This window comes from Halomonas sp. CSM-2 (genome assembly GCF_002119345.1).
Classification (GTDB): domain Bacteria; phylum Pseudomonadota; class Gammaproteobacteria; order Pseudomonadales; family Halomonadaceae; genus Vreelandella; species Vreelandella janggokensis.
The window spans coordinates 1-57671 of sequence record NZ_NBYR01000011.1; the positions used below are offsets into that span (position 1 = coordinate 1).

A 57671-nucleotide genomic window follows, 5' to 3' on the forward strand; every position below is an offset into this window, starting at 1 on the left:
CAATGGGGGGAAGGGGGAAGTGTGTCTGAACGACGGAAAGTGGTTAAAAAGTAGCCGATGTAAGTCGAGCCAGTAGGTGTTTAGTGATGTTACAGCCTGAGTGCGGTACTGGCTGAGGTACTATGAGAAATCCGGGCTAGGGGAGATGAGGGACGGGTTAATGTTATCAACTAATGTACGCGTATTGCCTTTCAAATCGAAAAGCCCTACTTTGGGAACGTTACCATTTATATCAATCCATTTTTATGCCTTCATCCCGAGCTACCCTCATCGAAGTTGCCAAATTGGCAGGCACCTCTAAAACCAGCGTTTCGCGCTATTTTGGCGAAGAGCATGACCGGCTATCGCCTTCCCTCAAAAGGCGCATCGCCCAGGCGGCAGGGACCCTTGGCTACCAGCCGAATCAAATGGCACGCGGCTTAAAAGGGGGGCACTCGAAATTGATCGGAATGTTGGTCGCCGATATCCGCAATCCGTTTTCAGTAGCCATCACCCACGGTGTCGAGCAAGCTTGCCGCCAATACGGCTACTCGCTAGTCGTGTGTAATACCGACAATGACCCGGAGCAGGAGCGCCAGCATCTAGACCTGCTTGGCGCCTATCAAGTGGAAGGCTTGGTGGTGAATGCATCCGGCAGCCCCGAACACCAGCTGCATACCATTATGAGTCAGGGAACCCCTATTGTGCTGCTAGACCGCGACGTCGACCATGTGGAGGCGGAAGTGGTCGGGCTCGATAATCACCTGGCGGTTGATATGGCGCTCGAACACTTGTGCGCCCAGGGCTACCAAGCCGTACTGTATGTCAGCGAAGCGCCCGAACAATCAAGCACGCGTCAACGACGTTTGTCGCGTTTTCACCAAGCTGCCGAACTACGCGGGCTGCATCACGCGACATTACTGCTTACCACCGAAGATGGCACTGCATCGCAGCAAATGCTAAGCGACTTTTTAGCCGACCACCAACAGCACGCTTGTGCCGTTTTGTGTGGTAACGGTAATGCCACCCTAGCAGTGACTGCCCTTTTTCAGCAGTTGGGCTTAACACTTGGCAAGACAGGCTTGATGGGGATTGATGAACTCGATTGGTGCGCCTTAGTGCCTCCCGGCATCACCACCCTTGGCCAGCCCACCGATGCGATCGGCAAAGCGGCAATTGAATGTTTGATGCATCGCATTGCACCCCATATATCGGCAATGCCGACCACGGTGAGTTTTGCCCCTGGCCTGATTGAGCGGGGCTCCACCCAGCGCTAATTTCCAAGGCATCGCTAGAAAAGAGTCGCAAAAATGGTATCGTTCCCATTGAATGCTAAAAAACAGTCGAAAGAGAATATTGACCATGCCACACGCTATCGATAGCCCACCCGAAATTCTCACCTTTGGCGAGGCCATGGCCATGTTTGTAGCGGATACGCCGGGCGATTTATCCGCTATCGAGGGTTTCCACCGCCGTTTGGCCGGTGCCGACAACAATGTCGCCATCGGCCTCTCAAGACTGGGTTTTCAAGTGGGTTGGTTAAGCCGAGTGGGCACCGATAGCTTTGGGAAGTTTATTCAGGCGGCGTTAACCGCGGAAGGAATCGATGGCCGCTATATTCACGCCGATGCACAGCACCCCACCGGACTCCTCTTTAAAGAGCGCGCCCAGGACGGCGCCGACCCGCGAGTCGAATATTTCAGACGTGGCAGTGCTGCCAGTCACCTGACGGTTGACGACGCCCAGCATGTCGACTTCCAAGCACTTAACCACCTTCACGCAACGGGCATTACACCGGCGTTATCTGAAAGCGCCTGCCAGCTTAGCCATCATTTGATGGAACAGGCCCGCGCCCATGGTGCCAGTGTTTCCTTTGACCCTAATTTGCGACCGTCACTTTGGCCCAACGAAAACGTTATGCGATCGACCCTCAACGAACTCGCCGGCCGTGCCGACTGGGTACTACCAGGGCTTTCCGAGGGCCAGCTACTCACAGGGCAAAAGACGCCTTACGACATAGCAGGCTACTATCTGGATCAAGGTGCTTCGGCGGTGGTTATCAAACTGGGCGCGGAAGGCAGCTATTACCGAGGCAGCTTAGATGGGAAAGAGGAGAGCTTTACGGTAAGCGGTTGCCCTGTCGCTGAAGTAGTGGATACCGTAGGTGCAGGCGATGGCTTTGCCGTTGGCGTAATCAGCGCCCTGCTTGATGGCTGCTCAGCACGCCAAGCCGCCCAGCGGGGAAATTTAATTGGCGCTCAGGCCGTTCAAGTCATTGGTGATATGGAAGGCCTGCCTGGTCGCGAGCGTTTACAGGTGCTTGAAGCAGAGCAACCCACCGCCTGACCCGCCTCGCTTTTTTGTAGCCGCTTTTTTACCCTGGAGATAACAATGCAAAAACGGTTAATGGTTCAAGGACGACTCAGCGATGCCCAACTGGGTGAGCTAAGCGATTTATTTAAGGTAGATGTGCTGGCAAAAACCTCCGCGCTTGATGCCCCTGAAAATCGCGCTCTATTGGCAGAGGCGCACGGCATTATCGGTTCCGGCTTGGCAATCACCCCTCAGTTGCTGGACGCAGCCCCCAACTTGGAAGTCATCGCGACCGTTTCTGTTGGCTATGACAACATCCCCGTTGATGAACTGACCAAGCGCGGCATCATGCTGTGCAATACACCGGATGTGCTTACCGAAACCACCGCCGATACGGGGTTTGCACTGGTCATGGCCACCGCGCGTCGAGTAGTGGAACTAGCCGAGTGGGTAAAAGCAGGCGAATGGCAAGCCAGTATTGGCCCCGCTCTGTTTGGTAGCGATGTGCATGGCAAAACCCTGGGCATGGTCGGCTTTGGCCGCATTGGGCAGGCAGTGGCCAGGCGCGGTGCGCTGGGCTTTGGCATGCCGGTGCTCTACTCCAACGCCTCCCCAAAGCCCGCATTAGAACGCGAGCTTGGCGCTAAGCGCTGCGAACTAAACCAACTGCTGGCCGAAGCTGACTTTGTCTGTGTCACAGTACCGCTGACAGCCGAGACCGAACACCTGATCGGCGCCAAAGAATTTGCACAAATGAAACCAACCGGCATTTTCATCAATATTGCCCGCGGCAAAGTCGTCGATGAAGCGGCATTGATACACGCTCTGGAGAGCGGCGCTATACAAGCAGCCGGACTGGATGTCTTCGAGCAGGAGCCGCTCGCCGCCTCGTCAACGCTACCGACGATGGCCAATGTCGTCGCTTTGCCGCATATCGGCTCTGCCACCCATGAAACCCGCGACGCCATGGCTCAACGGGCTGTGAATAATATTCGCTTGGCGCTTCAGGGTGAACGCCCCATTAGCCTGGTCAATCAGGAAACCTATCAATGAACTCTGCGATGAGCACAGCCACACCGCTCTGTCTGCTGTTTGACTGCGATGGCACCCTGGTGGATAGCGAGATACTGCTTGCCGAGGTGATGGGCGAGATACTTCCTGAATTCGGCCTACCCTTTTCAGCCCGACAGTATATGGATGAATTTCGCGGGGTGCGTTTCCAGACCATCGTCCAAACACTGGAAAGCCGTTTTCAGACGTTGGCAGAAGACAAATTCACCCAGCTTGAAGCGGACATGCGGGCACGCATGGAAGCCCGCATGCGTGCCGAGCTTGTGGTAATACCCGGCATGCCCGATGCGTTGGAACAGTTAAGCAGCCACCCTATGGCCGTGGTATCCAATGGCCCCGAGCGCAAGATCCGTTGCGCGCTGGAAAGCACCGCGTTAGGCCACCATTTTGAAGGCAGGCTGTTTAGCGCCTACACCCTCAACGTATGGAAGCCAGATCCCGAGCTGTATCGCAAGGCGGCGGCCGCCATGGGCTATACTCCACGTCAGTGTGTGGTGATTGATGATGCGGCGGTGGGTGTCGAGGCAGGCCTAGCGGCAGGCATGCACGTGATTCATCTGAACCACTTTCCTGGAGAGGAAATCACTCCCGACGGTGCGATCGGCATTCTGCATGCCAGTGAATTACCCACCGCGATTGCCAACCTATCCACCAACGTGCCTGCTGACGTTTAATACCTGGAGTTGACACATATTGGTGAAAATCGGCTCAGGAGGATTCAATGAGGTTATTTTCATTGCAAGATCAAGTGGCGATGGTTACCGGCTGCAACAAAGGCTTAGGCCAAGGTATGGCCGTGGCCCTGGCCGAAGCGGGTGCTGATATTGTCGGTGTCAGCCGCCGCCCTGCCGAGGAAACCCGCCAGCAGGTTGAAGCCTTAGGCAAGCGCTTTTACGCTGTTGAAGCAGAGTTAGGCAATGATTCGCCTAACGACATTGTTCATCAAGCGGTCACTCAGGCGGGTAAGCTGGACATCTTGGTCAACAATGCGGGAACGATTCGCCGGGCACCGGCTATCGAGTTCACCGAAGAAGACTGGGACGCGGTGATAGACATCAACTTGAAGGCAGCGTTTTTTCTCTCCCAGCAGGTGGCTAAACACCTGATTGAGCGCGAGGAACCGGGCAAGATCGTCAATATTGCCTCACTGCTGTCGTTCCAAGGCGGTATTCGCGTGCCCTCCTACACCGCCAGCAAAAGCGGCATCCTCGGCCTAACCCGCCTGATGGCCAACGAATGGGCTGCCCATGATATAAACGTCAATGCCATCGCCCCAGGGTACATGGCCACCGATAATACCCAGGCGCTGCGCGACGACCCCCAGCGCCACGATGAAATACTCGGACGCATTCCCGCCGGCCGCTGGGGCACGCCCGAGGATCTAGCGGGTGCCGTGATCTTTTTATGCTCCGACGCTGCCCACTACGTCCATGGTCATACCCTGGCAGTTGACGGTGGCTGGCTAGCCCGCTAAATGATATCCAGCAGTAAGTTGAATGCCATCCAGCCAGTCACTAGCCAGCCGTCGACTGCCGCAACACGAACTCTACGCCACGCAGCTCGGCAAGGCCACGCATGCGCCCGTAAAGCGGGTAACCCGGTGCCGTATGGCGCTGTTGATCATCGAGAAGCTGGTGACCGTGATCCGGGCGCATCGGTAAACGTGCCCCACCTTCGCGTTCGCGGCGCCGCTCTTCTTTCACCAGCGCATGAATGACCCCCACCATGTCCACATCACCGGCTAGGTGCGACGCCTCGTGAAAAGACAGGTTATCCGCTTCGCGCTGCGTGGCACGCAGATGGATAAAATGAATATGTGGGGCAAAGTGGCGGGTCATGGCCACCAAGTCATTATCTTCACGGACGCCATAAGACCCTGTGCAAAGCGTCAAACCATTGGCGGGGCTGGGCACACGATCGATAATCCACTGGGCATCCTCGCGCGTCGATACCACCCGGGGCAATCCCAGCAACGGCCGGGGCGGGTCATCCGGGTGGATGGCCATACGAATGCCCACCTCTTCCGCCACCGGAATAACCGCCTGCAGAAAGTAACCCAGGTTTTCTCGCAACCGGGCGGCGTCGACATCGGCATACCCTTCCAGCACAGCCCGAAACTGTTCAAGGGTGTAATGCTCCTCGGCGCCGGGCAGCCCCGCGATCAGGGTATTGACTAATTGGTCACGGCCAGCGCTATCCAAGCTTTCCAGATAGCGACTTGCTTGAGCTTTATCCTCAGCGCTGTAGTCTTGCTCAGCCCCTGGTCGCCGCAGCAGATAAAGATCGAAGGCCGCAAAAGCCACCTGATCAAAGCGCAGCGCCAAGGCGCCATCAGCTAATTCATAGGTCAGGTCAGTACGTGTCCAATCGAGTACCGGCATGAAGTTATAGCAAACGGTGTCGATACCGCAGGCCGCCAGGTGTCGCAGCGTCTGGCAATACGTTTCGATCAGCGCGTCACGTTCTGGCAGTCCTTTCTTGATCGACTCATGGACCGGGACGCTCTCCACCACCGACCATGTCAGGCCAGCCGCTTCGATCATCTGCTGACGCTCGCGAATCGCCTCAACCGGCCATACCTGATCATTAGGCACCTCATGCAGGGCGGTAACGATACCGGTTGCGCCTGTCTGGCGAATCTCGTCCAGGCGAATCGCATCATTCGGGCCAAACCAACGCCAGGTGTGTTCCATGGTGCTCTCCTTTTTTGTTAGCCCCTAACCATGCTTCAGCGCTGCGAGCGCCTCCTCCAGGCCTTCCTGGGTCAACGTCTGGTACGCCGTCACCACGGCCTGGGCAAATGCCTTATTCGTTGCCAGTTCGCTTGGCACCACATCATCCATGGCCAGATACGCCGCCACCAGTGCGTCAGCATCGCGACCATGCGCGTGATGTATCGACTGGAAGCGCTGGGCGAGCGGGTCGTCGACGGGGTGGCGATTGCCCATCAGATCCTCACCCGAGGTATAGCGAATCCACGCCGCCATGCCTAATGCCACGCACGGCGATGACTGACCGACACCTGCGCGCTTCAGGGCGGCGGATAGCCAGCGCTGCGGGAGCTTCTGGCTACCATCCATGGCGATCTGATGCAGGCGATGGCGCAGGCTATCGTTGGCAAAACGGGCCAATAGCGAGTCCGCGTAGGCGTCCAGGTCGATGCCCTCGGGCATCTCGAGGGTGGGCGCCGCCTCTTCGAGCATATAGCGGTGTAACAGCGCCCGCAGTTTGGCATGCTGGACACCCTCATAGACCGTTTCAATCCCTGCCAACGCACCCAGGTAAGCCAGCAGCGAATGACTACCGTTGAGCATGCGTAGCTTCATGGTTTCAAACGGCGCCACATCGGCCACCATTTCAACACCTTCAGCTTCCCAGCTCGGCCGCCCTGCGGGGAAGTGGTCTTCGACCACCCACTGCGTGAATGCTTCGCACACCACCGCGTTTGGGTCGTTAACGCCCAGCGCTGCCAAGCGCTCAAAGTCAGCGTCCGTCATCGCGGGCACGATCCGATCCACCATGCTGCAAGGGAACGCCACTTCATCGGCAATCCAACTCGCCAGGTCGGGATCTTGGTGTTCAGCGAGCTGCACCACCGCCTGGCGTGTCCGTTTGCCGTTATCCGGCATGTTGTCGCAAGACAGAACGGTAAAAGGAGCAATGCCTGCCTTGTGCCGCCGGGCCAATGCTTCCACCAATAGCCCGGGCGCAGTGCGTGGCTGCTTGGGGGCAGCGATATCAGCGGCGATCATGGGGTCATCATTTCTTAACTCACCACTGGCAGGGTTCAAGAAATAGCCTTTTTCAGTGACCGTCAGGGTCACAATTCGCGTATCCGCGGATGCCATCCGCGATAGCAAGGCCTCCCGGTCGCGTCCCCAGTTACCCTCTGTATCGCAGCCAGTGAACAGCGTCTCTTCGATCACGCCTATTTCGCGCAGCGTCAGGCTTTCACTGTCGGCGTACTCGGCAACATGGTAGCGATGCCCTGCCGCGCGCAACCCGTCGACCAAGCCAATGCTGGCACGAAGGTTAGGTTTTGTACGAAAAGTCGGCACGCAGGCAACGATCTATGCAAGCCACGCATACCATGGCGCGAAAGCTACGGGCCAGCTTGTCATAGCGCGTAGCGATTCGCCTTAGTTCCTTGATCCAGCTAAAGGCGCGCTCTACCACATTGCGCTCTCGATACTTGGGCTTGTCGAACCCTCGGGGGAGTCCAGGACGAGGCTTTCGATACATCTTGCGCTTCGCGATGATCGGCTTAATCCGATGTCGATCGCAGTAGCGGCGTAAGTCATCACTGTCGTAACCCTTGTCGGCCACGATATAGCGGCAACGCTTTCGTGGCCGCCCTGTCTTTCCTGGCAGATGGATGGTTTCCATCGTGGGCATAAAATGACGAGTGTCGGCGTCGTGGCCCGGCGAGAGCGTGAAGGTCAGCGGCCATCCATGCCGATCACAGACCAGATGGATCTTGGTGGTCAAGCCACCCCGGCTGCGCCCCAACGCATGGTCTACCGGTTCGTCCGATCCCCCTTTTTGCCGCCTCCCGAGGCGGCCCGAGTGGCACGAACGGCCGTGGAGTCGATCATCCAGGTATCCAGGTCCATCAACCCATCCTCGCGCAATTTCAGTTGGAGGCGTGCCAGTACGGCGTCGAAGGTGCCATCATCACGCCACTGCCGGAATCGGTCATACACCGTGGTCCAAGGGCCATAGCGCTCCGGCAAGTCGCGCCATTTGGCCCCCGAGCACAGGACCCAGAAGATGCCGTTCAAGACCTGGCGATCATCCCGCCTTGGCCGACCTATCGTCTGGGGTGGCGATACGATGTCCTTAATCAGCGACCAGCTGTGCTCGGATAGTTCGTAGCGTCCTGCCATACTTCACCTATGCTGCTGCAGCATGGACAAAATTAGCAGAATCTACTTTTCGTACAAAACCTAGCGCTGCAAACACCCCATTCAGAGTCACCTGTACGCTGGCGGTAACGCTCCAGATACGCCGCTTGGTGGGCGCGGTGGAAGGCGCCGAGCCCCAGATGAACGACGCCAACCTCTGCGCTTTTAGATGAGGTTTCAATACGGTGTGAAGGCATGGTTAATGACTCCCCATCAGTAGGTTGGGTAACCAAAGCGAAATAGCGGGCACGTAAGTTACCAACAACAGTACGGCTAAGTTGCAAAGTAAAAATGGCACAATGGCTCTTGCCACCGTCAACATCGGCAGCTTACCAATCCCGGCGACAACAAATAGGCATACCCCTACCGGCGGCGTTGTGAGGCCAATCATCAAGTTTAGTACCGCGATCACCGCAAAATGAACCGGATCGACACCCACGCCAGTCGCTACACCCACCAGGGCGGGAAAAAGAATTATTAACGCGGCGATGGTTTCCATAAACGCGCCGACGAATAGCAGGATCAGATTAAGTATTAATAAAACTATCAGCGGATTATCACTAATGGAGAGGATAAGCTCAGCGATCATCTGAGGTATCTGTTCGCTGGTGAGGATCCAGCCAAACAAATTCGCTAACCCCACCATCAGCAGCAATGCCGAGGAGGTCAATACAGTGTCAGACAAAATCGCCGGCAGTTTTTTCCACGACAACCCTTTGTAAACATACATGCCAACCACTAATGCATATAGGCTGGCAACGATGGATGCTTCTGTGGGCGTGAAGAAGCCACCAATGATGCCGTAGAGAATGATCACGGTCATCAAGAGTGCCCAAAAGGCCGTTTTCGCTTCAGAAAGCAGCTGCAGCAAAGATACCCGCTTCTCTTTTGGATACCCGCGGCGAACGGCCAGGATATACACCGTAATCATCATGGCGAGCCCCAGCAACAAGCCGGGAACGGCCCCTGCCAAAAACATCCGCCCTACCGAAATACCACTCAGCGATCCAGCAATAATCATGGGAACGCTTGGCGGTATAATCGGCCCAATGGTCGACGACGCGGCGGTGACGGCGGCGGCAAAGGGTTTGTCATAGCCTGCGCGCGCCATACCGGGAATCATGACCGAGCCGATGCTGGCAGAATCCGCCACGGCGGTACCTGAAATACCACCAAAAATCATCGATCCCCCCACATTCGCCAGCCCCAGCCCACCGCGAATATGGCCTAATAAGGCGTTGGCAAAGCGCACAATATGATCAGTGATATTACCCGCATTCATCAGGTTACCGGCCAATACAAAGCCCGGAATGCAGAGTAAAACGAAGGTATCGATGCCCGCATACATCCGCTGCGGCACTATGGTTAATGAAATACCCTCCAGCAGGAGGTAAGAAAGTGATGCCAACCCCAACGAAAAGGCTATCGGCATCCCTACCAGCAGTAGCACCAAGAAAACACTAAACAGGATAATAACTTCCATGCTTACGACTCCTGAAGGGAGGCAGAGGAGCGACACATCGCGATCATCCCCTCAAGGCACCCCAGTAAGCTATACACCAGGAGTAGCGCAAAGGTGACGACCGTTGAGAAAAAGATATACAGCATGGGGACATGCAGCGTTGGAGAGGTCTGCCATGTGCCATTTTGGGCATACTTCCAAGCATAAGGCAGCACCAGTAAGGCAAACAGACCAATCATCAAGCAGATCAAGACTTGGAAAGCTGCCTTCATTCGAGGACTCAGCCGATGATGGAAAAGCTCAACGCTGATATTGCGATTCTGGCGCAATACCACACCCACCGATAACGCCACCATGTAAATAAACAGATAGCGCGACAGTTCTTCTGTCCAGGCAATCGAAAACGGTAAAAACAGTCGCGAACATATTTGCAGCAGTACCGTGGCAGCAATGGCAATCAACGCCATAACGGCCAACGTCAAAAAACAGGTATCCACCCAGCCAATCACGCGCCCAATGGAGCCTTTGAATTTAGGCACCGCCGACATTGAATCCAGACTCTCCAACGCTTGCTTTTCAAGCGCTTTGTGATCCGAGTTCATAACCGAATCCTCATGGGCAAGCTGCTTGTGTTGTTAGACAACGGACTGGCGCTACGGCCAGCCCATTGTCGTTGCCAATTCATTGCCAAGACGGCCTTACAGGTCCTGGATAGCGTCAAAGAGTTCACGCTGTTCATCCGTCAGTGCTTCAAGCACGGCAGGACGCGCCTTTTCAGCAAACGCATCGACATCGACCTCAACAAACTCCATGCCACGCTCTTCTAGCGCTTCTTCGAGACGTGCCTGGTCTTCCTCGAACAGTTCAGCTTCGTACGCTTGCATCGTTTGAGCAGCATCGCGCACCACCTGCTGAAGCTCTTCAGGCATATTTTCCAGCTGATCACGTCCAATCACGACATAGATCCAACTACGCACATGGCCAGTCATGTTGATGTAGTCCTGAACTTCATTGAAGCTGGCGCTTTCAATCAAGCTAAGCGGGTTTTCCTGGCCTTCCAGGGTGTTTTGCTGAAGCGCGGTGAAGACTTCACTAAAGGCCATGGGCGTAGGGCGCGCACCCAGTGCTTGCCATGTATCAACGAACAACGGCACGTTAGGCACACGGAGGCGCAAGCCATCCAGTTCGTCAGGCGTTCGGATAGGCCGATTGGAGGTCAAATGACGGGGGCCGCGCTCAAACCACGCAAGAGGTACCAGGTTAGTGCGCTCGGTAATTTGCGCTTCAATTTCGGCGCCAATGTCACCGTTAACCGCAGCATGCAGATGCTCGGCGTCTCGGAAAGCGTAAGGTACCGCCATCATCGCGGCTTTAGGTGCCCAGTTCTGTAAGCTTTCACCGGTGATCGTCATATCCGCCGTGCCTAGTTGGATACTATTGATCACATCCATTTCGTTACCGAGTTGCTCATTGGGGTAAAGTTGCACTTCAATCCGACCGTCGGAATTCGTTTCAACTTCCTCTTTGAACTTTTCGGCGGCCTGGTGCCAGATGTTCTGCTCATTTGCCAAGTGGCCAAATTGCAGCGTGTAATCTGCTGCCATGAGTGAATGACTGCCTAACATGGCAGCCCCGAGAACAGCACTTGTCATAAGTTGTTTGATCATGATTTTTCTCCTGCACACGGGCGTTGTAGATTGTTTGTGAATCGTGAGTTGGCGTTGTTACCCTCAAGCACTGATTTGAATCAGTACCTTTCGGGCCTCTTCAGGACGGTGATCAAGCATGTCAATGGCACCTGGCATCTCACTGAGTAGCAGCCGATGACTCACCAGCGCCAATGGATTCAACTGGCCACTTGCCATTAGCTCAAGCACCTCCGGAAATTTGCGATTATTAAGACGCGACCCCACCAGGGTCAGCTCCTTCTTGATGACCTCTAGCTGAACGAGCTCACTTGGCTGAACGCTGAAACCCAGCAAACCAATGCGCCCGGCGGGAGACGCCAAGCGCAGCATTTGGGGTAAAAGCGCTGGTACGCAGGCCGCATCCGCGATCAGTGGCACCCCCTCACCGTTGGTCAAGGCCAAAACCTCATGTTCGACATCCTGATCACGGCTATTGAACACGTACGTTGCACCGAGCTCTTTCGCTGCCGCTAATCGTTCGTGGATCACATCCGTTACGACCACTTCTTCAATGCCCTTTGCCAGGGCCATCTGCAGGATCGTCATGCCAATAACACCCGCTCCCAAAATCATTAGTCGGTCACCGGGATGCGGCTGCATACGATCAAGCACATTGGCGGCAATGGTGTAAGGCTCAACCAGGGCAGCCGCGTCCAGGCCGATATGATCTGGAAGGTGGTGGACGTTTGCGGCGGGGACGGCAACAGATTCCTCAAAGCCACCGTCACGATGCACGCCGATCACTTCAAGCGCGCTGCACACATTGGGACGGCCAATACGGCAGGGATAGCACTGGCCACAGCTGATAACAGGATCAATGCAAACACGATCCCCTACAGCGACGTTCTGCACTCCATCACCGACCGCCTCTACGACCCCGGCAAACTCATGACCGGTGATACGAGGAAAACGCACAAAAGCGTTATCCCCATGGATAATATGCATATCCGAACCACAGATACCTGCAAAGGCTACACGTACAAGCGCTTCTCCAGCGGCAGCCTGAGGGGGGGCAACATCTGCTACTTGGTAGTCGTGCGGCGCCTTCACCTGAAATGCTTTCATTGTCATGCTTCTCCTCACCAGTGCCACAAAGTGCCATCTTCCAACCGGTTAACCGGCAGACTGGCCCGCTTATAGGGATACTGCTTGGCTAATTGCTCATCGATATCGACGCCGTGACCGGGCGTTTCGCCCACAATGAAGTGCCCGTTTTCAAACCGGTAATCGTGGGGGAAGACCTCATCAGTCGCGCTGGTATGCGGCATATATTCTTGAATGCCGAAGTTGGGTACCCAGGTGTCAAAGTGAATCGCCGCGCCAAGGCAAACCGGTGAGAGATCCGTCGGGCCATGGAAGCCGGTGCGCACGTGATAAAGGCCCGCCAAGTCGGCGATTCGCCGTACGTGGGTAATTCCCCCAGCGTGGGTCAAAGTGGTGCGGATATAGTCGATCCACTGATTTTCAATCAGCGTTTTGGCATCAAACAGGCTGTTAAATACTTCGCCTACCGCCAGCGGTGTGGTGGTGTGCTGGCGAATGAGCCCAAACGCCTCCTGATTTTCAGCAGGCACACAGTCCTCAAGCCAGAATAAATGATAAGGCTCAACTTCTTTGCCTAAACGGGCGGCTTCGATGGGGGTCAGGCGGTGATGAACATCGTGTAGCACGTGCAAATCATCACCAAAACGCTCCCGAACAGCGGCAAACAATTTAGGTACATGGTTTAAGTATTTACTGGTACTCCACACGTGCTCTGCGGGTAAGTCAGCATCTGCAGGCTCGTAGGGTTCGCCATCTTTTTTGGCAACGCCGTAGATGCTGGCAATGCCTGGAATACCCGCTTGAACACGGACTGCCTTATAGCCTTCGTCTACGTGGCGAGCGACCTCTTCCAGGCAGGCGTCGATATCTCGGCCGGTAGCATGGCCATACACCATCACCCGGTCACGACTCTTACCACCTAACAACTGGTACAGCGGCATCTCCGCCAGCTTCGCTTTAATATCCCAAAGCGCCATATCCACGGCGGCAATCGCGGTCATTGTGACGGGGCCACGCCGCCAGTATGCACCACGGTATAGGTAGTGCCAGATGTCTTCGATGCGCTGGGGGTCGCGCCCAATTAACGTCGGGATTACGTGCTCCTCCAGGTACGCCACAACCGCCATTTCGCGCCCATTGAGCGTCGCATCACCAATGCCGTACTCGCCCTGATCAGTCACAATCTTCAGCGTCACAAAGTTGCGCCCCGGCGAGGTTACAATGGTATAGGCCTGCTCAATCTTCATTGGATTGCCTCCTGCTTCAGCGCTGGGTTTTCTTGTTCATCGAACCGTTGATTTTCCTGTGCCTCGAAAAGATTGGGGAAACGACGCACCAGATCGGGCATGGACACCAATATCTCGCGCAAATGAAGAGACATCGCCTGCTCTGCTCGGGAGGCGTCTCGCTCCTCAATAGCCGCAACGATGCTGGCATGCTGATCCACAAGCCTTTCCAGCGGGGTGCTATGGGGCACACTGAGATAGCGCACCCGGTCAAGCTGAGCCCGGACTTCTTCAATGACTTTCCAGGCTGCCTGCTGCTTTACGCCCAGCGAAAGCGTTCGATGGAAGGTTTCATCAAGACGATAAAATCGCTCATTATCATTAGGCTCAATACAGCGACGCTGCCGTGCTAACAGATCATGCAGATCTGTTAACACGCCCGGATCAAGGCCTTTTTCAGCCGCCATTTTTACAATCGCCACTTCCACCGCTTCACGCACAAAGCGCGCCTCAAGCACCGCCCGCTGGGATATCTTCACCACATAAGTGCCACGCTGAGGCTTCACCTCTACTAATCCGGCCTCGGAGAGCCTTATGAAGGCTTCACGTACTGGCTGGCGGCTAACTGAAAAGGTGTCGGCAAGCTCCTTTTCCGATAGCGCCTGCCCTGGCGCCAGCACCATCTGGATAATCGACTGCCTCAGCACATGAAATAGCCGTTGGCGTACCGGGTCTCTTTCGTGGGTTTCCTGCCATAGCGTTTGTAAGGTCGCGTGCATAACAACTGATCCTGATAGGAAGGTTCGTGACAGGTAACGGCCACCACTGATATGACTAGTATGGTAGTGGATTGATGATATAGAAAGCCTGCGGCACTTATACTTTGGTCGCTGACTGATCGGCGTCCATAAGGTCCTAAGTGACGATGTATCACTGCACCCAGTATTTTTTCACCACCAGTAACGTCCGCCCCCAAAGCCGCATGACAAAAACCCATAAAATAGCGTCAAGACAGGCCAAGTAACGACAAAGCCTTGACGGAACTTTAGGGCTCATATAAACGTGTAGCATGGTGGCATGACAGCTATACCATCACACCAGGAGTCACCTTGGCCCGACGGTATGCGAACCGCCTGTCGCGATTTGGAGAAAACGATGGAACTTATCAATGATTACACGATGGTGATCAGCCTGGACCCTGATGACAATGTGGGCGTTGCCACCCGGAATATCGCCGAAGGGCTTTCGCTCAGTCAGGCATTAGGGGCTGCACGAGAAAACATCATGGCCGGCCACAAGGTGGCGCTGGTCGATATCGAGGCGAACACCCCCGTCGTAAAATATGGGCAGACGATAGGCCTGGCCAGCCAGCCGATCCGTGCGGGTGACCATGTCCACACACATAATCTGGCCATGCTGGAGCGTGATACGTCGCTTGAAAACTTCACTCCCGCCGCACCGACACCCATCGTGGAGAGTGACCTGACCTTCAATGGCTTTCACCGCAGTGATGGCCGCGTCGGTACCCGTAACTACATTGGCATCGTGGCTACGGTCAATTGCTCGGCGACCGTGGTCAAGGCCACCGCGGATCAACTTAACGCGTCGGCAGGGCTTGAAAAACTCGGCTTCGATGGTGTGGTTCCCGTCACGCATGGGTCAGGCTGCGCCATGAACACCGAGTCGGAGGGATTTGCCTTTCTGGAAAGAGTCGTCACCGGCTATGCGGTGAACCCGAATTTCGCGTTTGTGATCGTGATCGGCCTGGGCTGCGAGAGCAACCAGGTAAAGGCGCTGGTCGACAAGTACGGAATGACGGATAGCCAACGGCTCGACTACTTCAACATTCAGGGGGCGGGTGGAACACGTGCCAGCATTAAACTGGCCAGCGACAAGATACTCGCCATGGCCAATACCCATGCGCATACCCCGCGCCAGCCAGCGCCACTCAAACATCTTACCGTTGCCCTGCAGTGTGGCGGTTCCGATGGCTATTCGGGCATTACCGCCAACCCGGCGCTGGGTTATGCGGCCGACCTCATCGTACAGCATGGGGGCAGTGTCATTCTGGCCGAGACCCCAGAGATCTACGGCGCCGAACACCTGCTGCTCAACCGGGCCGTCGATGTCAGCGTTGCTCGCAAGCTACTGGAGCGTATCGCCTGGTGGAAGCACTACACCTGGATCAATGGCGCTGAGCTGAACAACAACCCCTCGCCAGGTAATAAAGCCGGTGGCCTGTCCACAATACTTGAGAAGTCACTTGGCGCCGTTTCCAAAAGTGGCTCCTCAAGTCTCAGTGATGTGCTCGAGTATGCCGAACCCATCAAAAAGCCCGGTTTCAACTTCATGGACAGCCCTGGCTACGACCCGGTCTCCGTGACGGGACAGATTGCCTCTGGGTCGACGATCGTGTGCTTTACCACCGGCCGTGGCTCCGTGTCGGGCTTCAAGCCTGCACCCTGTATCAAGCTTGCCACCAACACCGCCATGTTTGATGCCATGTCAGAGGATATGGATATCAATTGTGGCGGCATCATCGACGGGGATGACACCGTCAGGAACTGTGGCGAAGCGATATTCCAGAAGATCATTGCCATCGCCTCAGGTGAAGAAACTGCCAGCGAATCGCTGGGCTATGGTAGTAACGAGTTTGTCCCCTGGATGGTGGGCGCCGTCACCTGATCAACAGACGTCATCAGTGATACCTATCAGCTGTCGGCGACCATTTGGCAAAGACATTCGATTGGGCCATACTCAAACGCAGATATCGTACTGTCATCCTGTCATACAGCTTATTCATCACAAAACAACAACAGACCAATAGGTCTCAACAAACACGATCACGGAACCTGCCATGCGATTGAATAACAAGACGGCCCTGATCACCGCAGCAGGCCAGGGCATCGGCCGAGCCACTGCGCTGCGATTCGCTGCTGAAGGCGCGCGGGTCATCGCCACGGATATCAATGACGCTACCCTGGCCGAGTTGGCCGGTACGCCCGGCATCGAGACTCGTCAACTGGACGTGCTCAATGCTGATGCCATCAAGGCCTTGGCCGATGAAGTCGGCCCTGTCGACATTCTTTTCAATTGCGCAGGCTATGTGGCCAACGGCTCGTTGCTTGAAGGTACCGACGATGACTGGGAACTGTCGTTCTCGCTCAATGTCATGGCCATGATGCGCATTATCCGTGCCATGCTGCCCGCCATGATCGACAACGGCGGTGGCAGCATCATTAACATGGCCTCGGTAGCGTCGAGCCTCAAGGGCGTGCCCAACCGTTGCGCCTACGGTACCACCAAGGCCGCGGTTCTGGGGCTGACCAAGTCAGTCGCCGCCGACTACATCGGCCAGGGCATCCGCTGCAACGCCATCTGCCCAGGCACCGTGGACTCACCGTCGCTGCGCCAGCGCATTCGCGCCCAGGCCGAAAAGCAGGGCCGCGAAGAGGATGACGTCTACGCCGAATTCAACGCCCGACAGCCCTTGGGCCGCCTGGGCAGCGCCGACGAGATCGCGGCACTTGCCACCTACCTGGCTGCCGACGAATCCGCCTATACCACCGGCACCACTCAGATCATCGATGGCGGCTGGTTAAACTGATAATGCCGCGCCAGATGATGGTTAATGAACGATATCAATGCCCACATTTATAAGGAGCACACATGAAATTACTGCGCTTCGGCCCTCCGGGCCATGAAAAGCCCGGCCTGCTGGACACTCAAGGGGTCATTCGCGACCTGTCGGCCCACCTGCCCGATCTCGATGGCCCCCACCTCAGCCGTGACCACCTGTCCGTATTGGCTGAGCTGGATACCGACAAACTGCCGGAAGTGCCTAAAGACACGCGCCTCGGCCCCTGCGTCAGCGGTGTCGGCAAGTTCCTGTGCATCGGCCTCAACTACTCCGACCATGCCGCCGAAACCGGTGCCCAGGTGCCCCCCGAGCCGGTGGTGTTCAACAAATGGACAAGCGCCATCTGCGGCCCCGATGACAATGTCATCATCCCGCGTGATTCGCAGAAAACCGATTGGGAAGTCGAACTGGGTGTAGTGATCGGAGAAGGCGGCAAGTACATAGCCGAAGCCGATGCCATGAAACACGTGGCGGGCTATTGCGTGATCAACGATGTTTCCGAGCGCGAGTTTCAGCTCGAACGCAGCGGCACCTGGGACAAGGGCAAGGGGTGCGACACTTTCGGCCCGATGGGGCCCTGGCTGGTCACGCCCGACGAGGTAGCCGACCCGCACGAGCTAGACATGTGGCTCGAAGTGGATGGCAAGCGCTATCAGGACGGCAGCACGCGCACCATGGTGTACCAGATTCCTTTCCTGATCAGCTACCTGAGCCGCTTCATGAGCCTGCAGCCGGGTGATGTGATCTCGACCGGCACCCCCCCAGGCGTCGGCATGGGTCAGAAACCATCGGTCTACCTTCGCCCTGGCCAGCGCATGCGCTTGGGGATTGAGGGGCTGGGCGAACAGAACCAGCAAGTGGTTGCCGACGACTAGGCTGAAATTCAATCGTCAGAATCAACCCCGCCGTTGAGTTGAGATGAAGGAGGGCCAAGCCATGCGCAGCATCGTCTGTACGCGCCCCGGCTTGATGGAACACGATGACCGAGAAACACCGGTTTGCGGAGCGGGCGAGGCCCTGCTGCGCATCCGGAGAATCGGCATCTGTGGCACGGATATCCATGCTTTTGGTGGCAATCAGCCGTACTTTGCCTATCCGCGAGTGCTGGGGCACGAGCTGGCTGGTGAGGTTGTGCAAGTGGGTGATAGCCACAACCAGGCACTGGTGGGTCAGAATGCCTCCGTCATCCCCTATCTGCATTGCGGTGAATGCCGCGCCTGCCAAAGGGGGCTCACCAACTGCTGCCAGCGAATCAAGGTCATCGGCGTGCATCGCGACGGCGGCATGTGCGACATGCTGGTGGTGCCAGTCGACCACTTGATGCTTTCCCCCACCCTGTCGCTGGACCAGCTCGCACTGATGGAATGCCTGGCCATCGGCGCCCACGCCGTGCGTCGCAGCGCGCTGGCTCAGGGTGAATGGGCAGTTGTCGTAGGTGCTGGCCCGATAGGCATTGGGGTAGCGCAATTCGCCCGGGAGTGCGGGGCCCGCGTGGTGGTCGTCGATACCAACGAACAGCGGCTGGCCTTCTGCCGCGAGACACTGCATGTCGACCACACCCTGAATCCCTTGCGACACGATACGCTAGCGCAACTGGAGACCCTCAGCGACGGTGCACTGGCAGACGCCGTCTTCGATGCTACCGGGAACCCCGAGGCCATGCAGCAGGGCTTCGACCTTGTCGGCCAGGCGGGACGCTACGTTCTGGTCAGTATCGTCAAAGCGGACATCACTTTTCACGACCCTGACTTTCACCGCAAGGAAATGACCCTGCTCAGTAGCCGCAATGCCACACGTGAGGATTTCACCTGGGTCTCGACACTGATGGAAGCCGGTAGACTGCAAGACACAGCGATGATCACACACCGTGAAGAACTCGATGCAGTCCCGGAGCGAATGTCGGCGTGGTGTGACCCTGCTACCGGCGTTATCAAGGCAATGATACACCTTGACCACTAGCCTCCCATGGAGAGGCAGCCCCGTTGTCTTCTCAAGGCGACGCTGACAGGCGTTCCTTGAGCTGCATATAGGTACCATAGTGGCGGTCCAGGTGGCGGCGCATGGCTGCCTCGGCGGCATCGGGGTCGCGTGATTCGATGGCCTCGATGATTTCGGTATGCGCTGCTGTCGCGGCCTTATCCTCACCTTCTTGCTGCAGCACTTGTGCACGACGGTCATCAAGCCACTCGGAGAGTGCCACATGAATAGCGTCGAAAATAGGATTGCGCCCGATACTGGCCAGTACCCCATGAAATTCGTTATCTGAACGCTTGAAACGCGCTTCGTCGCCTATGGCATCGCGATTGTCCTGCAGGGCATCGCGCAGGCGCTGGAGGTCTTCTTCACTGGCATTGACGGCGGCGTAACGCGCCAGCGATATCTCGAACATGGCGCGGGCCTCCTGGAAATACTGCTGCCCATCAGGCTTGGAAAGCAACTGCCGGGTTACCCCTGAAAGGCGCGACATCACCGCTTCTGCCGTAGGACGAATAACCCGCGCACGCGTTCCGCTATTGATGGCGATCAAGCCCAAACGCTGAAGGTAGAACAACGCTTCGCGCACCGCCGGACGCCCCACCCCAAACTGCTCCATCAGTTCTCGCTCTGAAGGCAATTGCGCGTTTTCGCTCAAACGTCCCTCGAGGATTTCGGTTTCCAGCTGCTCGGCTACCTGCTCGGATAGTGTCTTGCGCTCTACCTGATATCGACTCATGCACGCCTTCTCCTGACTGTCTTCGGTAAAGAAAACAAACCTTTCTTTACCCCTTATGGCCATATTTTACCGCATTTCGCCGTCATTTCGGGGCAGGAAAGGCGTCTTTTTCAGCGCATAGGCGTCAGCGGTTCAACATCGAACTGCTCGGCCAGCGCGGCATAAGCGGCCTGGTTAGCCCTGTCCAGGGGGATGCCATTAGCATCCCGCATGCCAAGGCATCGCCACTCCCGGTCCCCAGGTGCCAGTGTCTCAGCCCCCTCGTTGGCGGGCTGAGCACGCAGGTCCTCGAGGTATTCGCGTAGACAAGTCTCAAAGGATGCATTTTCATTAAAGGCATCAGGGTTCATCGCCAGAAAAAAGTGACCTACTCCCCGCGGTGTCGCCATATCGGGCCCGCCCATTGGCAAAAGACGGAAACCGTTAAGCATGCCCGAAAGCGTTGAACTCAATATCTCGACCATGCCACCGAGCCCTGCCCCCTTGAAGCCGAAATCACTTCCGCCCAGCGGTAACAACGCTGACACGTCGGCTGGCGTGCGGGTCACGCGACCCGCGGCATCCGCCGCGACCTGGTCCGGAAGTTCACGACCGATGGCGCCGTACTGCTGAACGCGATTCCAGGGCACCGAACTGGTCGCCATATCCAGCAGGTAGGGAGCTTGGCCATTGACCGGTGCCGCAAAGGCAATCGGATTGGTGCCATGAAACGGCGACCGTCCCTCGTGCAGCAAGACGAAAGGGTCGGAGTTGCAGAAGGCCATACCGATCAACCCGCGTTCAGCGGCCGCCAGCGCATAGCAACCTGCAGCGCCAAAGTGGGATGAATTACCCACCGCCACCGCGCCCAGCCCCACTTTTTCGGCCATGTCAGCGGCATGCCCCATGGCCGTGTAGCCCGCCAAATGCCCTAGGCCGTCATCGGCATCCAGATACCCAGTGGCTGGCAGGGGTTGGGTAAAATGCATCGCGGGGCGACCATTGATACGCCCACCTTGCAAGGCCTGGATATAGTGCGGCAGTAGCCGCAATCCGTGGCTGTCCGTCCCCATGCGCGAAGCCGTGACCAGCGCGCGAGTCACGGCCTGGGCGGAGGCCACATCGGCTCCCGCGCGATGCAGAATACGATCGATGAAACGTTCCAGATCAGTAACGGCAACGCGAAAATCAGGCGAATCGGATGTCATCGACACTCAGCTCCTTTCGTCAAACTCAACGGTAGACCAGGGTTGGCAGCCACAGCGAAATCGCTGGAATGAAGGTCACCAGCAGCAGCGAGATCACCAGCGGAATGAGAAACGGCAGCGTGCCGCGCATGCAACTCTCGAAGGAAATGTTCGAGACCCGCGATAAGACATAGAGCACCATACCCACCGGCGGCGTCAGCAGGCCGATCATCAGGTTGAGCACCATGATCACGCCAAAGTGCACCGGATCTACACCCGCGGATACGGCCACCGGCAACAGAACGGGCACCAGGATGGTGATAGCCGCAATGGTCTCCATGAAGCAGCCAACCAGGATCAGCACAAGGTTGATGATAATCAGCAGAGCGATGGGATTATCGGCAAAGGGGCCCAAAAGTCCCATGACATGCTGCGTTACCTGGTTGCTGCTCATGATCCAGGCAAAGATCGAAGCACCCGCGACAATCAGCAGAATGACGGCTGTCGTCTCGATGGTTTCCATGCTGACCTTCATCAGGCGACGCCAGGTGAGGATTCTATACACCACCCCGCCCAGGAAAAGCGCATAGACCACCGCCGCGATGGCGGCCTCGGTAGGGGTAAAGACACCAGAAATGATGCCACCGACGATGATCACCGGTGTCAAAAGGGACAGGAAAGCACGGCGGAACGTCGTCCATAGGTGCGAAATCGAGAATGCCGAATCCCGGGGATAACCGCGACGTTTGGCCATGATCGTGATCATCACCATCAGTGCCACACCCATCAACAGACCTGGAATAAGCCCGGCAGCGAACAACTGACCGACGGAGACCGACGCCATGACACCGTAGATGACCATCGGCAAGCTGGGCGGGATAATCGGCCCGATCGTCGAGGAGGCGGCTGTAATGCCCACCGAGAACTCCTTATCGTAGCCTGCATCGCGCATGGCCTTGATCTCGATAGTCCCTAGGCCACCGGCATCAGCCACCGCCGCACCGGACATGCCGGAAAAGACGATGCTCGCGCCGACATTGACATGGCCCAAACCACCGCGCATCCAACCCATCAACGCTTTGGCAAAATCGAAAATGCGTTTGGTGATACCTCCATTGTTCATCAGGTTGCCGGCCAGGATGAAAAACGGGATCGCCAACAACGGAAAGCTGTCAACGCCGTTGACCATTCGATGCACGACCACCACATCGGGCACGCGCCCGGTGAGATAGACATACAGCAGGCAGGAACCCGCCAGGCTGATGGCAATCGGCACGCCCAGCAGCAACATGGTGAACAGAGCGGCAAACAGGAACAGCAAATACTCGCCGAAGAAAGCCAGGGTCAAGCAACCCGATACCGCAAGGGCGGCGATCAGGGGTGAAACCAACGCCCCTCGAGGGCGCATAGCCAGGAAATGGGACATGGGGAAAGCTCCGGCCAAAGTGGTCGTTATGGGGCGTCAGGGTGCGAGGAATTGCGGTCACGCCAGCGAATTACCGCCATCTGGATAGCCCGTCCCAACATCAAGATGAACCCCAACAACACCAGGTAGTAGAGAAAACTCTTGGGGATATCGACGGACGCCATCAACGCCGTGGTCCGGTCGGCGAGCTTCCAGGTGATCCAGGCGCCGGTGGCAAAGAAGGCAATACTGACAACATCCACCAAGGTCACAAGCAGCCGACTCATCCAGCCGGGCATATAGCGATAGAAAAATTCGACGGAAATATGCGTACCCGTACGGACAGCCATGGAGCCTCCCATGAACCCCACGGTCACCAAAAGATAGCGAGCCATCTCTTCCGTCCAGGCGATCGAATTCCCCAATACGTAGCGGCTGAAGAACTGCATGAATACATCCAGCGCCAGCAGCCAGAACACCACCAGGGTGGCGTAATCCTCAATCCCATAGTCACGCCACTCAAAGGTATCGTCTTCCTCCATCTGAAAGTCGGATGTCTCGGCAGGCCATTTATCGATTGTCATTTGCAAGCTCCGCAGAAGACGCCACCCCCTTCAGGGGATGGCGTGTCGGCTATGAGAAGAGGCTTACTGACCGATCGCCTGAAGGCGGTCGTAGGTTTCCTGATCCCAGGTCGCATCTTCACCGGTATGGTACGGCACGGTGGCTTCGCGGAATGGCGTGATGTCGACCTCATTGACGGTCACCCCTTGATCCTCGAACCAGGCAACGAGATCTTCTTCGGACTGGAGGATGTCTTCAGTGATTTTCTCACCCGCTTCCATGTAGACCTCGCGGAAAATCTCGCGATCTTCTTCAGAGAGGCGGTTCCAAAGTGGCCCACCGGCAATGGTGATCAGCGAGTCGGTGATATGGCCGGTCAGGTTGATGTAGTCCTGCACCTCGTAGAAGGCTTTGGCGCGAATGGTCGGCAGAGGGTTCTCCTGGGCGTCCACGACGCCTTGTTGAAGCGCCAGATAGACCTCAGCGAAGGCGATAGGGGTCGGATTGGCACCCACGGCCTCAGGGAACATCATATACATCGGCGCATTAGGCGTGCGGATCTTGAGGCCTTCCATATCCGCCGGCTCGTTAATGGGTTCATTGGAGGTCACATGACGGCGACCATAGTAGTTCATCGCCAATGGCACGTTGCCGGTCTTATCCTGGTAGCCCTGGGCGATCTCGTCGAAAAGATCGCTGTCGGCATAGGCACGCCAGTGATCGAAATCGCGGAACATGTAGGGCGCTCCCGCAATACCGATGGGGCCGTAAAAACGCCCGGCGAACTGGTTGCCGGTGTAGATCAGATCCACGGTACCCAGTTGGAGGCCCTCGTTGATATCGGCCTCTTTACCTAGCGACGAGGCGGGATGAACCTCGATCTCGTAGCGGCCGTCGGTGCGCTCCTCGATCTCATCAGCCGCCCACAGCGCCCACTCATGGTAGGGCTCGGATGTCTCGTAGACGTGGGCAAAATTGAGCGTTTCGGCGAAGGCATAGCCGCTTGCCGTCATGCCCGCCAGCAGGAGGGTGCCGGAGGCGAGACGATGGAAGGTTTTGAGTCGGAAGTTGGCGTTACCCATTTTATTTTGCTCCATAGCGTGATGATTGGGGAGTTGGGTTGTTGGGTGATTTGAAAGTGAAGGTGATGGACTTCTTGTATACGTGTCATACCATCATAATCCAATCTAGTCGCCAATTCTGAGCAATGCAACCTCTGGATTGACGTTCAATCCAGGGATCTTAACAAGCGCACCAGCAACGCCTCGTCGCCGAAGCCACCTGCCTTGGTCAGCAAGGGCCACTTCCGATTGCCCTGCGGATAGCCCAGTACCATTCCTGGTTCCCACTCGCACGCTACGTCGATATAGCAAGCATCCAGCCTTTTCATCAGCGCACTGGCGCAATCACCACCGGTCACCAGGTAGAGGCGCTGCCTGGCCGCCAGCATACCCAAGGCAAGTGCGTCGGCAAGCGCTGCCGCCACCTCGTTGGCACCACGCGGAGGTGCCTCTGTATCGGGCATCAACAACAGGCAAGGCGACTCAACCGTCGCTTCGTCAATGTCCGTCATGACAGGAAGCTCGGGCACGGCACGACGCAGCGCGGCCACCTGCTGCCTGGCTCGCTCGCTGCGCGACCCGACGGCCATCCAGATGCCGACAAAAGGGGCATGGTCCAATGGCACCGCCGCACCGAACATGACCTGAGCCAGAGCGCGACTCAACCCCGCAGCACCTACCGCCAGCCACTTCCCCGGCTCGTCGCCGACCCCACCGGCCAAGTCATCAAGGTCGGCATCTGTTTCGGCATCGGCCACGCTGTCCGCCATCGGCAGTCGCTGACCTGGAACATGGCGCGCCAGGGGTAATCCGGCGGCAGCGAACAGAGCATCCAGGCCACCAGTGGGGGGCTGGGAACGTGCGTCGCGGGCAAAGTCGGTTGCTTCGAGGGGTTGGCCGTACACGAGGATTCGGGCATCGCAGGTCGTGCGGCCCTGAGAAGGAACGGCGGGAGCGAGCAACAGCCGTCGACAACAAGCCCGGTGCATCGCCAGGCTCTCAGCCACTGCCTGGCCGCGCAGTGTCGAGTCGATTTTTTTGAACCACACAGCAGGAGCCAGACGAGCGAGTATCCGGGTCGCCTGGGTCACGCGTTCGGCCGCCGCCGATGCCATCAGGTGGCGCGATTCGGTTGTCACCGCGATCACGTCAGGGAGCGCCCCTTGCCACGCGTCCAGGGAAGCCTCCAGGCTCTCCAATACCACGACCACGCGTGTCGTCGCGCCGCGCTGGGCGAAAGGTGCCGCGGCGTCCAGCGCACCGGTCAGGTCGTCGGCGACAATGGCGACGCGGCACTCATTCACGTCCATTTGGGTTAGCTCTCATTCCAGCCACCAACCGATGCGCGTACGCAATCGCCGCGCCCATGTTGGTCGCATCCGCCCTGCCCTGCCAGGCAATGTCGAAGGCGGTACCATGGTCCACAGACGTACGCCGGATCGGCAAACCAAGACTGACATTCACCGTGGTGTCGAAGGCAATCAGCTTGACCGGGATATGCCCCTGGTCGTGATATTGGGCAACCACCAGGTCGAACTCGCCCTGCGACGCGCGAAAGAAAACAGTATCGGCGGAGATCGGGCCACTTACTTCAAATCCACGCGCCTTGAGGGTCTCGACAGCCGGTGCAATACAGCGGGTGTCTTCGTCACCGAAAATACCGCCCTCACCGCAGTGCGGATTAAGTCCGGCCACCGCGATGCGCGGATTGGCCATTCCCAGCGACCTGAGATGCTCGTCACCGGCCTCGACGGTGGCAATGATCCGCTCGGGCGTTACCCGATCAATGGCCTCACGCAACGATACATGGGTCGACACATGCAGGGTCGACAAGTGCTCGGAGGCCAACAGCATGAACGATGAGGGCGCGCCGGTTAGCGCCGCCAGCATGCCGGTGTGGCCATCATAATAATGACCGGCCGCATGCAGTGCTGCCTTGTTCAACGGCGCCGTGACAATCACTCCGGCCTGACCGCTCTGCACCAGCTCCACGGCCTTGTCGATGCAGCGAAAGGCCATGTCACCGGCACCGGCACTGATCTCGCCGTCGGGAATGTCGGCATCGGCAGGTGCTTCCACCACCGCGACTGCCACACGATCTATATCGGCGTCGGCCATATCCAAAGGCGCGAAATCCAGGTTGCTGCCGATGGTTTGCGCGGCACGTCGAAAGATCGCCGGATCGCCAACCAACAAAGTGCCCGCCCGCGCCGATGGCGACATGTCAGCGACGGCCCGACAGATGATCTCGGGGCCGATACCCGCCGGGTCCCCCATGGTAATGGCGATGTCGTATTGCCTGTTGCGGCTCATGGCATCAACTGCCCGCCGTTGACTTCAATAATCTGCCCGGTGACATAGCCGCTGAGGGCATCGGTCGCCAGAAACAGGTAGGCACCAACACAATCCTCAGCGCTGCCAAGACGCCCCTGAGGGATCGTGGCCCGGGCGGCTTCCATCTGGGCATCGTTGGAGTGACGCGCGTGGAAATCCGTGGTAATCACGCCAGGCGCCACGGCATTGACACGAATCTTGTCGCCGGCGAGCTCCTTGGCCATGTTGCGGGTCAAGGTAGTGACGAAGCCCTTGGCCGAAGCGTAGAGCCCCGCGCCAGTGCCACCGCCATTACGCGCTGCGATCGAGCCGGTATGAATGATATTGCCAGCCCCGGCCTGGCGCAGGTAAGGCAGCGCCGCCCGACTGGCCATGACAACCGAACGCGCGTTGAGGTCCATGACGCTGTCGTAATACTCATCATCCATCTCGTCCAGGCTGACGCGTCCCTGCATATCACCGGCATTGTTGATCAACAGATCGAGCCCACCCAGCTGTTCCGCCGCCTGATCGACAATCGAGGTGGCTTCTTTCGTGCGGCTGATATCACCTTGAATCAGAAAGGCCTCGCCGCCCGCCTGGCGGATATCGTCGCAGACCGCCTGGGCCGGTCCTTCACTGCGGTGGTAATGCACCGCCACGCGCGCCCCCAGTCCACCGAGCCGCCTGGCAACTGCCGCGCCGATCCCCCGACTCGAACCGGTCACCAGTATTCGTTTGCCTTTCATTTCATCGAACATGCTGCACTCCTGATTGGTTATCGTGTGGCAATCGCCATTAGGTTGCGTTAGGGTTTATGGCATACCTTTCATACATCATGACATTGCTTGCATGATAGGTGAAAGTTGGCCAGATGCCAGTTCACCTTCTTAGCCATTCGCATTACTCACCAATGCCAACGACCATGAGGACGCCATCATGACCACCATTTCTCGCGTTGAGGTCCAGGACATACGCTTTCCGACCTCCCGTTCGCTCGACGGCTCGGACGCCATGAACGCCGCGCCTGATTACTCAGCCACCTACGTAATTTTGCACACCGATGACGACAACGGCCCCCAGGGCCATGGCCTGACCTTTACCATTGGCCGCGGCAACGAGATCGTGGTCACCGCCGTTCGCTCACTCACTCCACTCCTTGAGGGCCGCTCGCTGGAGACGATCACCGCCAACATGGGTGCTTTCTGGCGTGAGATCACCGGCGATAGCCAACTGCGCTGGATCGGCCCCGACAAGGGTGCGATCCATCTGGCCACCGCCGCCATGGTCAACGCCGTCTGGGACCTGTGGGCCAAGCGCGAAGGCAAGCCGGTGTGGAAACTGCTCGCCGACATGAGTCCTGAAGAGCTCGTTCGCTGCCTCGACTTCCGCTTCGTCACCGATGCCTTGACGCCGGAAGAAGCCATTGCCCTGCTGCGCAAGCAGGCACCCGGCAAGGCCGAGCGGGAAGCCGAAATGCGTCGTGATGGTTTTCCCGGCTACACCACCTCGGCAGGCTGGCTCGGCTATACCGACGACAAGGTCCGCCAACTGGCTCGCGAGGCCCTGGCCGAGGGCTGGACGCACTTCAAGCAGAAGATCGGTGGCGATCTCGACGAAGATGCAAGGCGCGCCGCCTTGTTGCGCGAGGAGATCGGCTGGGACAACGTATTGATGATGGATGCCAACCAGGTATGGGAAGTCGATGAGACAGTGGCCAAGATGCGCCGCCTGGCGGAGTACGACCCGCTGTGGATCGAAGAACCCACCAGCCCGGATGACATCCTGGGCCATGCCGAGATACGTCACCGTGTCGCGCCGATTGGCGTGGCCACCGGCGAGCATTGTCATAACAAGGTGATGTTCAAGCAGCTCCTGCAAGCCGACGCCATCGACTATTGCCAGATCGATGCTGCGCGACTGGGCGGGCTGAACGAGGTCATCCTGGTGGTGCTGATGGCCGCCAAGTTCGGTGTGCCGATCTGCCCACACGCTGGTGGCGTTGGGCTGTGCGAATACGTCCAGCACATCTCGATGTTCGACTATATCGCCGTGTCGGGTAGCCTCGAGGGCCGGGTACTGGAGTACGTCGACCATCTACACGAGCACTTCGTCGATCCGGTCGTCGTTCGCCAAGGCCGTTACCAGGTGCCGACTGCCGCCGGTTATAGCATCACCATGCATGACGACTCGCTTGCCAGACACCGTTTCCCTGATGGCGCTGCCTGGCAAGAAGAAAGCTGAAGGGTGCGGGGCGGTTTTTAGATCAGCCTGACGCCTGACCGCGCATTCAAGGCGGGCGACAAAACGCGCCAAGTATTTTAGGCAGATTATGTATAGTGAACGACGCTTCACGACAACTTTTTTTTATCCACCGCGACACACTAGTCAGCGAATAAACCGCTGATTAGAGAGCGCGCCATGAACCGCAATGTCATCCTCACCTGCGCCGTTACCGGCGCGGGTGATACCACGACTAAAAACCCCAATGTACCCATTACGCCCAAGGCCATCGCGGCGTCCTGCATCGAGGCTGCCCGCGCCGGGGCCAGCATCGCGCATATCCACGTGCGCGACCCGGAAACCGGTGGCATCAGCCATTCCACCGAGCAATTCCGTGAGGTGATGGAGCGTGTGCGAGAGGCGGATGTCGATATCGTCATGAACATCACCGCCGGTGGCGGCGGCGACTGGATACCGGATGTAAGCGATCCCACCCGCGGCGGCCCAGGCACCGATATACAGACGCCCGCTGAACGTCACGCACCGGTGGGTGAGCTGCTCCCTGAGCTGTGCACCCTGGACTGCGGCAGCCTCAACTTTGCCGACATGGTCTACGTGAACCCCGCCGATTGGCTGCGCGAACATGCTCGTTTGGTGCAAGCCGCCGGCGTCAAACCAGAGCTTGAGTGCTTTGACCTGGGCCATGTCTGGTTTGCCCGTCAGCTTCAGCAAGAGGGGTTGATCGACGATGACCCTCTCTATCAACTCTGCCTGGGCATCCCCTGGGGCGCCGAAGCCGACACCGAAACCATGCTGGCCATGCGTAACAAGCTGCCGGATAACGCCAACTGGGCGGCCTTCGGTATTGGTCGCCATCAGATGCCCATGGTCGCTCAGGCGGTGCTGCTGGGTGGCCACGCCCGAGTTGGCCTGGAAGACAACCTGTTTCTGGAGAAAGGCGTACTGGCCAACAACGGCCAACTGGTGGAGAAAGCCTCAACCATTATCGAGAACCTCGGCGCCCGGGTCATGACGCCTGCGGAAACCCGCGCCCACCTGAGCTTACGCCATCCATCAGGAGGTGATGCATGAGCCGTTTAGCCGTGATTGGAACCGGCGTGATTGGCAACGGCTGGATTGCCCGCGCCCTCGCCCAGGGTTGGGAGGTCGTCGCTTTCGATCCAGACCCCAAAGCGCCGGAACGCACCCGTTCATTTATCGACAACGCCTGGCCGTCATTAACCCAGCTCGGCCTGGCACCTGATGCCAGCCCTGAGCGGCTAACGTTTGTAGCGACGATTGAAGAGGCCGTGAACGGTGCTGACCTGATTCAGGAAAACGTTCCCGAGCGTCTACCGCTTAAGCAAGAAATCCTAGCGGCCATTGACGCTGCTGCCGAACCGGACGTCATCATCGGCTCGTCAACCTCCGGCTTCAAGCCCACCGACCTGCAGCAAAAGTGCCAAAAGACACCCGGACGCGTGATCGTCGCCCACCCCTTCAACCCGGTATATTTACTGCCGCTGGTGGAACTTGTGGGGGGTGACGCCACTCAGCCCGAGCAGATTGCCGCTGCCCAGGAACGCTATCAGTCACTCGCCATGCGCCCGCTGGTGGTTCGCCGTGAAATTGAAGGCCATATCGCCGACCGCTTGATGGAAGCGCTGTGGCGGGAAGCATTGCATCTGGTCAACGATGGCGTGGCGACCACCGAAGAGATTGATGCGGCCGTGGTTTACGGCTGTGGACTACGCTGGCCGTTGATGGGTACGTTTTTAACCTTCCACCTGGCGGGTGGTGAGCCAGGCATGCGGCATATGCTGGAACAGTTCGGCCCGGCGTTAAAACTGCCCTGGACCAAGCTTGAAGCCCCGGAACTTACCGACGAATTGATTGATAAAGTGGTAGAAGGCTGTGAACATCAAGCCGCGGGGCGCTCGGTGGCGACACTGGACAAGCGTCGCGATGACTTTCTGGTCGAGTTGCTTGAGGTCGTCCACAAGTACTGGCCGGAAGCCGAGGGCTTAAAAGGACGCATTTAATGATCATCCATGAAACCCAAGTCGCCCCTGAGTGGGTCGACTACAATGGGCATATGAACGACGCGGCATACGCCCGCGTCTTCTCCCAGGCCTGTGAAGCGCTGATCGACCAGATAGGACTCGACGAAGCAGGCCGGGAACACTACGGCTACACGATCTACACGCTGGAAACCCACCTCTGCTATCGCCGCGAGGCACATCAAGGCCAACCGTTAAGTGTCGACCTGACGCTACTGGATAGCGATGCCAAACGCCTGCATGTGTTTTTCGCCATGTTCGATGACGAAGACAACCTGCTCGCTTCCAGCGAACAGATGCTGATGGGCATGGAAAAAGCGACAGGACACCCCCTTGCATTTCCAAAGCCGGTCGAGAACTGCGTGGCAAAGCTTCCTCAGGCTAATAAAGACCTGTGGCCGGAGCTTGCAGGGCGCACTATCGGCATACGTCGTTAGGGGTTACAAGACAGGATAGGTCATGCGGGAAAGGCAAACGCTATGCATATAGATGCCTTTATTCAACGTTTTAGTGCACAACTGGAGGCGATGGAAGCGCTGCCATTACCCCGGGCACGGCACGCCTATGACATTCTTTGCCGAACCTTCGCCCCTTCTGATCCGGCCGGTATGCGGATTAAAGACGGCACTGTTGATGGTATCGATGTTCGCCATTTTATCCCCAGGCATCGTCTACCGGGGTGTGTGCTGTTTATACACGGCGGTGGCTTTACCATCGGCTCGATCGAAAGCCACCATGGCCCCGCCGCCAGCCTGGCCCGTGCGCTGGGTCGAGAAGTGGTAAGCGTCAACTACCGGCTTGCGCCTGAAGTCGCTTACCCTGCCATGCTAGCAGACTGCCAAACGGTGCTCGAAGCGATACAGCCCATTGCGCTGGTAGGTGACAGCGCAGGCGGGCGTCTGGCTATCGATCTTGCCCACCCGTTGATTAAGGCCCCACCGCTTGGGTTGATCTATCCAACGGTTGGCGAGCTATCACCTGGGTGTCTCGGGAAGGATGCGCCGCTGCTCTCACGCGACGATATACTAGGCCTTCGCCAACGCTGCCCAGAGATCAGCGCCGCCAAGCGCGATCTTGCGCCACCTGCGACGGGCATCGAAGTACTGACAGTCGAACACGATCCGCTGACTCGGCCCATCGAAACCGCAGTCGCTAACTGGCAGGAAGCGGGTGCCTCAATAGGCTATCGCTGTGCGCCGCAGATGGTACACGGCGCTCTGCACGCCCAATCACAGCTGCCCAATATGGGCAGCGCATGGCAGGCGTTTTGCCATGCGCTCAAGCATCGCCTTGTTGGTTAAGAGCCGAACTGGGCCCGCACCTGCTCAATAGCGGATTCGCCCTCACGGGTTTCAACGCCCTCCAGCCACTGGGCAACGGTATCCAGGTTGTTGCCTATCCACTCGTTCGCGACTTCATCCGCCGGGCGCTCTTCGTAGCTGTACTCATGCACCCACTCGTTCTGGTCCTCGATATCGATCACGTACTGCGACAGGAAACGGTGAACCTCGGGCGCCTCGTCCGCCAGGCTGGCCGGCGTAATGGTCCATACGGTGCTTTCAATTGATGCCACACCCGCGTCGTCGCTATCGGCCAAGTAGGCCAAGTCGAAGCTCACGTTCATCCAGTGAGGCTCCCAGCCGACAAACGTCACCCACTCCTCATCGGCCATTTTTTGCTCAGCCTGGGCAAGCATCGCCGAGGTCGAGCTTTCGCGAAGCTGCCAATCGCCCAAGCCGGCAAGGTCGTTATCGATGGCGTTGAGGATCGCCTCGTTTATGCCAGTTCCCGCTTCAATACCCTGGATTTCACCGTCAAACCGGTCGTGATGCTCTGCCAGTTCAGCGACCGTCGTGACGCCAGCATCATAAACGTACTGGGGAACCACCAGCCCGGAATTGGCACCGCTGATGTTCGAAACCACTTTCTCAACTTTGCCGTCAGCCACCAACGGCTCGACCATATCGGTCTGCACGGGGTACCAGCCGCCTAAATAGACCTCAAGATCGTTATTCGACAAGCCTTCAAGAATGACACTCACGGCTAGATCCTGCTGCCGCGTCTGGTAACCCATGGTTTCGAGCAGTTGGGCCGCCACTTCGGATTTCACGGTGACACCTGGCCACGGCGGTACCCCAAAGCGCAGCTCGTCGAGTTCCGCCATAGCAGGTGTAGCGGTCAACGCAGTAAGTAAAAAACCCGCTTTTAACGACATTGATTTGATAGTGGTCGGCATCTGGCTAAACCCTCTTGTTGATTAGGTTCTGCCAGTATGCGCGGCTCCCACTCCACTACTAACCACAAGGCGACATTTATTAATCATTAAGCGACTTTCAGGCGTCTGGCGTCTTTATTCTGTGTCAGAATAACGTACCTGCCGTGGCGAAACGCCGTAATAAGTGCGGAACGCACGCGCAAAGCTCGACGACGAACTAAACCCGCAGGCCACGGCCACCGCCAAGACCGCCAGATCGGTCTCGGCAAGCAGGCGCCTTGCGCGTTTAATGCGCAGCTGCAAGTACCATTGACGCGGGGTGGCATTCAATTCCTGTTCAAACAGTCGCTGTAGCTGACGCACCGACACCTCTACTCGGTTTGCCACCTCTTCAAGGGTGAGCGGCTCTTCAAGGTTCTGCTCCATCAGCGCCACCGCCTCGACCACGCGCCGGTTGTGGGTACCTAACCGCTTGACAAGTGCCATGCGCTGCTGGTCGCTGCGGGTACGAATCCGGTCATGAATAAGCTGCTCGGAAACATCGATGGCCAGCTTCGCGCCATGCCGTCGCGCGATTACCTCCAGCGCCATATCCATCGCCGCCGCCCCACCCGCACAGGAAAAACGCCGCTCGCCAAGCTCATAAAGTTCATCGGTGGTATCAATACCCGGAAAGCGTTCGCGAAAAGCCGGCAGACTCTCCCAGTGCAGCGCCACCCGTTCGCGTTTCAACAACCCGGTGGCGGCGAGCAGAAACGCGCCGGTATCAATGCCGCCCAAACAGCAGCCCGCCTGATCCAACTGGTGAAGCCACGCCATTAATGGCCGAGTGAGATGCGCCTCGGGCGTAAAACCACTGCATACTGCCAGGGATGGCAAGTGATGCACCTCTCGGGTCGCTTGGTCTGCCATGAGCGTCATGCCGTTGGACGCCGTTACTGGCCCGCCATCCGCACTAATCAAGGTCCAGTCGAACAGTGGGCGGCTGGCAATGCGATTAGCGATACGCAGTGGCTCGACTGCCGCAAAAAAAGCCATCATGGAAAACTGTGGCAACAATAAAAACCCTACCATTTCGGGTGTCGGGCCATGGTAACTAAGACGCATAACAATGCTCACGTTCAGTACATTTAAACACTGGAAAGAAAAGCGATTTATCGGCCATTTGACGTTTCTTCCGCAACGATTGGCAAACGATTAAATAGCCCCGGCATGCTGGCTTTCTCGCATATCAGATTATCGGCCCTTGACGTATACTTTATATATTAAAGACGATAGCTCTTTAAAATAATCACAGGAATCACAATTGACTCGACAGCGCCTTTACGCGCGCCTCTTGATGGCCGTAACCTTACCGTTGATGTTGGTCACCGCCACACTATGGCCGGTACTGCGTGTGCACCTGGAAACCCGCCAGGAAAGCATCCGTGCAGAAACTCGCGCCATTATGCAGGTGGGCAAAGATACCCTGTTACGCGATATTAACGAGACGCTCAGTTACGCGCTCGCGGTTGCCGAGATGCCGGTCATCAAGGCTCACATGACAGGCGAGATCGACGAAGACGTCGACAATTCGACGTCGGCGCAGTTGACTGGTTTTTTATCGACGCTGATCGAACACTACCCGCGCTACACCAAGCTTATACTGATCGATAATCAGGGCAACGAAGTCCTGCGTGCCCCGGTCGGGATTACCTCCGACCCTCGCTTTACTGACCATCATCATGCCAGTACCGATTATTTCAAAGCCGCCAGTAAGCTGTCTGCCCGAGATCTCTACATCTCCCCACCCGGTCACAACCTCCAATACGAGCTATTCAGTGGTGAAGTGGTCCCGGTCGTCAATGTCGCCACCCCTATTTTTGACGATCAAGGCGAACGCCAGGGGATGGTCCTGTTGAGCCTTAACTGGCAGCACCTCACCGAGGCCGTCCAACAGGCCATGCTCATTGATCCCGAGGCGGGCGTTCTATTGGCGGATGCCCAGGGCGGTTGGCTTCTCACGGAAGGCAGCCAGCGCCTGCCGATGATCAGGTTTGGTGACAATTACGCCGAACTGGCCGCCGAACCATGGCAACCTGTGACCGAGCAAGACAAAGGGGCATTCACCCTTGGCGACCATTTATTACGTTTTCAGCGTTTGGATATACGTAGCGAAGCCTACGAGGGGCTAACAGGACGCATTTTTAGCCAGGACGACACTCTCCCCTGGGTATTGGGGGTTAGCCTACCCACCCCCACCTGGAAGTCGCTGCTGCAAGATGAAGCCATCGTTGTCTGGTTTTTATTGCTCACCTACTCCACGGCGGTGGCGCTGGGCATCTATTGGTCAATAAGCAGTCACCAACAGCGCAAGCTGCGTCGTCAGGCACAGCAGCAAGCCACCGAAGTCAGCAATCTGTATGAAAACGCCCCCTGTGGTTACCATTCACTGAACGCCGATGGCGTGATCCTTAAAATGAACCAGACCGAACTCGACTGGCTGAGCTTAACCCGCGATGTTATCGGCAAGCGTTGCTATCGCGACTTTATTTCGCCAGATTCACTGTCCGCTTTTGATGCCGCCTTTCAGGACGTAAAAGCAGGCCGCCAGGGCGAGGCAGAATGCACACTGATAGCCACCGATAGCCAGGAGCGCCAAGTGGTCATTCAAGCCGTCGGGTATCTGGAAAAAGATCGTTTCAAGTACTCAAACGCCACCGTCTTTGACATTACCGAGCGCAAGCAACTGGAAGAAAAGCTCCGCGCCCAGGCCATGACGGATCCGTTAACCGGCGTCTACAATCGGCGCTACTTACAAGCGCAGGCCAGCGTCGAGATATCACGTGCCTCAAGGCACCAGACGCCTATCTCTCTCATCGCCATTGATATTGATCATTTCAAGCGCATCAACGACGAATACGGTCACGACGCCGGCGATGAAGTGCTTAAACGCTTTACCGATGTCATTAAAGGATTGCTGCGCCATGAAGATCTTCTGTGCCGTGTAGGCGGCGAAGAATTCGCCATCTTGCTGCCTGACACTCCGTTGGAGAAAGCGTGGCAAGTGGCAGAGCGCATTCGAGTTGCCGTGGAGCAGACTCAAGTGCCCCTTGAGCAAGACGACGTACCGATTACCATTGCCATCACCGCTTCCTTCGGCGTAACGCACGTCGCCAGTGGCGAAATGAGCTTAAAGGCCGCTATCAAACGTGCCGACAACGGCCTTTACGAAGCTAAAGCTGCGGGCCGGAATCGTATTGTTCTTCAAGAGAGGTAATGACTGAGTTTGGAATGATTCGCCCTCCCGTTCAGCCATCAATTCTTCCCGATGACGTTTTGCTAGCGACAGCTTAATTTGCTTTGAGGCCAGATTATCTTGAGGGTCTGGGGAATTCTGCGATCAGTAAAGTGGTCCCAGCTTCTCATACACTTTTAGTCACCCGAAGCAGTGCGTCGGGCGCTTGACTTCTACATGGAATGGAAACCTTTGATGACCCAACCACTGCAAAGCCTTGAACAACTAATCGACCGGGTTAGTCAATCGACGCACGACAACGACCAGGTCTCAGTCGGGATGGTTGTCGAGTCGATTGGCAGGCGTTCTTTTGGGCCGCTGCTGATGCTGATTGGTATCACGCTGTTTTCGCCGCTAAGCGGTTTACCCGGCATGTCCATCTTCATGGGGTCATTCGTGCTGCTAATCGCCGTACAGATGCTCATCGGCCGAAAACAGTTCTGGTTGCCACACTTTATTCTCAACCGTTCCATCGAGCGCCGCAAGCTTCAAAAAGCGCTCCATTGGCTCAACAAGCCTGCACGCAGCATCGACCGCGTTCTCAAACCGAGGTTAACATTTCTGGTTCGTAACGGCGGTAGCTATGGGATTGCCTCACTGTGCATCGTCGTCGGACTTTGCATGCCATTTATGGAGCTGGTGCCATTTTCATCTTCGGCCGCTGGTCTGGCGTTATTGGCGCTAGGACTGGCACTCGTCGTGCATGACGGCTTGTTGGTACTGCTGGCTCTTGGGGCATTCAGCGCAACTCTCATACTTATCGTTGCCAACATTCTGTGACGGCTCTTCGACATGAGCGGAGAGTCGCAGAATATTCGAAACCGGGCGGTATCAATAAGCAAGTGAAACACCTAACCCATCCGACATAGTGCTGCCCTGACTCACTGCTATCGCCATTTCTCCCTGTTTCTGCTTCAGAGCCATAACCAGGGCTGGATCACCAGCCCCGGCTCTTCTATTCCATCGCCAGCAGGATCGCTGCTGCAGAAGTCACGATAGTTTCACAACATCATCGCAGCGACCCAGCCAAAGACAATGAGTGGGATATTGTAGTGGATAAAGGTCGGTACCACGCTGTCCCAGATGTGGTCGTGCTGGCCGTCGGCATTGAGACCGGCGGTTGGGCCTAGCGTTGAATCTGATGCTGGAGAACCGGCATCCCCCAGGGCTGCGGCGGTTCCCACAAGGGCTACGGTCGCCAGGGGCGAGAAGCCGAAGTTGAGGGCAAGCGGTACATAAAGAGATGCGATGATAGGGATCGTCGAGAATGACGAACCAATGCCCATGGTGATGAAAAGCCCCACTAACAGCATGACCAACGCCGCCAGCCCCTTGTTGTCACCGATGATGTCAGTGGAACTACTCACCAATGCTTCAACTTCACCGCTTGCCTGCATGACGCTGGCAAAGCCAGCCGCGGTAATCATGATGAAGCCCACCAAAGCCATCATGCGCATACCTTCAGTGAAGATGCCATCCTGCTCATGCCAGCGAAAAACACCACTCAGCGACAGCAGAGCAAAACCGAAGATACCGCCGAGCACCATCGAACCGGTGTACAACTGCACTGCTACCGTGCCAACAAGCGAGATAGCCAATACCACCTTCTGCCAGAGTTTGAGGTGCTGGGCCGCCTCGGCGGGGGACTCTTCGCCATGCGCCAAATCGCGATCTTCGTAGTCACGGCCCTTGCGATAGCTAAACAGCGCAGCCACAGCAAGGCCTAATGCCATGCCGCCAATGGGAATCACCATGGCCATGGGCACCATCTGGCGTGTTACTTCCAGCCCTAATTCGGCACCGCTTTCGTTGAGATTGGTGAGCAGAATGTCATTGAGGAAGATAGCGCCGAACCCTACTGGCAGTAGCATGTAGGGGGCGGTAATGCCGAACGTAATCACGCAGGCAACAAGTCGGCGGTCGAGCTGCAGATGGTTCATCAGCTTCAGTAACGGCGGCACCAGCACAGGAATGAACGCAATATGCACTGGAATAAGGTTCTGAGAGCTGACCGCAGCTGCCAGCAGAGCCGCCAGCAAAGTAAAAGTCACCATGCGCCTACTACTACCCGTTTCGTTGATATGAAAGCGGCGAATAGCCCGATTGGCCATGACTTCTGTAATCCCCGAACGAGAGAGCGCGACAGCAAAAGCCCCCAACACTGCATAAGCCAGCGCCACGGTAGCACCGTTTCCAAGGCCGTCGTTAAAGGCATTGAGAATGTCGTTGATTGGCATGCCAGCATAGAGGCCACCTACCAATGTCGCGACAATGAGAGCAAAGACGACGGAAACTCGGGCAAGACTGAGACTGACCATCACCAAAATGGCCAAAACGATAGCATTCATAAAAAAGCTACTCTTGTCGTTGGAATTGAATGCGGTAATCCCCGAAGCCTGTAGCCGCGGGGAGGGAGATGCTAGTTAGTGTTGACTTGGCAGGATGCCAGAGCAGAGCAAGTGGCTCAGCGTTCTGGACGCTAGCAAGTCGCTGGCAGCTTCTATATCAGGCGCGAAGAAGCGGTCCTGATCGTAGTGGCTAACCCGGTCGCGTAGCAGCTTTCTGGCCTGCTCTAGCATCTCAGTGCTCTTCAAGCCGTGACGCATGTCGAGCCCCTGGCAGGCAGAGAGCCACTCAATGGCAAGGATGCCTCGCACGTTGTCGGCCATTTCCCATAGTCGTTTGCCAGCCGCCGGCGCCATGGAGACATGGTCCTCCTGGTTGGCTGAAGTTGGCAGGCTGTCAACGCTGTGAGGGTGCGCAAGTGCTTTGTTCTCGCTGGCGAGGGCTGCCGCCGTCACCTGGGCGATCATGAACCCGGAGTTAACGCCGCCTTTTTCAACCAGGAAAGGTGGCAGTTGGGACATGTGCTTGTCCATCATCAACGAGATGCGACGCTCGCTCAGCGAGCCGATCTCAGCGATGGCCAGCGCCAGGTTATCGGCGACCATGGCAACCGGTTCAGCGTGGAAGTTGCCCCCGGAAAGGATGTCGCCACTCTCAGCAAACACCAGCGGGTTATCTGAGACAGCGTTGACTTCGGCTGCCAACACTTCGGCAACATGACGAATCTGGGTCAGTGCTGCCCCCATCACCTGGGGCTGGCAGCGCAAAGAGTATGGATCTTGAACTTTGTCGCAGTCAGCATGAGAATCGCCAATGGCACTGCCATCGCCGAGCAGGTGACGATAGGCTGCCGCGGCGTCGATCTGACCACGCTGGCCACGTACCTCGTGAATACGCGCGTCAAAGGGCGAGCGCGACCCAAGAGTGGCCTCAACCGTCAACGAACCACACACAGTAGTACTACTGTGTCATAAACATCGTGATCTACTACCTAGCGCTATCATGATCGCCTGATGTAGCTCCCATCGCAGGGTAGCGATGGAGTTAACCACGTGGCGTTGTGCGCGTTTTATGACCCCGCGACCAGTCGCCTTCGGGTACGGCAACTGCTTGGCATGGTCTGATTTTTTTTTGATCCCCACAACGTAGGCGTTCCATGACCAGAAAACCGTAAGCGACCGTACAAAGAGTGGCGTGGTGGTGAAACCCCCGCCAGTTGCGCCCCTCGTAATGCTTCAGCCCAAACTCCTGCTTGAGTTCCTGATAATCTCGTTCGATGCGCCAACGTCCTTTCGCTGTCGCCACCAGGGTGGTCAGTGACGTATCTTCCGGCAGATTGCTTAACCAATACTTCGCTGGCACAGCGTCGCTTTGAGGCCACTCGATCAGCAACCACTCCGGTTCGCGCTTTTGCTGGCCTCGCGCCACACGCACTCGGACAGCGGCAAACTGGGAGCACAGCGGCTTGTTGGTACCTTCCCGCCAAGTGATGTCCTGATAGTCATTGGCATCCAGCGACTCGGCCAGTGTTTGTGCCGACACGGGGTGATGCTCCGTGGTCTGCTGCCACCGTGTCGGTGGCCGCCCCTGGCCGGACCACTGCGGGGGCAGAGGCTCGCTGCCGGGCGGCCAGACACTGATCCCCTCCGGCACGTCAACGCAATAACTCAAGCCCCATTCCGCAAGTTGTTCTCGCCAAGGCGTCACCTTGCCGTAAGCTGCATCGGCTAGCACGATACCAGGCGTGATACCGGCCTCCAGTGTCTCGCGCACCTGCTGGAGGGCGATCTCCGGCTTGGTGGCAAACTCGATCTCTTCTGGCACGCCAGCACGGCGACAGCGCGCCGGATCCTCTGTCCATGAGGTTGGCAAATAGAGCCGCCACGCGACCGGCAGGCTGGCCTGTTCGGTCGCCACCGATAGGCTAACGGCCACCTGACAATTGTCCTGTTTACCAATCTCGCCGCAGTACTGGCGACTAACGCCTACCGAATGTTGTCCTTTCTTGCGAATACCGGTGTCATCGATAATCCAAAAAGGCGTCGTATCGGGGGGGAGCAAATAGGGTAGCACCTGCTGCGCCACGCCACAGAGCATCTCTCGGTCAGACCATCCAGAGCGAGCCACTAAGTGATGTAGGGACTGATGACAGGCCTGAACGTTATTTGGATCGACACTAGCGGCGATGGGCTCGATACTCTTACGTTCCAGCGGCAGCATCAAACCACGGCAGTAATTCTGGAACCCCTGTACCCGATCAGCATGGCCTAGCCGAGGGGCTAACTCATCAAGATACGTCTCGAAGCGGTCGTGAAGTGCGTCGTTAACCATCATGCGAAATCGCTATACAGATGACACAATACGTATTGATAACATATCTATTTATGACACAGTAGTACTAGGTATCGTCTAAAAAAGTCATAAGGCTCACCCCAAACATCGAAGAGGAGTCTACAAATGCAGCCTTTATCGCCTGATGTTTTGGCTATTCTTCTTCCTATCGGCATCCTGTGTGCCGCCCTACTTCTGTTTGGGGCCGGCTTGGTTTGGGCCCGCTACCGCGACCGCCAAAGCGGGGAGGAACGAGCAAAGCTAACTCAAACCATATTGGACCTGGTCGAACCTTGGGCGGGCTCTCGAACCGGGGCATGGACGTGGTATCAAACATATACAATTTCTGCCCTAGGGGGACTGACAGCCGAACAACTGATTATGCGGGGCAGGGCTAACGACGTAATCGCATACCTCACCCACATCCGCAAAGGTGGTTATGCTTAATCTCGTTTTTGCTCTTTACTGATTTATTTATTTTCCAGCCGCAATCATAGAAGATAGGCTAAGGAGTATCTAAAAAAGGAGAAGAACGACCTTTAAGGTAACGAAAGCTAAAATTTTGTGTCGGCGAATAAACGTTACACTCTACAAACGCACGACTCCCATTCGACACCATGGAGCTATACGTTATAAAAAAATCCGATGCTAGCTAGGCATCGTCCAGCGCTGTTTTAAAACTGTAATACATCGCTGCTAATTTCAGCTGATAACAGCTAAACCGATGAGCGTTATGTTCGTCACTAGAACCAACTGCGGGAGAGATGTCAAGCAGGCCACGTTCAGTAAACGCCCAAAGATCACTCTCTTTTCACAATTTATCTTACCAAGAGCAAACACCTTTTCCCATGGCTAAAACTATTGACTACGATAATAAGCACCTTTCTTTTAAACAGGCCGTTTTCGCCCAAGCTATGAAAAATTTACTAGGCATTTTAGCATAACATCAGGTAAGATTTTGTATTTATAGCTACCTAGACTATAGCGCTAGCAGTTTACACCATTACACATCCAGTAAAACGATAAAGGGGAAGTCGTGTCGCAGTTAAAAGAAAACCAAATATTCATCCTTGCCGCCAACTCAGCCGCCATTAAAAGCGTGCATGAGAATCACCTTGAATATTATGAAGACAAAATTAGCAACCCTGCGATAAACAAACTTGTCAGCTATGTTTCCTCAACCATTAACAATGAAATCGGCACCACATACGGCGTCTCCATTCTTCATGACCATGTCATATTCGGAACAGACCACACCCCAAAAAACGCTGGTGTCGTCTTCTTTCTAGAGGCCTCACTGGATAAAAAAACAACATTAGAAATAATACAAAAATCTCGATCGTTAGCTATCCATATCGTTCAAAAAATGCTGCCAGACGGCGATCTATTTCAAGAACAGCAAGCTGTGCCTTGGCTAGATGCAGAAAAGGTTGAAGCTTTAGACGAGCGACAAGAGCTATTTTTAACCAAATGGGGAAATACGAAAATCCCAGATGGATTTAGCCTAATCGACGCTCCAGAGAACACTCCTCTTCTATGCGTTGATAGTGAATTTATGACACCAGAAAAACGGGCTACAACGTCTACCTCCATTGACGGGGCTGGATTAGCCGATGGGTTTTCAAACAGCCGGAATGAAGCATATATTCTGACAGTCCAGGAGTGCTTACAAAAAACTGGAGATGTCCGTAAATTCAAAGTGGCTCACCCGGACCTTCTTACAATCATTAGTGAGGCAGCTTTTAAAAATATGCCTGTTCGATTCACAGCAACGAAAACGACAGATACAATGAGTCAAAAATCGACATATACGCTTGATACGCTGGAGATAGATGACAACCTCTTAGACACGGAAGGTTTTGAACTTACCTAATAATACAGCGATAGGGTTATGCTAAGCTCGAATACTGCAAAACCGCTTTGAGAATGGGTCGAGCAATAGCAACGAGAGACTCACTGGACGAAATTGGTGTAGCTTGAATAGTAAAACTAGGGTCAAAGAGCAAGTAGTCGATTTCCCTGAGAGCTGGCCAACTGGGGTCTCAGTACACCTCTTGTAAATCGGCGACGGAGCCAAGCGTCCGTAACGCTACAACGAAGCCGTACAGATCAACTTCGCCAAGCGGGTCATCTACGCCGATACGGAATAAGCTTTTGGATATGGTCCTATTAACCAAGCACCAACATGCGGAGTTCATTTATACCGAGATCGAATGCTGTCTGCACGGCCCCGGCCAAACCGGTAGAAAACAGTAGCAAAATACCTAGCTGAGTCGGAAACCGAGCCGACTTATCACTCAGCAGTATTACGGCGGCCTCTAACTCCTTGGCCAGCCCGATCCTAATCCAAACTTGGTGCTAAAAAGAGACTATCAATTTTCATTTTTTCGAGGGCTTTAGCATTTTTCAAGTGGAGAAAAACGTGACGACCTTTCAGTTCAGCCCCAATAGTCGAATCAACATTCCAACTATTGAGAAGGTAGCCTGCTTGTGCTTTTCGCACCTTCTTTATAAGTAAGCCACCTTCCATTCCAAATTCTTTTTCTACTGCCCACTGGCTATTCTTTGGCAGGCGTGGGTGGGGCTGAATAACTAACTCAACCTCTTCAACCCAGTCTACATCTTTATCCAACACCTCATTTTTATTAAACACATCTTTATAAAGCAATTTAGTGGATATCACTCGATTCAGCACGAAATCCGAGAATTTTTCTCTTTTCCTGTCATAAGCACGGACGTGCCATCTCAACCCATTATTCATTAACGAATGAGGACAGATTACGCGGGTTGAGAATCCACTCGATGTAGAAACATACTCGACTTCCACTGGCCTAGCCAACGAAATGGCCCGTGAGAACGTGGCTGTAATATCTAGCTCAGGCTCTTCAAGGACGATGTGATAGGCGCAGCGAAAGTCTTCAAGACCATCCATAACGTCACCAAAACCGCTGGTAAGCGTGGATAGACACTTCTCCGCCGAGAGAGGCAGCAAGCACTGGAATTTGTTTGTTGCCACATAATGCTTCTGCCTTGGGTCATACACTATGTTATCTGGAGCGCTATCAATGTAGGTGCTCAAGTCGCGGGTGGCTGCCGCTGAACTCACACCAAACCGGGACATGATGTCTTTGCGAGTGACTTTCCCGGTGAAATAAACCAAAAACTCAATATGCGCTAACCTTTCCAGCTGTTGACCAGGGACGCCTTCAAATGGCGCTATGTTCATATCCCCTCTCCCTAATGTACTTAAAGCCAAGCGGTCTACCTTCACACCTATCCCAATATAGGATGGGCACGCCCTAGGTGCAAACAATATTGACGCTAGCGATCATATTGACGACTCGCATCATTTTGATTACCATTGGCGATGTGCACTAAAAAACCCGAACAACATTGTGCTGATCGGGTTAATTAGTGCACCTGAACTGCCATTGGCAGTAGAGAGCAGCTCTGAACGGCGGGCATTCTACTGCTGTATGGCGAATATGTAAACGACTGATCTAAAGAGGTGAGCAGTCATGGCAGTCAATCGTCCATATGGCGACAACAAGCGAGTAGGCGCAGTACGCCAACGATCTCAAACTCAAATGAGCAACGGCACATGGGTGAAGCGCAGTACCGAGACCGGGCGTTTCATGGATGTAAAATCCGATAACCGTCCATTTAAAGGCGTTCGAAAGGAGACACGTTAATATGTCCGCTAAATACGAAATTTTCCGTAGCACTCTTAATTCACAGTACTATTTTCGACTTAAAGCAGGAAATGGCGAGATCATTCTGCAAAGTGAGGGGTACCAAAACAAAGCTGGTGCCCAGAACGGCGTCGACTCAGTTCGACAACATAGTCCATTTGACCAGTATTACGAGCGGAAAACATCGACCAGCGGAAGCCCTTATTTTGTTCTCAAGGCTTCTAATGGCCAAATTATCGGGGCAAGTCAGATGTACTCCTCGACAAGCTCAAGGGATGCTGGAATCTCCTCTGTGAAAACGAACGGCCCTTCAGCACCGGTGTCGGATCTGACCTAGATCGTCCCAACTGGTAAGCAGTACTTGCTAATACCGCCTTACTCTTAAGGCGGTATTTTTGTATGTGATCACAAGTCCCGTCTATTCAAGTTCGCTTCAGACGAGCGACCGTTAGCCTTGGCTGTTCCCATCAGGCTATAGATCGCTTACGGGTCATTGGCAACGCTGGGTGAAGTCGACTGGGCAACCAGTCCTTCGGTTACGATAAGATTAGCATAACCGCAATTTAGCTTGGATAGCTCGGTTCATAGAGTGCTCACAACTATTTAACTAGTATTGGGGGCTATTGCCCCGAAAAGGCCGCATGCCAAAATAGCAACGGCTAGCTCATGGCTATTGCGCACGATGCCAACCGATAACCTATTGAGGCGAAGGGCAGCGTATTGCTGGCGACGATCCAATACGCCCGCTACCACAATGGGAAACGGGTCGATCTGGAAGCCGCTGGCAGCTTCATTTTTATACAACCCATTTTCTTTTAATGCATCACTGATAGCTTTTGGTATATTCCTAGTAGCGACTTGTATATCCTTCCTAGGCACACCAAAAAGTAAAAACGCCTTCATAACTAGCCTCAGGTGCTGTTCGTGGCTAATTAACAGCTGGCGATTTTTACTAATTAAAAAAGGCAATTCACTTAAGCTCACATAGTCACCTTTATCAACTAAGTCACTGTCCTTTATCTTTTCAATATGTTCAAAAAAACGGCGCCATGCTTTTTCGCCTAAGCTTCTTAATAAAATATGGGGATGGCTTTCTCCATTAACCCAGCTATCACTACTATTTCTAAGCTTGAACCGCATATGTGATTCGGCTTTACGAACTACTTTTGCAATCACATCAACGTCTTCTGGTCTGATATTCACTTGTCGTCCTGCACGCTCATAGCTCATGCCCAGCCCTACAAGCCGCAGCAATTTCCAGAGAGTCATGAAGCTTAACTCTTCATACCGCACGGTAAAATCGACTCGATCAAGCTCAGGGGCTTTGAGGCGCAACAAGTCGTCAGTGTGTAGAACACCAGCAATTTTTCTTGCCCGCTGATGACGCACTGGCGTTAGCTGATCAGCCCAGTCAAACAAACAGTGGCTATAGTTCAACAAACCAATACGCGGGTGCTGGTGGCCCATCAACCTAGCCATTGCCATGCCGCTACGACGTGATACGGAGTGATTGGCGCCCAATACTTGTTGGCGTATTGCTCGCGCATCGATACCATCAGTGACCGACCGGGTTAGCGCTGTTTGCATACCGAATAAAGAAGGCGCAAGGGTATTATAAAAAGCATGCCGACAGTGGTGCAGCGTCAATCCGTCACTTGATGTCCCATGACGAAGCAACTGAATTAAAACCGGACTGACCTGCAGCGCCCAAGAGATCAGCCGCGTCTGGCTTTCGTAAATCTCGCACAAGATAGGTCGTTTTGTGTCATTACCTGCCAATGAGGTAAAACGGCTAAAAACATGCTGGAGGATGTTTTCCTCTGTTTCATCCAGTGCAAAAAGCAAAGGAACCGCGCGGCGGCTCGACGGACTTTTTAGTTTACGCTGGGGATTATCGCGTACCAGTACCCAACGTGTGCTTTGATACTCACACCAATCGTTACGCTGGAGTCCAATCGCCTCCTGAGCTCGTAAACCAAAGCGAAAAGTGAGTAATAACACGAAGCCTAGTAGCAAAAATTTTTCATCGCTATGGTGTTTCCATTTCGCGAGTAGCGCAGTCTGACACCCTAAGTACTCGTTTTGTACCAACATACCTGGACGCACGCTGCGCCGATCATCCTCTACTGATAGCTCTTGCCAGTCGGGGCTTGCCACTCCGAACGTTTCAGCCCAGGAATGAAAATCGCGTAACCGATGGCTAAAATATGTTGCATCTTGGGATGCCAGTTCCACAAATGTCAGCATTTTCGCATAAAGCGCCGTCACTTCCTCTTCATCGTGATCGACTAGATTTGTTTGGTAGCCAAACTCAGCGAATGCCGTCTTTAATGAAGAGAAATAGCGCGTTAATGAGCTTTGTGCATAGTCGTTTTGCTTTCCGACTTTGCCCCGCCGCATGAGGAAGCTTATCCAACGAACTAGCAGTATGACGCAAGCACTCACCTGCCTTTCGTATCCTTTAGATAACTTGTCAAGCTGTGACGACGCCCGTCGCGATTGCCGTTTCGTGTACCCTTTTAAAACGTCTTGCACCTCAGCATAAAGCCGATTCGCATTTTCTTGCTGCTCGACGTTACTGATATTCCGCCAGCCAGGCGTCACATTAGTCGATAAATTCAGCTCTTCGCTGTCGAGCGCGTCATTGTTGGAAGGAAACGCTAACCTTACGCCATCTCGAATGCGCAATTCATCGACTAACGGTAGGCTTGTCGAGGGTATACGCCCTGCTAATGCCCCAGCAACCACGCCGGGTAGCGTCAGTAAATTGGCTTGGCTAATCAGCCCACTCAGCGTGGACAATACCGCTTGAACATTGGCCTCCGTTACATTCGGCAAGCCTGCTTTCAGTGGTTCTGGAGGAGGGAATAAATTGTCGGGGAACCTGACTTGGCTGAGATCGACCTCTTTTTGAATGCCTTGCCCGGCCGCCAACAAAGACGCCGTTTTATAGCTAATTCGGTGCCGCTGAACGGGGGCACGGTGGTTCGTCACGTCTAGGCTTTCACTATACTCCAGAAGATAATCTTGCCGATGCTGAATAAGTCGGTAGTTTCGCCCTCGTGCCACATCAAACAACATACGTTGATAGCTGATGCGCTTTTCCAAGCATAACAACAACGCGCCGACGCTCAGCGCACCGAGCTTGGAAAACTGCGCTTTCAGCCCCTTTTTACGAAGTCTCTCTGCCCAAAGCTCAAGGCTCGGTAATAACGAAATGGCCTTAACAGCTTGTGCCGTTACGAGTGTTTTCTCTGCTGAGGCTTCAGCGACGCGCTTGTTAATGACGTATTGATATCGACTACCTGCTTCTTCCAAGCGTCGCAGCAAAACCGAAAGGCGTAGTGACGCATAAGGATGTATGACTGAATTATTCCGGTGCAGCATGCGCTGAACCAACGTATCGACGTCTGCTTGTTGAATACCTGACAGTGTCCTATTCCCCAAATAAACGCCAATATCCGCATAAGCTCTTTCGTGTTCACGTTTAATCGTGTGACGACGCTCTTTTTCTCGTAGGCGTTGCCCAAAAAGCCGCGTGGTTGATGCTTTTTGAATGTCACCAACACCACCGGGGGCTTTAAGAGGCGCCGAAGGTAGTGTCGAAGGCGCAGCCGGAAGCGAGAACCCCAGGTCATTGAACGCGGTCTCGACGGCACTAGCATAGGCGTCAGCATCGTCTCTCCAGCAACGCGGCGAGTAGTCCCCGTAGGTCGCCACACTCCGTTCCGCATGCCCCATCCAGCCGTCTACTATTTCTGCGGGTACGCCTAAATAGCGTAATTGTTGAGCATAGCGATGGCGGAACACATTGCTGGGCAAGGGCCATTGAAATAAGGGCACACTGGGTAAATCCATGGTCGACATGGAATTCCACACCAGGCTCTCATCTAGTAAGAAGAAAAACGGAAGGGCAGATGTGCCCTCACCTGCCAGTGCTTTGTGTATTTCATCAGCTAGCGCAGTGTTGACATCAACTAGCGCTGTAGCCAGTGACTGCAAATGGTTGATATAGCACTGCACAAGCTCGATGGCCCGAGTGGGCAGTGGCACCACGCGACTGCTTCGACGTCCCTGATCCATTTTATCGTTCAGATATAAGCAGCGTGCTGAGATATTAAAATGCTGCAGTGACTCAAATGGATCTTTGAGGAATCGGCCACCCGAAGCTGCATAGAGCCCCATCACACAGTATTGGGCCAGTGCATTATGGTAGTGAATGAACCCTGCTTCTGCGCTCACTTCGACGGTAGCTCGAGCCTTTACTATCTCTTGCCGCAATAAGGACGTTATCGGCGAAAGGCGGCTACCTATGAGATTGACGCTGGGCGGAAAAGGTCTAGAAGCGGTCAGAGGCAGAGCCAGCCCTGTTTCGATAGCGGTGATATCCCATGTTGCATAGCTGGATGCACCAGGCAGCCCCGCATTGGGGTGAGCGGTTAATAGTCGCGACAAATGCGGATCTTGAGCGTTATCAAACACAACCTGCCCCCAAACATGTGCCAGCTTAGCGCTCGTTACGCGGGGAAAATGTAATTGTGCCTGCTGATAAAACCAACGCTCCAGCGGGAGTGCGTCTTCCCATAGATCGCCTAGCATAGCCAGAGAGGTTTTTATCTGGCTGGCCCTCTGCTGAAGAACATTGGTTATTTGGACAGGTAGCTCAATGGCAAGCGTCTCTTCTAACGGGCGGATATACTCACTTGCTTTGCCACTACCTTGCCAAGCATTCGCCCGCCGCGGAGATGTCCGCGCAATAGAGGAAAAATCTTGTGCCAACGTCCATTCATCTCCGTGGGCATCATCAATCCGAAATTGCACAGTAAAATGAAGGGAACGCGAAAACCGGACTGACAGCCAAACCATCACGGCACCGAGCTGATCGACTGGGTCAGAGGAGCAAAGCCCCTGGTCTATCCAGCCCAGCAAAATCTCTTTCTCTGGTGGTAAAAGCTTTTCCCAACTCCATGGCAAGAAATGCGACGCTTCCGCCGTTTGCACAAAATAGCTGCGGCTCGCCAATCGCTGCTCGGCGCTACTCTCTGAAGGATCAACTGTTGCAACATAAGTGCCTTCATCTTCTTCTGGATCTAGCTCCGATCCCGGCTCGGGCTGATAGGCATAAAACTGATATTCGGTGTCTTCGCCCTCTTCAACGTGTCGGACTACCGAGACAGCAGGCTTTACAAATCGATCAATACTTAATAGCGGTGCCGTGGCTTCATTATTGATGGGAGCCACTTCGTTGCGCGCAATACGGGTAATCGAATTAAAAAAACGATTAACCGCTCTGCTGTCTGAGTAATCTAGCCGTATTTCATTGACAGCAAAAATGAACGCGTCGTTAACACGCTCCAGCGTAGGTTCGTGATCCCCCACAAAATTACGGCACCGCCGCAATAACGTGTCTATCATCCGCCACTTTTCATCGTAGGGGCCGAGAGTCATAAATCTCGCCGCATCGCTAATATTGCGATCCGCGATACATTTTTGATGAGCAATACGATGCGACGCATGTACGACCAGCCACAAGCGCAATAGGCGACGCCAAAGCAAAAGCTGTTCGTTACTTGCTGGTGCCTGGGGATTGGTAATCAACGTGATCAGGAAGGTTTTATTTGTGACTCCACCTTCTTGAAACTGACGCTTATTTTGCTCTACATCACCGACGTGGGCCGCGACAGGATATTCACGAGAAATGTGGTGAGAAGCACTAAATGTATCAACAAACCGTTTCAGCTCGTCGACGACCGGGTCGCCCGCCCAAACAGACAGAACCTCGACCGACTCAGGGTGTGAGAACTCTCGTACCAAATTGGAAATCGCATCATTGCGGGGGCTTAGCCCCAGCGCGTAATAAATAACCTGGAGCACATCCAGCAAGTCATTTTGATTCGCCCATGCTACTAGCTTGCGATACCGCTTCCCGAGACTGACGGTCACCGCTTCCAGCTGCTTGCTGTGACAATTTCCCACGACCTCTTGTGACATTAATGCACCTTACGTCCAGAAGCGGCATTTGCCGAAAACCGCTCTATCATAAGGTTTTAAGCAATTTTATGCTATTTAAGGACAAAATAGCTGTCCTTATATCATCAGTCTCATAACCGTCATCGGTTCAAATCCGGTCCCCGCTACCAATATTTCGAGAGGCAGATCAGTTATTTACTGGTCTGCCTTTTTTTGTGCTTACCGTTCACAATAGCCTTGGGTCCAGGCTGGGCGCAAACTGCATTTCTGCTTTCCCCCCAAAACACAAGTTATTGTTAGGCTCCAGAGACGCCTTTCATCGACTCAGCGACTTCAACGCGTACTAGAGATGTCAGACGGCAACTGCTGGGGCCAGGGATTCTGGTTCAGCCACGCGATCCCCGCCCATGAATTCGAACAGCGGCTGAGCAAGCAGTCTGAGGCGTGATTGAACCTGGATCGTGCCGGGTTATATAAAAACCGCAAATTCAGCCTATTTCGCATCGTCATGCCAATTCCCGATAATCACGCCATCCTTTTGATAAGCTGAACCCCTCCATACAGGCAAGCAGGAGCGATGCCTCCTGACGGACCATGCCCTGGCCATTATTCATTTTTATAATAAGGAGGCTGCGCTTGGAAATACTTCAATATGCCCTGGGCAGTGCGGGCCTGCTGCTGTCGCGAACGTTAGAGCACATTGCCCTTGTCGGTGTTGCCGTGGGCATAGCGACATTGACGGGCGTGCCGATCGGCATCGCGATCACCAAAAACGAGCGCTTGGCTCAAGGGGTGCTGTATCTGGCCTCGATTATCGTCACCATCCCTTCAATCGCACTGTTTGGCATCATGATTCCGGTGCTATCGCTGATTGGGCACGGCATCGGCTACGTACCTGCCGTTATTGCGGTACTGCTCTATTCCCAGTTGCCCATCATTCGTAATACCTACACAGCGATAAACAACGTGAACCCCGCGTTGCGGGAAGCGGCCAGAGGCATCGGCATGAGCCCCAATCAACGCCTCCGTTTAGTCGAGATCCCGCTCGCCATACCGGTCATCATGGCCGGGGTTCGTACGGCAGTGGTGCTCAATATCGGCGTGATGGCGATTGCGGCCTATATTGGCGCAGGTGGCTTGGGCACCTTCATCAGCCGTGGCATTTCACAGTCAGACCCCCGTCAGCTGATCGTCGGCGCGGTTGCCGTCAGCGTACTGGCGATTATCGTTGACTATTCACTGTTGTATGTCCAAAAGCGCCTGACGCCCAAGGGAATGAGCCGCCAGGCCGACGCGACCTGAGGCCGCTTTTCTGATGTCATTTCTACTATAAGAGACACCCCTATGATTCGACTTGACAGCCTGACCAAGGTGTTCGATACGCCAAAAGGCGCGGTGGTGGCCGCTGACCATATCGATATGGAAGTGCCTGAGGGCGAAATATGCGTCCTGTTAGGGCCATCGGGCTGCGGCAAGACCACGACACTGAAAATGATCAACCGGATCGTAAAACCCACTTCTGGCAAAGTGTTTATCAATGGCGACGATACGACCGGCCTCGATACCCAGACACTGCGACGCAATATCGGCTACGTGATCCAGCAGATCGGCCTGTTTCCCAACATGACCATTGAGGAAAACATCACCATCGTGCCCAAGCTGCTGGGCTGGGACAAGGCCAAATACAAGGCGCGTGCCCGCGAGATGATGGCAATGATCGCGCTGGAACCCGATGCCTTTCTGAAACGCTTCCCAAGTGAGTTGTCGGGTGGCCAGCAGCAACGCATTGGTGTCGCCCGCGCGCTGGCCGCTGACCCGCCGGTCATGTTGATGGACGAGCCGTTTGGGGCCATCGACCCGATCAACCGGGCCGTCATTCAAGACGAGTTCCTGAAGATGCAACAAGAACTCAACAAGACCATCATGTTCGTTAGTCACGATATTGATGAAGCCATCAAAATGGGTGACCGCGTGGCGGTCTTCCGGGAAGGGAAGCTGGTTCAGTACTCCACGCCCGATGATTTGCTGGCAGCGCCCAAAAACACCTTTGTGGAATCGTTCCTGGGCGAAGACCGGGCGCTCAAGCGTTTGAACCTGGTTAAAGTGCGCGAGATTGTCACCGACGAAATCGGCACGGTATCGCCCGGTGATACGCTGGAAGCCGCGCTGGCCAAAATCGACAACTATGGCTACCAAAACGCCATTCTGATGGTCAATGACCGCAAGCAGCCCGCCGGGATTGTCAGCCGCTCTGTCGCGCGCACCACAAAGGGCTACTGCCGTGATCATTTCCAGGCCGTCCCGGCCGTTGTGGGTCTCGACGACGACCTGCGTAAAGCCGCATCCCTGATGTTTGCCCACGACCAGACCTGGCTCCCCTGTGTCAACGACGAAGGGACGGTGTGCGGGCAAATTACCCAGCGCGCCATGACCAGCCACTTAGGCGCGAGATATCGCGCTCGCCAGGGGGATGACCGCACGCCATCGCCGGCCATCAAGGAGTAACCATGCCGATTCGATCCATGAAAGGGGCGCTTAAGGCACTGGTGCTGGTGGCTATTTTTTTCGCCGGTGTATGGAGTCAGTCCAGTGGCGTCATCGATGACTTTATCTGGTATCTGCCCGATGTTCAGTATCTGGCGGTTCAGCACATCTGGCTGACGGCCATGTCAGGCAGTCTGGCCATTCTCGTTGCCATCCCGCTCGGTATTGTGCTCTCTCGCCCGAGTATGGCCCGAGTGGCCGAATCATTGATGCAGATACTCAACGTGGGCACCACGATCCCCACCCTGGCCGTCCTTGCGCTATCGATGAGCTTTCTGGGCATTGGCACAGTGCCAGCCGTTTTTGGTCTGTTTGTGGCCACGCTGCTGCCGATAACCCGGAATACTTATGCCGGCTTAAAGGGCGTTAACCCGGCACTGATGGAAGCGGCGGCAGGCATTGGCATGTCCCCCATGCAACGGCTTTTCAAAGTCGAACTACCCAATGCTCTCTACGTCATTTTTGCCGGCATGCGCACCGCACTCACCATCAATGTGGGCACGGTGCCACTGGCGTTCCTGATTGGCGCGGGCGGCCTTGGCGAGCTGATTTTTACCGGCATTGATCTGTACGACCCGGTCATGATGCTGTCGGGCGCCATTCCGACCGCGCTATTGGCGATCGTGGTCGATGCGCTGATTGCGATCATTGCCTTCCTCGTTGTCCCCCGCGGGGTCAACCCCGGCCGCGCTTGATGATCACCGTGACTGACGCTTCACTAACAAAAGAAGGAATCGATGATGAAAACATTAACTACCGCACTGACCAGTATTGCCCTTGCCAGCGGCATCTCGCTGGCTAATGCCAACGAAATCAGCGTTGGCGGCAAGAACTTTACCGAGCAGCAGATTCTCTCCACCATGACGACCCAGTACCTGGATAACCTGGGCTACGACGTCGATAACCGCTCCGGCATGGGCTCCGCCGTTTTGCGTCAAGCACAGGAAAACGGCCAGATCGATCTTTACTGGGAATACACCGGCACGTCCCTGATCAACTATAACGACATCACCGAAAGCCTGAGCCCTGAAGATACCTACCAGCGGGTGAAAGAACTCGATGCCGAAAAAGGCCTGACCTGGCTTGAACCGTCGGATGCCAATAACACCTATGCGCTCGCTATGCGCGAGGATGACGCCGAAGAACGCGGCATCGAAACGCTCTCCGACCTGGCCGACGCCGTCAACAATGAAGAAGGCCTGACCTTTGCGCTTAACGCCGAGTTCTACGCCCGTGAAGACGGCTGGCGGCCGCTCATGGAAGCCTATGACTTTCGCGTGGGTCGCAGCGACGTGAGCCGCATGGATACCGGTTTGGTCTATCAAGCGCTGCGCGATGAAGAAGTCGACGTCGGCCTCGTATTCGCCACCGACGGGCGTATCCCCGCCTTTAACTTTCACGTCCTCAAAGACGACCAGGGCTTCTTCCCGGCCTACGCCCTCGCCCCGGTGGTACGCACCGAAACCCTTGAAGCGAACCCTGAACTAGCCGACCAGATGAACCGCCTGTCGGCGCTATTAAACGACGCCACCATGGCCGAGCTGAACGCCCGTGTCGATGTCGAGCGCGTGTCGATTGAAGACGTGGCAGAGAGCTTTCTCGAAGAGAATGATCTGCTCTAGTCGCTCGTGGGTAGCATTGGCATAATGCCAATTGCCATCACAGCAAAGCCGCTCCTATGGAGCGGCTTTTTCAATGGGGAAGCCCAATGCATTATCAAAACACCCTTCGCGTCGGCGCCGCCCAGATCAATACCACGCTTGGCGAGGTGAATGACAACCTTGAGCGCCATTTGGCACTGATTGCCGACGCCCAGCACGACGATGTCGAACTGCTGGTGTTTCCCGAGCTTTCACTGACGGGCTATCGCCTGGCAAACCACGTGATGCAGGTGGCAATGCCGCTGGAAGACCCGCGCCTGCAAACACTGGCCCGGGCTTGCGGCCCGATGCAGGTCGTCGTCGGTTTCGTGGAAGAGGCAAGCCCTGGTGAATATTACAACGCGCTGGCCATCTTTCAGCACGGCCAGCTTATCGCCGTGCATCGAAAACTGAACCTGCCCACCTATGGAGGACTTGAGGAAGGCAAGTGGTTCACCCATGGCAGTGAGCTCACTCACACGGATATCTGCCCGGGTTGGTCAGCCACCCAGCTGATTTGCGCCGACTTATGGAACCCGGCGCTTGTGCATGCAGCCCTGCTCGCCCGCCCCACGGTGCTTTGTGCGCCGATCAACTCCGCCAGCGGCATCGTCAGCGACGACTTTTCCAACGAAGAAAACTGGGCGCTGAATACACGCTTTTATGCCATGACGTACGGCACGCCCGTGATCATGGCGAACCGCTTCGGGCCGGAAGGCGACAGCCACTTCTGGGGCGGCTCGCGCATTCTCGGGCCAAGTGGCGAGACACTGGCACAGGCCAATGATGAAGAAGCGCTGATTGTCGCGGATCTATCACGCACCGCGATTGCCAAGGCGCGCTTTGAACTGCCCACCCACCGCGACGCCGACACCCCGCTGGTGAGAGAGTTAATGGCGGGATACCGCTAGCGACGTTGAGGCGTCGCCAGCGGCTGGATCAAGCGACTACTCTTCGCGGTTCAATAACACGTCGTTAAACGGATAGCGGGAAAGCCGCTCAATGCCGGTCTCGGTGATCAGCACCTCTTCTTCCAGCTTGACGCCATCGGCAGCCCCGACTTCGCCAATGTAGCTTTCTACCGACACTACCATCCCAGGCTCCAGAATACCGTCCTTGGAGAAACGGTCGAAATCCATGTGGTGGGCGACCAGCGGCGTCTCGCCGTGCATGCCTACCCCGTGAATGATCGACGGGTAACGGCGGTCGATAAAGCGCTCGGGGATTTTCCATGCCTGCTCGGCAATTTCCCTGTAGCTGATGCCCGGCTTGAGCAAGCCCATATTATGTTGCACCTGGTCGTAGGCCATACCGTAAAGCTCGCGCTGATAGGCCGTCGGTTTGCCGGGCCCGACATGGAAAGTGCGCGAAAAATCCGAGTAGTAGCCATGGCAGCCGATGGTATCGGTATCCAGCGCCACCAATTCACCCGGGCGAATCTTGCGGTCGCTGGCTTCGTTAAACCAGGGGTTCGTGCGCGGCCCTGAGGAAAGCAGACGGGTCTCGATAAACTCACCGCCGCCTCTGATCACCTCGCCGTACATGATCGCGAACAGCTCGTTTTCGGTAACCCCCGGTTTAATCGCCGCTTCGACTTCGGCGACAGCGGCTTCACTGGCGGCCATCGATTGCGCCAGGCAGGCGATTTCCTCGGGCGTTTTGATGCGTCGACAGTGCAGTGTGTCCTGCATACAGTCATACACATCGAGCCCTTGGGCTTCCAATGCCCGCGCCAGATTCAATGCACAGCGATCCAGACCGACCTTTTTGTTGCCTTTGCCATGCTCTTCAATCAGCTCAGCAATCTCCACCCCAAAGGGGTCGGATGACATACCATCACGCTGGTTCACCGCCGACCATACTACCTTGGAGGTTCGCGCCTCATCGATGGTTTCAAGCCAGGTGGATACATGCGCGCTGCCAGGATATTCGAACAGAATAATGGGCCCTTCCAGCGGCACGTAGACGTAACGCGTGGAGTTGCGCAAAAAGTAACCAAACATATTGCGCGACCCTGTCGCATAGCGCTGGTTGTTCGGGTCAAACAGTACCAGCGCTGCATACCCTTCTTCCGCCATCATGGCGCGCAGGCGCTCAAGACGTCCGGCGCGCAGCTGCTTGGGGTCAAACGCCGTGGGGATACTGTCGCCGTTGGCCATGGGCGCCGAAGGCACGACGGGAATGTGATCCGGCTCGTTATCAGTCAGGCTTTCGCTTTCGACAATGCTCATGAATATCTCGCGTTGGGAGTGGTATCAGGAACGGAATGAGCGCCACGCGGCTTTAATCTGCCAGGCTATCGCTGCGCTGCATGCCATCTTTAAGAATCTGCTCATGGACCGGCGCCATGCGGCCGAAGATGCGCTGTGCACGTTCGGGACGACCCACGAAACCAGGCTCCTTGGCATAGGCGAAAATCACCGTATGGCGCTCTTTGTCACCCACCACGGGCGTCACGCGGTGGAGCGAATAGCGGCCAAAGAAAATCTGCAAATCGCCCGGTTGAAGATCCAGCGCTTTCAAGCGAGAGCGATCACCATCGATCACCTTTTCCACCTCAGCAAAGTTCTCACCCTCGGGGTTGCGAATCCCCGGCGCATATTCAAAGCGCCCACCGCTGTGGGACTGCCGCGTCATCATGGTGACGATGAACTCGTTGGTGTCGTAGTGCCAGGGGTGCTGACAGCCTTCGCGCAACACGTTCACCACCAGATCGGCCAGGGGATCGGCGTATTGGTGGATCTCATCGATACCCACAACCGCACCAATAAACCGCTGAAATTCGGGATTCTCGTACACCTGGCGGATAATGGTGTCATGGTCG

48 protein-coding genes and 1 pseudogene (1 of these 49 running past the window's edge) are annotated in these 57671 nt (G+C 55.6%); 23 read left to right on the forward strand and 26 right to left on the reverse strand.

Features of this window, described 5'->3' with window-relative positions:
• The first annotated feature begins 245 nt into the window (after nucleotides 1–245).
• The 5 genes from B7L15_RS10765 to kduD all read left to right on the forward strand — a co-directional run bounded on the left by B7L15_RS10765 (nucleotide 246) and on the right by kduD (nucleotide 4837).
• Entirely contained in the window at nucleotides 246–1256 is a 1011-nt protein-coding gene (locus B7L15_RS10765; protein WP_085918981.1) for a LacI family DNA-binding transcriptional regulator, read from the forward strand.
• Between the two features lie 85 nt (nucleotides 1257–1341).
• Nucleotides 1342–2325 carry a sugar kinase gene (locus tag B7L15_RS10770; protein ID WP_085918982.1) on the forward strand — a complete coding sequence of 328 codons (984 nt, stop codon included), beginning with the start codon at nucleotides 1342–1344 and terminating at the stop codon, nucleotides 2323–2325.
• 45 nt (nucleotides 2326–2370) lie between these two features.
• Complete coding sequence (locus B7L15_RS10775) at nucleotides 2371–3345, forward strand: 2-hydroxyacid dehydrogenase (protein WP_085918983.1); 975 nt, start codon at nucleotides 2371–2373, stop codon at nucleotides 3343–3345.
• Nucleotides 3342–4037, forward strand: a complete 696-nt coding sequence (locus tag B7L15_RS10780) for an HAD family hydrolase (RefSeq protein ID WP_085918984.1) — start codon at nucleotides 3342–3344, stop codon at nucleotides 4035–4037. Before B7L15_RS10775 ends, B7L15_RS10780 begins: the two co-directional genes overlap by 4 nt.
• Nucleotides 4038–4084: 47 nt before the next feature.
• A complete protein-coding gene (gene kduD / locus B7L15_RS10785; protein ID WP_085918985.1) occupies nucleotides 4085–4837 on the forward strand; it encodes a 2-dehydro-3-deoxy-D-gluconate 5-dehydrogenase KduD in 753 nt (250 codons plus the stop codon).
• A 40-nt stretch (nucleotides 4838–4877) separates the two neighbouring features.
• Here the strand turns inward: kduD and uxuA are convergent, their stop codons facing one another.
• From uxuA to B7L15_RS10835, 9 genes are all read right to left on the reverse strand, one after another.
• Nucleotides 4878–6056 (reverse strand): mannonate dehydratase, encoded by a 1179-nt coding sequence (uxuA, locus tag B7L15_RS10790; RefSeq protein ID WP_085918986.1) that lies wholly within the window; start codon nucleotides 6054–6056, stop codon nucleotides 4878–4880.
• Between the two features lie 24 nt (nucleotides 6057–6080).
• Nucleotides 6081–7421, reverse strand: a complete 1341-nt coding sequence (locus B7L15_RS10795) for a mannitol dehydrogenase family protein (protein WP_254902921.1) — start codon at nucleotides 7419–7421, stop codon at nucleotides 6081–6083.
• Nucleotides 7396–8249 (reverse strand): IS5 family transposase gene (locus tag B7L15_RS10800; protein ID WP_139839367.1). Its coding sequence is split into 2 segments (ribosomal slippage): nucleotides 7396–7907 and nucleotides 7907–8249, totalling 855 coding nucleotides; the frame shifts between segments, so codons are not numbered across the junction. The genes B7L15_RS10795 and B7L15_RS10800 overlap by 26 nt, the downstream gene beginning before the upstream one ends.
• A gap of 217 nt (nucleotides 8250–8466) precedes the next feature.
• Entirely contained in the window at nucleotides 8467–9750 is a 1284-nt protein-coding gene (locus tag B7L15_RS10810; RefSeq protein WP_085918989.1) for a TRAP transporter large permease, read from the reverse strand.
• A 2-nt stretch (nucleotides 9751–9752) separates the two neighbouring features.
• Nucleotides 9753–10331 (reverse strand): TRAP transporter small permease, encoded by a 579-nt coding sequence (locus B7L15_RS10815; protein ID WP_085918990.1) that lies wholly within the window; start codon nucleotides 10329–10331, stop codon nucleotides 9753–9755.
• A gap of 96 nt (nucleotides 10332–10427) precedes the next feature.
• Nucleotides 10428–11396: a TRAP transporter substrate-binding protein gene (locus tag B7L15_RS10820; RefSeq protein WP_085918991.1), complete on the reverse strand. Its 969-nt coding sequence runs from the start codon at nucleotides 11394–11396 to the stop codon at nucleotides 10428–10430.
• Between the two features lie 63 nt (nucleotides 11397–11459).
• Nucleotides 11460–12482, reverse strand: coding sequence for a Zn-dependent oxidoreductase (locus B7L15_RS10825; RefSeq protein ID WP_085918992.1), 1023 nt, complete (start codon nucleotides 12480–12482; stop codon nucleotides 11460–11462).
• 14 nt (nucleotides 12483–12496) lie between these two features.
• Nucleotides 12497–13708 carry a D-mannonate dehydratase ManD gene (manD, locus tag B7L15_RS10830; RefSeq protein ID WP_085918993.1) on the reverse strand — a complete coding sequence of 404 codons (1212 nt, stop codon included), beginning with the start codon at nucleotides 13706–13708 and terminating at the stop codon, nucleotides 12497–12499.
• Nucleotides 13705–14466, reverse strand: coding sequence for a GntR family transcriptional regulator (locus tag B7L15_RS10835; RefSeq protein WP_085918994.1), 762 nt, complete (start codon nucleotides 14464–14466; stop codon nucleotides 13705–13707). The genes manD and B7L15_RS10835 overlap by 4 nt, the downstream gene beginning before the upstream one ends.
• Before the next feature lie 376 nt (nucleotides 14467–14842).
• Here B7L15_RS10835 and B7L15_RS10840 point away from each other — a divergent pair, with 376 nt between their 5' ends.
• The 4 genes from B7L15_RS10840 (at nucleotide 14843) to B7L15_RS10855 (ending at nucleotide 19286) form a co-directional block, all read left to right on the forward strand.
• Entirely contained in the window at nucleotides 14843–16372 is a 1530-nt protein-coding gene (locus B7L15_RS10840) for a UxaA family hydrolase (RefSeq protein ID WP_085918995.1), read from the forward strand.
• 172 nt (nucleotides 16373–16544) lie between these two features.
• Complete coding sequence (locus B7L15_RS10845) at nucleotides 16545–17294, forward strand: SDR family oxidoreductase (protein WP_085918996.1); 750 nt, start codon at nucleotides 16545–16547, stop codon at nucleotides 17292–17294.
• Nucleotides 17295–17356: 62 nt separating this feature from the next.
• Nucleotides 17357–18202 (forward strand): fumarylacetoacetate hydrolase family protein, encoded by an 846-nt coding sequence (locus B7L15_RS10850; protein ID WP_085918997.1) that lies wholly within the window; start codon nucleotides 17357–17359, stop codon nucleotides 18200–18202.
• A gap of 61 nt (nucleotides 18203–18263) precedes the next feature.
• Entirely contained in the window at nucleotides 18264–19286 is a 1023-nt protein-coding gene (locus B7L15_RS10855; RefSeq protein ID WP_085918998.1) for a zinc-binding alcohol dehydrogenase family protein, read from the forward strand.
• 31 nt (nucleotides 19287–19317) lie between these two features.
• Here B7L15_RS10855 and nanR read toward each other — a convergent pair whose 3' ends face one another.
• From nanR to B7L15_RS10895, 8 genes are all read right to left on the reverse strand, one after another.
• Nucleotides 19318–20040 carry a transcriptional regulator NanR gene (nanR, locus tag B7L15_RS10860; RefSeq protein ID WP_085918999.1) on the reverse strand — a complete coding sequence of 241 codons (723 nt, stop codon included), beginning with the start codon at nucleotides 20038–20040 and terminating at the stop codon, nucleotides 19318–19320.
• A 110-nt stretch (nucleotides 20041–20150) separates the two neighbouring features.
• Nucleotides 20151–21227 carry an Ldh family oxidoreductase gene (locus B7L15_RS10865; RefSeq protein WP_085919000.1) on the reverse strand — a complete coding sequence of 359 codons (1077 nt, stop codon included), beginning with the start codon at nucleotides 21225–21227 and terminating at the stop codon, nucleotides 20151–20153.
• A 25-nt stretch (nucleotides 21228–21252) separates the two neighbouring features.
• Nucleotides 21253–22632: a TRAP transporter large permease gene (locus tag B7L15_RS10870; protein WP_085919001.1), complete on the reverse strand. Its 1380-nt coding sequence runs from the start codon at nucleotides 22630–22632 to the stop codon at nucleotides 21253–21255.
• Nucleotides 22633–22658: 26 nt separating this feature from the next.
• Nucleotides 22659–23195: a TRAP transporter small permease gene (locus B7L15_RS10875; protein WP_085919002.1), complete on the reverse strand. Its 537-nt coding sequence runs from the start codon at nucleotides 23193–23195 to the stop codon at nucleotides 22659–22661.
• Nucleotides 23196–23258: 63 nt separating this feature from the next.
• A complete protein-coding gene (locus tag B7L15_RS10880) occupies nucleotides 23259–24257 on the reverse strand; it encodes a sialic acid TRAP transporter substrate-binding protein SiaP (RefSeq protein WP_085919003.1) in 999 nt (332 codons plus the stop codon).
• Nucleotides 24258–24403: 146 nt separating this feature from the next.
• Nucleotides 24404–25546, reverse strand: coding sequence for a four-carbon acid sugar kinase family protein (locus B7L15_RS10885; protein ID WP_085919004.1), 1143 nt, complete (start codon nucleotides 25544–25546; stop codon nucleotides 24404–24406).
• Nucleotides 25533–26549, reverse strand: a complete 1017-nt coding sequence (pdxA, locus tag B7L15_RS10890) for a 4-hydroxythreonine-4-phosphate dehydrogenase PdxA (RefSeq protein ID WP_254902922.1) — start codon at nucleotides 26547–26549, stop codon at nucleotides 25533–25535. Before pdxA ends, B7L15_RS10885 begins: the two co-directional genes overlap by 14 nt.
• Entirely contained in the window at nucleotides 26546–27310 is a 765-nt protein-coding gene (locus tag B7L15_RS10895; protein ID WP_085919005.1) for an SDR family NAD(P)-dependent oxidoreductase, read from the reverse strand. Before B7L15_RS10895 ends, pdxA begins: the two co-directional genes overlap by 4 nt.
• A 178-nt stretch (nucleotides 27311–27488) precedes the next feature.
• Here B7L15_RS10895 and B7L15_RS10900 point away from each other — a divergent pair, with 178 nt between their 5' ends.
• From B7L15_RS10900 to B7L15_RS10920, 5 genes are all read left to right on the forward strand, one after another.
• Nucleotides 27489–28793 (forward strand): L-fuconate dehydratase, encoded by a 1305-nt coding sequence (locus B7L15_RS10900; protein WP_085919006.1) that lies wholly within the window; start codon nucleotides 27489–27491, stop codon nucleotides 28791–28793.
• A gap of 177 nt (nucleotides 28794–28970) precedes the next feature.
• Nucleotides 28971–29864 (forward strand): 3-keto-5-aminohexanoate cleavage protein, encoded by an 894-nt coding sequence (locus tag B7L15_RS10905; protein ID WP_085919007.1) that lies wholly within the window; start codon nucleotides 28971–28973, stop codon nucleotides 29862–29864.
• A complete protein-coding gene (locus B7L15_RS10910) occupies nucleotides 29861–30814 on the forward strand; it encodes an L-carnitine dehydrogenase (protein ID WP_085919008.1) in 954 nt (317 codons plus the stop codon). The genes B7L15_RS10905 and B7L15_RS10910 overlap by 4 nt, the downstream gene beginning before the upstream one ends.
• Complete coding sequence (locus tag B7L15_RS10915) at nucleotides 30814–31269, forward strand: thioesterase family protein (protein ID WP_085919009.1); 456 nt, start codon at nucleotides 30814–30816, stop codon at nucleotides 31267–31269. The genes B7L15_RS10910 and B7L15_RS10915 overlap by 1 nt, the downstream gene beginning before the upstream one ends.
• Nucleotides 31270–31311: 42 nt before the next feature.
• The gene (locus tag B7L15_RS10920) at nucleotides 31312–32133 is read left to right on the forward strand and encodes an alpha/beta hydrolase fold domain-containing protein (protein WP_085919010.1); all 822 of its coding nucleotides are present in this window, start codon (nucleotides 31312–31314) and stop codon (nucleotides 32131–32133) included.
• Here B7L15_RS10920 and B7L15_RS10925 read toward each other — a convergent pair.
• Nucleotides 32130–33068 carry an ABC transporter substrate-binding protein gene (locus B7L15_RS10925; RefSeq protein ID WP_085919011.1) on the reverse strand — a complete coding sequence of 313 codons (939 nt, stop codon included), beginning with the start codon at nucleotides 33066–33068 and terminating at the stop codon, nucleotides 32130–32132. The genes B7L15_RS10920 and B7L15_RS10925 overlap by 4 nt on opposite strands.
• A 114-nt stretch (nucleotides 33069–33182) precedes the next feature.
• Nucleotides 33183–34154: a GlxA family transcriptional regulator gene (locus B7L15_RS10930; RefSeq protein WP_085919012.1), complete on the reverse strand. Its 972-nt coding sequence runs from the start codon at nucleotides 34152–34154 to the stop codon at nucleotides 33183–33185.
• 199 nt (nucleotides 34155–34353) lie between these two features.
• Between B7L15_RS10930 and B7L15_RS10935 the strand changes: the two genes are divergently transcribed.
• Together B7L15_RS10935 and B7L15_RS10940 are read left to right on the forward strand one after the other, a co-directional pair.
• Complete coding sequence (locus tag B7L15_RS10935; RefSeq protein WP_085919013.1) at nucleotides 34354–36306, forward strand: diguanylate cyclase; 1953 nt, start codon at nucleotides 34354–34356, stop codon at nucleotides 36304–36306.
• 213 nt (nucleotides 36307–36519) lie between these two features.
• A complete protein-coding gene (locus B7L15_RS10940) occupies nucleotides 36520–37104 on the forward strand; it encodes an exopolysaccharide biosynthesis protein (RefSeq protein WP_085919014.1) in 585 nt (194 codons plus the stop codon).
• Nucleotides 37105–37325: 221 nt separating this feature from the next.
• Here B7L15_RS10940 and B7L15_RS10945 read toward each other — a convergent pair whose 3' ends face one another.
• The 3 genes and pseudogenes from B7L15_RS10945 to B7L15_RS10955 all read right to left on the reverse strand — a co-directional run bounded on the left by B7L15_RS10945 (nucleotide 37326) and on the right by B7L15_RS10955 (nucleotide 41001).
• Nucleotides 37326–38672: a Na+/H+ antiporter family protein gene (locus B7L15_RS10945; RefSeq protein ID WP_085919015.1), complete on the reverse strand. Its 1347-nt coding sequence runs from the start codon at nucleotides 38670–38672 to the stop codon at nucleotides 37326–37328.
• Nucleotides 38673–38747: 75 nt separating this feature from the next.
• Nucleotides 38748–39635: pseudogene (locus B7L15_RS10950) on the reverse strand (aromatic amino acid lyase); the annotation flags it as partial.
• Between the two features lie 79 nt (nucleotides 39636–39714).
• Nucleotides 39715–41001 carry an IS701 family transposase gene (locus B7L15_RS10955; RefSeq protein WP_441316953.1) on the reverse strand — a complete coding sequence of 429 codons (1287 nt, stop codon included), beginning with the start codon at nucleotides 40999–41001 and terminating at the stop codon, nucleotides 39715–39717.
• Between the two features lie 1036 nt (nucleotides 41002–42037).
• On the opposite strand from B7L15_RS10955, the gene B7L15_RS10965 reads away from it, so the two are divergent.
• Complete coding sequence (locus B7L15_RS10965; protein ID WP_085919018.1) at nucleotides 42038–42874, forward strand: hypothetical protein; 837 nt, start codon at nucleotides 42038–42040, stop codon at nucleotides 42872–42874.
• A 468-nt stretch (nucleotides 42875–43342) separates the two neighbouring features.
• Here the strand turns inward: B7L15_RS10965 and B7L15_RS10970 are convergent, their stop codons facing one another.
• Nucleotides 43343–44227, reverse strand: a complete 885-nt coding sequence (locus B7L15_RS10970) for a helix-turn-helix transcriptional regulator (protein ID WP_085919019.1) — start codon at nucleotides 44225–44227, stop codon at nucleotides 43343–43345.
• 467 nt (nucleotides 44228–44694) lie between these two features.
• Here B7L15_RS10970 and B7L15_RS10975 point away from each other — a divergent pair, with 467 nt between their 5' ends.
• A complete protein-coding gene (locus tag B7L15_RS10975; protein ID WP_085919020.1) occupies nucleotides 44695–45030 on the forward strand; it encodes a YegP family protein in 336 nt (111 codons plus the stop codon).
• Nucleotides 45031–45296: 266 nt separating this feature from the next.
• Here B7L15_RS10975 and B7L15_RS10980 read toward each other — a convergent pair whose 3' ends face one another.
• The gene (locus B7L15_RS10980; protein WP_085919021.1) at nucleotides 45297–50684 is read right to left on the reverse strand and encodes a hypothetical protein; all 5388 of its coding nucleotides are present in this window, start codon (nucleotides 50682–50684) and stop codon (nucleotides 45297–45299) included.
• Between the two features lie 615 nt (nucleotides 50685–51299).
• Here B7L15_RS10980 and B7L15_RS10985 point away from each other — a divergent pair.
• From B7L15_RS10985 to B7L15_RS11005, 5 genes are all read left to right on the forward strand, one after another.
• Nucleotides 51300–51965, forward strand: coding sequence for an ABC transporter permease (locus tag B7L15_RS10985; RefSeq protein WP_085919022.1), 666 nt, complete (start codon nucleotides 51300–51302; stop codon nucleotides 51963–51965).
• A 42-nt stretch (nucleotides 51966–52007) separates the two neighbouring features.
• A complete protein-coding gene (locus B7L15_RS10990; RefSeq protein ID WP_085919023.1) occupies nucleotides 52008–53168 on the forward strand; it encodes an ABC transporter ATP-binding protein in 1161 nt (386 codons plus the stop codon).
• Nucleotides 53169–53170: 2 nt separating this feature from the next.
• Nucleotides 53171–53902 carry an ABC transporter permease gene (locus tag B7L15_RS10995; RefSeq protein WP_085919024.1) on the forward strand — a complete coding sequence of 244 codons (732 nt, stop codon included), beginning with the start codon at nucleotides 53171–53173 and terminating at the stop codon, nucleotides 53900–53902.
• Nucleotides 53903–53947: 45 nt separating this feature from the next.
• Nucleotides 53948–54829: a glycine betaine ABC transporter substrate-binding protein gene (locus tag B7L15_RS11000; protein ID WP_085919025.1), complete on the forward strand. Its 882-nt coding sequence runs from the start codon at nucleotides 53948–53950 to the stop codon at nucleotides 54827–54829.
• Between the two features lie 86 nt (nucleotides 54830–54915).
• Nucleotides 54916–55758: a nitrilase-related carbon-nitrogen hydrolase gene (locus B7L15_RS11005; RefSeq protein ID WP_085919026.1), complete on the forward strand. Its 843-nt coding sequence runs from the start codon at nucleotides 54916–54918 to the stop codon at nucleotides 55756–55758.
• 36 nt (nucleotides 55759–55794) lie between these two features.
• Here B7L15_RS11005 and B7L15_RS11010 read toward each other — a convergent pair whose 3' ends face one another.
• Together B7L15_RS11010 and B7L15_RS11015 are read right to left on the reverse strand one after the other, a co-directional pair.
• Nucleotides 55795–57078 (reverse strand): M24 family metallopeptidase, encoded by a 1284-nt coding sequence (locus tag B7L15_RS11010; RefSeq protein ID WP_085919027.1) that lies wholly within the window; start codon nucleotides 57076–57078, stop codon nucleotides 55795–55797.
• 52 nt (nucleotides 57079–57130) lie between these two features.
• Nucleotides 57131–57671, reverse strand: the 3' portion of a protein-coding gene (locus tag B7L15_RS11015) for a HalD/BesD family halogenase (protein WP_085919028.1). 341 nt of this gene lie beyond the right edge of the window; only the last 541 of its 882 coding nucleotides appear in the window; its start codon lies beyond the right edge, outside the window — the gene reads right to left on this strand; its stop codon occupies nucleotides 57131–57133.

What these genes read in the sequence shown, in the direction of transcription:
- B7L15_RS10865 (WP_085919000.1), bottom strand. Translation starts at nt 21,227, where the DNA reads ATGACATCCGATTCGCCTGATTTTCGCGTTGCCGTTACTGATCTGGAA.
- B7L15_RS11010 (WP_085919027.1), bottom strand. Translation starts at nt 57,078, where the DNA reads ATGAGCATTGTCGAAAGCGAAAGCCTGACTGATAACGAGCCGGATCAC.
- B7L15_RS10880 (WP_085919003.1), bottom strand. Translation starts at nt 24,257, where the DNA reads ATGGGTAACGCCAACTTCCGACTCAAAACCTTCCATCGTCTCGCCTCC.
- B7L15_RS10900 (WP_085919006.1), top strand. Translation starts at nt 27,489, where the DNA reads ATGACCACCATTTCTCGCGTTGAGGTCCAGGACATACGCTTTCCGACC.
- B7L15_RS11000 (WP_085919025.1), top strand. Translation starts at nt 53,948, where the DNA reads ATGAAAACATTAACTACCGCACTGACCAGTATTGCCCTTGCCAGCGGC.
- B7L15_RS10855 (WP_085918998.1), top strand. Translation starts at nt 18,264, where the DNA reads ATGCGCAGCATCGTCTGTACGCGCCCCGGCTTGATGGAACACGATGAC.
- B7L15_RS10930 (WP_085919012.1), bottom strand. Translation starts at nt 34,154, where the DNA reads ATGCGTCTTAGTTACCATGGCCCGACACCCGAAATGGTAGGGTTTTTA.
- B7L15_RS10820 (WP_085918991.1), bottom strand. Translation starts at nt 11,396, where the DNA reads ATGATCAAACAACTTATGACAAGTGCTGTTCTCGGGGCTGCCATGTTA.
- B7L15_RS10875 (WP_085919002.1), bottom strand. Translation starts at nt 23,195, where the DNA reads ATGACAATCGATAAATGGCCTGCCGAGACATCCGACTTTCAGATGGAG.
- B7L15_RS10975 (WP_085919020.1), top strand. Translation starts at nt 44,695, where the DNA reads ATGTCCGCTAAATACGAAATTTTCCGTAGCACTCTTAATTCACAGTAC.
- B7L15_RS10840 (WP_085918995.1), top strand. Translation starts at nt 14,843, where the DNA reads ATGGAACTTATCAATGATTACACGATGGTGATCAGCCTGGACCCTGAT.
- manD (WP_085918993.1), bottom strand. Translation starts at nt 13,708, where the DNA reads ATGAAGATTGAGCAGGCCTATACCATTGTAACCTCGCCGGGGCGCAAC.
- B7L15_RS10945 (WP_085919015.1), bottom strand. Translation starts at nt 38,672, where the DNA reads ATGAATGCTATCGTTTTGGCCATTTTGGTGATGGTCAGTCTCAGTCTT.
- B7L15_RS10905 (WP_085919007.1), top strand. Translation starts at nt 28,971, where the DNA reads ATGAACCGCAATGTCATCCTCACCTGCGCCGTTACCGGCGCGGGTGAT.
- B7L15_RS10895 (WP_085919005.1), bottom strand. Translation starts at nt 27,310, where the DNA reads ATGTTCGATGAAATGAAAGGCAAACGAATACTGGTGACCGGTTCGAGT.
- B7L15_RS10835 (WP_085918994.1), bottom strand. Translation starts at nt 14,466, where the DNA reads ATGCACGCGACCTTACAAACGCTATGGCAGGAAACCCACGAAAGAGAC.
- B7L15_RS10925 (WP_085919011.1), bottom strand. Translation starts at nt 33,068, where the DNA reads ATGCCGACCACTATCAAATCAATGTCGTTAAAAGCGGGTTTTTTACTT.
- B7L15_RS10885 (WP_085919004.1), bottom strand. Translation starts at nt 25,546, where the DNA reads ATGGACGTGAATGAGTGCCGCGTCGCCATTGTCGCCGACGACCTGACC.
- B7L15_RS10845 (WP_085918996.1), top strand. Translation starts at nt 16,545, where the DNA reads ATGCGATTGAATAACAAGACGGCCCTGATCACCGCAGCAGGCCAGGGC.
- B7L15_RS10850 (WP_085918997.1), top strand. Translation starts at nt 17,357, where the DNA reads ATGAAATTACTGCGCTTCGGCCCTCCGGGCCATGAAAAGCCCGGCCTG.
- uxuA (WP_085918986.1), bottom strand. Translation starts at nt 6,056, where the DNA reads ATGGAACACACCTGGCGTTGGTTTGGCCCGAATGATGCGATTCGCCTG.
- B7L15_RS10920 (WP_085919010.1), top strand. Translation starts at nt 31,312, where the DNA reads ATGCATATAGATGCCTTTATTCAACGTTTTAGTGCACAACTGGAGGCG.
- B7L15_RS10940 (WP_085919014.1), top strand. Translation starts at nt 36,520, where the DNA reads ATGACCCAACCACTGCAAAGCCTTGAACAACTAATCGACCGGGTTAGT.
- B7L15_RS11005 (WP_085919026.1), top strand. Translation starts at nt 54,916, where the DNA reads ATGCATTATCAAAACACCCTTCGCGTCGGCGCCGCCCAGATCAATACC.
- B7L15_RS10810 (WP_085918989.1), bottom strand. Translation starts at nt 9,750, where the DNA reads ATGGAAGTTATTATCCTGTTTAGTGTTTTCTTGGTGCTACTGCTGGTA.
- B7L15_RS10955 (WP_441316953.1), bottom strand. Translation starts at nt 41,001, where the DNA reads ATGGTTAACGACGCACTTCACGACCGCTTCGAGACGTATCTTGATGAG.
- B7L15_RS10775 (WP_085918983.1), top strand. Translation starts at nt 2,371, where the DNA reads ATGCAAAAACGGTTAATGGTTCAAGGACGACTCAGCGATGCCCAACTG.
- B7L15_RS10910 (WP_085919008.1), top strand. Translation starts at nt 29,861, where the DNA reads ATGAGCCGTTTAGCCGTGATTGGAACCGGCGTGATTGGCAACGGCTGG.
- B7L15_RS10825 (WP_085918992.1), bottom strand. Translation starts at nt 12,482, where the DNA reads ATGAAAGCATTTCAGGTGAAGGCGCCGCACGACTACCAAGTAGCAGAT.
- B7L15_RS10770 (WP_085918982.1), top strand. Translation starts at nt 1,342, where the DNA reads ATGCCACACGCTATCGATAGCCCACCCGAAATTCTCACCTTTGGCGAG.
- B7L15_RS10870 (WP_085919001.1), bottom strand. Translation starts at nt 22,632, where the DNA reads ATGTCCCATTTCCTGGCTATGCGCCCTCGAGGGGCGTTGGTTTCACCC.
- B7L15_RS10990 (WP_085919023.1), top strand. Translation starts at nt 52,008, where the DNA reads ATGATTCGACTTGACAGCCTGACCAAGGTGTTCGATACGCCAAAAGGC.
- B7L15_RS10780 (WP_085918984.1), top strand. Translation starts at nt 3,342, where the DNA reads ATGAACTCTGCGATGAGCACAGCCACACCGCTCTGTCTGCTGTTTGAC.
- pdxA (WP_254902922.1), bottom strand. Translation starts at nt 26,549, where the DNA reads ATGAGCCGCAACAGGCAATACGACATCGCCATTACCATGGGGGACCCG.
- B7L15_RS10765 (WP_085918981.1), top strand. Translation starts at nt 246, where the DNA reads ATGCCTTCATCCCGAGCTACCCTCATCGAAGTTGCCAAATTGGCAGGC.
- B7L15_RS10970 (WP_085919019.1), bottom strand. Translation starts at nt 44,227, where the DNA reads ATGAACATAGCGCCATTTGAAGGCGTCCCTGGTCAACAGCTGGAAAGG.
- nanR (WP_085918999.1), bottom strand. Translation starts at nt 20,040, where the DNA reads ATGAGTCGATATCAGGTAGAGCGCAAGACACTATCCGAGCAGGTAGCC.
- B7L15_RS10915 (WP_085919009.1), top strand. Translation starts at nt 30,814, where the DNA reads ATGATCATCCATGAAACCCAAGTCGCCCCTGAGTGGGTCGACTACAAT.
- B7L15_RS10995 (WP_085919024.1), top strand. Translation starts at nt 53,171, where the DNA reads ATGCCGATTCGATCCATGAAAGGGGCGCTTAAGGCACTGGTGCTGGTG.
- B7L15_RS10815 (WP_085918990.1), bottom strand. Translation starts at nt 10,331, where the DNA reads ATGAACTCGGATCACAAAGCGCTTGAAAAGCAAGCGTTGGAGAGTCTG.
- kduD (WP_085918985.1), top strand. Translation starts at nt 4,085, where the DNA reads ATGAGGTTATTTTCATTGCAAGATCAAGTGGCGATGGTTACCGGCTGC.
- B7L15_RS10980 (WP_085919021.1), bottom strand. Translation starts at nt 50,684, where the DNA reads ATGTCACAAGAGGTCGTGGGAAATTGTCACAGCAAGCAGCTGGAAGCG.